General features: G+C 63.2%; 59 protein-coding genes and 1 tRNA gene (1 of these 60 cut by a window edge). 35 read left to right on the top strand and 25 right to left on the bottom strand.

Translation table 11 applies throughout. The features are described from left to right. The 13 genes in view from rplF to rplQ are tightly spaced (at most 60 nt apart) and all read left to right on the top strand, a layout consistent with a single transcriptional unit that may run on beyond the window. Positions 1-188, top strand: the end of a protein-coding gene (gene rplF, locus C556_RS0112155) for a 50S ribosomal protein L6 (RefSeq protein ID WP_018748531.1). 346 nt of this gene lie to the left of the window's left edge; only the last 188 of its 534 coding nucleotides appear in the window; the start codon falls outside the window, past its left edge; it ends in the stop codon at positions 186-188. Between the two features lie 13 nt (positions 189-201). Then, positions 202-555, top strand: coding sequence for a 50S ribosomal protein L18 (gene rplR / locus C556_RS0112150; protein ID WP_020608486.1), 354 nt, complete (start codon positions 202-204; stop codon positions 553-555). Between the two features lie 14 nt (positions 556-569). Next, a complete protein-coding gene (rpsE, locus tag C556_RS0112145) occupies positions 570-1,082 on the top strand; it encodes a 30S ribosomal protein S5 (RefSeq protein ID WP_018748529.1) in 513 nt (170 codons plus the stop codon). Beyond that, entirely contained in the window at positions 1,082-1,267 is a 186-nt protein-coding gene (gene rpmD, locus C556_RS0112140) for a 50S ribosomal protein L30 (RefSeq protein WP_018748528.1), read from the top strand. The genes rpsE and rpmD overlap by 1 nt, the downstream gene beginning before the upstream one ends. A 1-nt stretch (position 1,268) precedes the next feature. Then, on the top strand, positions 1,269-1,709 hold the full coding sequence (rplO, locus tag C556_RS0112135; protein ID WP_018748527.1) for a 50S ribosomal protein L15: 441 nt from the start codon (positions 1,269-1,271) through the stop codon (positions 1,707-1,709). 40 nt (positions 1,710-1,749) lie between these two features. Further along, a complete protein-coding gene (secY, locus tag C556_RS0112130; RefSeq protein WP_018748526.1) occupies positions 1,750-3,045 on the top strand; it encodes a preprotein translocase subunit SecY in 1,296 nt (431 codons plus the stop codon). A 20-nt stretch (positions 3,046-3,065) separates the two neighbouring features. Further along, positions 3,066-3,284 carry a translation initiation factor IF-1 gene (gene infA / locus C556_RS0112125; RefSeq protein ID WP_018748525.1) on the top strand — a complete coding sequence of 73 codons (219 nt, stop codon included), beginning with the start codon at positions 3,066-3,068 and terminating at the stop codon, positions 3,282-3,284. 37 nt (positions 3,285-3,321) lie between these two features. Then, complete coding sequence (rpmJ, locus tag C556_RS0112120) at positions 3,322-3,435, top strand: 50S ribosomal protein L36 (protein ID WP_018748524.1); 114 nt, start codon at positions 3,322-3,324, stop codon at positions 3,433-3,435. Between the two features lie 60 nt (positions 3,436-3,495). Next, a complete protein-coding gene (gene rpsM / locus C556_RS0112115; protein WP_018748523.1) occupies positions 3,496-3,858 on the top strand; it encodes a 30S ribosomal protein S13 in 363 nt (120 codons plus the stop codon). A 30-nt stretch (positions 3,859-3,888) separates the two neighbouring features. Then, a complete protein-coding gene (gene rpsK / locus C556_RS0112110; RefSeq protein WP_018748522.1) occupies positions 3,889-4,281 on the top strand; it encodes a 30S ribosomal protein S11 in 393 nt (130 codons plus the stop codon). A 14-nt stretch (positions 4,282-4,295) separates the two neighbouring features. Continuing rightward, positions 4,296-4,916 carry a 30S ribosomal protein S4 gene (rpsD, locus tag C556_RS0112105; protein WP_018748521.1) on the top strand — a complete coding sequence of 207 codons (621 nt, stop codon included), beginning with the start codon at positions 4,296-4,298 and terminating at the stop codon, positions 4,914-4,916. A 35-nt stretch (positions 4,917-4,951) separates the two neighbouring features. Next, positions 4,952-5,935 carry a DNA-directed RNA polymerase subunit alpha gene (locus tag C556_RS0112100; RefSeq protein ID WP_026263043.1) on the top strand — a complete coding sequence of 328 codons (984 nt, stop codon included), beginning with the start codon at positions 4,952-4,954 and terminating at the stop codon, positions 5,933-5,935. A 24-nt stretch (positions 5,936-5,959) separates the two neighbouring features. Continuing rightward, positions 5,960-6,355 (top strand): 50S ribosomal protein L17, encoded by a 396-nt coding sequence (rplQ, locus tag C556_RS0112095; protein WP_018748519.1) that lies wholly within the window; start codon positions 5,960-5,962, stop codon positions 6,353-6,355. A gap of 67 nt (positions 6,356-6,422) precedes the next feature. Here rplQ and C556_RS20235 read toward each other — a convergent pair whose 3' ends face one another. Then, entirely contained in the window at positions 6,423-7,307 is an 885-nt protein-coding gene (locus C556_RS20235; RefSeq protein WP_018748518.1) for an HDOD domain-containing protein, read from the bottom strand. 37 nt (positions 7,308-7,344) lie between these two features. Between C556_RS20235 and C556_RS0112085 the strand changes: the two genes are divergently transcribed. Continuing rightward, positions 7,345-8,178, top strand: a complete 834-nt coding sequence (locus C556_RS0112085; RefSeq protein WP_245559246.1) for a symmetrical bis(5'-nucleosyl)-tetraphosphatase — start codon at positions 7,345-7,347, stop codon at positions 8,176-8,178. Here C556_RS0112085 and C556_RS20230 read toward each other — a convergent pair. From C556_RS20230 to C556_RS0112040, 9 genes are all read right to left on the bottom strand, one after another. Continuing rightward, on the bottom strand, positions 8,157-8,930 hold the full coding sequence (locus tag C556_RS20230; protein WP_018748516.1) for a lysophospholipid acyltransferase family protein: 774 nt from the start codon (positions 8,928-8,930) through the stop codon (positions 8,157-8,159). The genes C556_RS0112085 and C556_RS20230 overlap by 22 nt on opposite strands. Before the next feature lie 100 nt (positions 8,931-9,030). Continuing rightward, positions 9,031-9,783: a GNAT family N-acetyltransferase gene (locus tag C556_RS0112075; RefSeq protein WP_018748515.1), complete on the bottom strand. Its 753-nt coding sequence runs from the start codon at positions 9,781-9,783 to the stop codon at positions 9,031-9,033. A 137-nt stretch (positions 9,784-9,920) separates the two neighbouring features. Beyond that, positions 9,921-10,109, bottom strand: coding sequence for a DNA gyrase inhibitor YacG (locus tag C556_RS22290; RefSeq protein ID WP_245559245.1), 189 nt, complete (start codon positions 10,107-10,109; stop codon positions 9,921-9,923). Continuing rightward, positions 10,106-10,864, bottom strand: coding sequence for a cell division protein ZapD (zapD, locus tag C556_RS0112065; RefSeq protein ID WP_018748514.1), 759 nt, complete (start codon positions 10,862-10,864; stop codon positions 10,106-10,108). The genes C556_RS22290 and zapD overlap by 4 nt, the downstream gene beginning before the upstream one ends. Before the next feature lie 76 nt (positions 10,865-10,940). Next, positions 10,941-11,546 carry a dephospho-CoA kinase gene (gene coaE / locus C556_RS0112060; protein ID WP_018748513.1) on the bottom strand — a complete coding sequence of 202 codons (606 nt, stop codon included), beginning with the start codon at positions 11,544-11,546 and terminating at the stop codon, positions 10,941-10,943. Between the two features lie 4 nt (positions 11,547-11,550). Beyond that, positions 11,551-12,417, bottom strand: a complete 867-nt coding sequence (locus tag C556_RS0112055) for a prepilin peptidase (protein WP_018748512.1) — start codon at positions 12,415-12,417, stop codon at positions 11,551-11,553. Further along, on the bottom strand, positions 12,417-13,655 hold the full coding sequence (locus C556_RS0112050; RefSeq protein ID WP_018748511.1) for a type II secretion system F family protein: 1,239 nt from the start codon (positions 13,653-13,655) through the stop codon (positions 12,417-12,419). Before C556_RS0112050 ends, C556_RS0112055 begins: the two co-directional genes overlap by 1 nt. Before the next feature lie 16 nt (positions 13,656-13,671). Continuing rightward, the gene (pilB, locus tag C556_RS0112045) at positions 13,672-15,378 is read right to left on the bottom strand and encodes a type IV-A pilus assembly ATPase PilB (protein WP_040431135.1); all 1,707 of its coding nucleotides are present in this window, start codon (positions 15,376-15,378) and stop codon (positions 13,672-13,674) included. Positions 15,379-15,639: 261 nt separating this feature from the next. Next, on the bottom strand, positions 15,640-16,323 hold the full coding sequence (locus C556_RS0112040; RefSeq protein WP_245559247.1) for a cytochrome C assembly family protein: 684 nt from the start codon (positions 16,321-16,323) through the stop codon (positions 15,640-15,642). 202 nt (positions 16,324-16,525) lie between these two features. On the opposite strand from C556_RS0112040, the gene ffh reads away from it, so the two are divergent. The 8 genes from ffh to C556_RS0112000 all read left to right on the top strand — a co-directional run bounded on the left by ffh (position 16,526) and on the right by C556_RS0112000 (position 22,395). Further along, positions 16,526-17,875, top strand: a complete 1,350-nt coding sequence (ffh, locus tag C556_RS0112035; RefSeq protein WP_018748508.1) for a signal recognition particle protein — start codon at positions 16,526-16,528, stop codon at positions 17,873-17,875. A 107-nt stretch (positions 17,876-17,982) separates the two neighbouring features. Then, entirely contained in the window at positions 17,983-18,234 is a 252-nt protein-coding gene (rpsP, locus tag C556_RS0112030) for a 30S ribosomal protein S16 (protein ID WP_018748507.1), read from the top strand. A gap of 66 nt (positions 18,235-18,300) precedes the next feature. Then, the gene (rimM, locus tag C556_RS0112025; RefSeq protein WP_018748506.1) at positions 18,301-18,783 is read left to right on the top strand and encodes a ribosome maturation factor RimM; all 483 of its coding nucleotides are present in this window, start codon (positions 18,301-18,303) and stop codon (positions 18,781-18,783) included. After that, positions 18,783-19,598, top strand: coding sequence for a tRNA (guanosine(37)-N1)-methyltransferase TrmD (trmD, locus tag C556_RS0112020; protein WP_018748505.1), 816 nt, complete (start codon positions 18,783-18,785; stop codon positions 19,596-19,598). The genes rimM and trmD overlap by 1 nt, the downstream gene beginning before the upstream one ends. Before the next feature lie 7 nt (positions 19,599-19,605). After that, the gene (gene rplS / locus C556_RS0112015) at positions 19,606-19,986 is read left to right on the top strand and encodes a 50S ribosomal protein L19 (protein ID WP_018748504.1); all 381 of its coding nucleotides are present in this window, start codon (positions 19,606-19,608) and stop codon (positions 19,984-19,986) included. An 83-nt stretch (positions 19,987-20,069) separates the two neighbouring features. After that, a complete protein-coding gene (locus C556_RS0112010; protein ID WP_245559244.1) occupies positions 20,070-20,564 on the top strand; it encodes a methylated-DNA--[protein]-cysteine S-methyltransferase in 495 nt (164 codons plus the stop codon). Then, positions 20,561-21,469: a site-specific tyrosine recombinase XerD gene (xerD, locus tag C556_RS0112005; protein WP_018748502.1), complete on the top strand. Its 909-nt coding sequence runs from the start codon at positions 20,561-20,563 to the stop codon at positions 21,467-21,469. Before C556_RS0112010 ends, xerD begins: the two co-directional genes overlap by 4 nt. Before the next feature lie 80 nt (positions 21,470-21,549). After that, positions 21,550-22,395: a mechanosensitive ion channel family protein gene (locus C556_RS0112000; protein WP_018748501.1), complete on the top strand. Its 846-nt coding sequence runs from the start codon at positions 21,550-21,552 to the stop codon at positions 22,393-22,395. Between the two features lie 63 nt (positions 22,396-22,458). On the opposite strand, the gene clpA is transcribed toward C556_RS0112000, so the two are convergent. Continuing rightward, on the bottom strand, positions 22,459-24,729 hold the full coding sequence (clpA, locus tag C556_RS0111995) for an ATP-dependent Clp protease ATP-binding subunit ClpA (protein ID WP_026263038.1): 2,271 nt from the start codon (positions 24,727-24,729) through the stop codon (positions 22,459-22,461). Next, positions 24,726-25,037, bottom strand: coding sequence for an ATP-dependent Clp protease adapter ClpS (clpS, locus tag C556_RS0111990; protein ID WP_018748499.1), 312 nt, complete (start codon positions 25,035-25,037; stop codon positions 24,726-24,728). The genes clpA and clpS overlap by 4 nt, the downstream gene beginning before the upstream one ends. A 246-nt stretch (positions 25,038-25,283) precedes the next feature. On the opposite strand from clpS, the gene C556_RS0111985 reads away from it, so the two are divergent. Further along, positions 25,284-25,487 carry a cold-shock protein gene (locus tag C556_RS0111985; protein ID WP_018748498.1) on the top strand — a complete coding sequence of 68 codons (204 nt, stop codon included), beginning with the start codon at positions 25,284-25,286 and terminating at the stop codon, positions 25,485-25,487. 148 nt (positions 25,488-25,635) lie between these two features. Here the strand turns inward: C556_RS0111985 and icd are convergent, their stop codons facing one another. Next, on the bottom strand, positions 25,636-26,859 hold the full coding sequence (icd, locus tag C556_RS0111980) for an NADP-dependent isocitrate dehydrogenase (RefSeq protein ID WP_018748497.1): 1,224 nt from the start codon (positions 26,857-26,859) through the stop codon (positions 25,636-25,638). Between the two features lie 137 nt (positions 26,860-26,996). Here icd and C556_RS0111975 point away from each other — a divergent pair, with 137 nt between their 5' ends. The 4 genes from C556_RS0111975 to mnmA all read left to right on the top strand — a co-directional run bounded on the left by C556_RS0111975 (position 26,997) and on the right by mnmA (position 29,534). Continuing rightward, a complete protein-coding gene (locus tag C556_RS0111975) occupies positions 26,997-27,623 on the top strand; it encodes a pseudouridine synthase (protein ID WP_018748496.1) in 627 nt (208 codons plus the stop codon). Between the two features lie 74 nt (positions 27,624-27,697). Continuing rightward, positions 27,698-27,901, top strand: coding sequence for a hypothetical protein (locus C556_RS0111970; protein ID WP_018748495.1), 204 nt, complete (start codon positions 27,698-27,700; stop codon positions 27,899-27,901). Between the two features lie 110 nt (positions 27,902-28,011). Next, the gene (locus C556_RS0111965; RefSeq protein ID WP_018748494.1) at positions 28,012-28,479 is read left to right on the top strand and encodes an NUDIX hydrolase; all 468 of its coding nucleotides are present in this window, start codon (positions 28,012-28,014) and stop codon (positions 28,477-28,479) included. Then, positions 28,476-29,534 carry a tRNA 2-thiouridine(34) synthase MnmA gene (gene mnmA, locus C556_RS0111960; protein WP_018748493.1) on the top strand — a complete coding sequence of 353 codons (1,059 nt, stop codon included), beginning with the start codon at positions 28,476-28,478 and terminating at the stop codon, positions 29,532-29,534. Before C556_RS0111965 ends, mnmA begins: the two co-directional genes overlap by 4 nt. 83 nt (positions 29,535-29,617) lie before the next feature. On the opposite strand, the gene C556_RS0111955 is transcribed toward mnmA, so the two are convergent. From C556_RS0111955 to C556_RS0111935, 5 genes are read right to left on the bottom strand one after another with little or no spacing between them, the layout of a single operon-like run. Further along, positions 29,618-30,034 carry a DUF411 domain-containing protein gene (locus C556_RS0111955; protein WP_018748492.1) on the bottom strand — a complete coding sequence of 139 codons (417 nt, stop codon included), beginning with the start codon at positions 30,032-30,034 and terminating at the stop codon, positions 29,618-29,620. 10 nt (positions 30,035-30,044) lie between these two features. Further along, positions 30,045-30,536, bottom strand: coding sequence for a cupredoxin domain-containing protein (locus C556_RS0111950; protein WP_018748491.1), 492 nt, complete (start codon positions 30,534-30,536; stop codon positions 30,045-30,047). Positions 30,537-30,571: 35 nt separating this feature from the next. Continuing rightward, a complete protein-coding gene (locus C556_RS0111945) occupies positions 30,572-31,864 on the bottom strand; it encodes a multicopper oxidase family protein (protein ID WP_018748490.1) in 1,293 nt (430 codons plus the stop codon). Further along, the gene (locus C556_RS21705; RefSeq protein ID WP_018748489.1) at positions 31,861-33,063 is read right to left on the bottom strand and encodes a TolC family protein; all 1,203 of its coding nucleotides are present in this window, start codon (positions 33,061-33,063) and stop codon (positions 31,861-31,863) included. The genes C556_RS0111945 and C556_RS21705 overlap by 4 nt, the downstream gene beginning before the upstream one ends. A 60-nt stretch (positions 33,064-33,123) precedes the next feature. Beyond that, entirely contained in the window at positions 33,124-33,486 is a 363-nt protein-coding gene (locus C556_RS0111935; protein WP_018748488.1) for a hypothetical protein, read from the bottom strand. 207 nt (positions 33,487-33,693) lie between these two features. Here C556_RS0111935 and C556_RS20220 point away from each other — a divergent pair, with 207 nt between their 5' ends. Further along, positions 33,694-35,445: an ATP-binding protein gene (locus C556_RS20220; RefSeq protein WP_051083234.1), complete on the top strand. Its 1,752-nt coding sequence runs from the start codon at positions 33,694-33,696 to the stop codon at positions 35,443-35,445. A 48-nt stretch (positions 35,446-35,493) separates the two neighbouring features. Here C556_RS20220 and C556_RS0111925 read toward each other — a convergent pair whose 3' ends face one another. The 6 genes from C556_RS0111925 to lplT all read right to left on the bottom strand — a co-directional run bounded on the left by C556_RS0111925 (position 35,494) and on the right by lplT (position 44,730). Then, positions 35,494-36,375, bottom strand: a complete 882-nt coding sequence (locus C556_RS0111925) for a helix-turn-helix domain-containing protein (RefSeq protein WP_018748487.1) — start codon at positions 36,373-36,375, stop codon at positions 35,494-35,496. Between the two features lie 238 nt (positions 36,376-36,613). After that, positions 36,614-37,507 carry a helix-turn-helix domain-containing protein gene (locus tag C556_RS0111920; protein ID WP_083930568.1) on the bottom strand — a complete coding sequence of 298 codons (894 nt, stop codon included), beginning with the start codon at positions 37,505-37,507 and terminating at the stop codon, positions 36,614-36,616. Between the two features lie 304 nt (positions 37,508-37,811). Next, positions 37,812-38,906, bottom strand: coding sequence for a porin (locus tag C556_RS0111915; RefSeq protein WP_018748485.1), 1,095 nt, complete (start codon positions 38,904-38,906; stop codon positions 37,812-37,814). A gap of 316 nt (positions 38,907-39,222) precedes the next feature. Beyond that, a complete protein-coding gene (locus C556_RS0111910) occupies positions 39,223-42,315 on the bottom strand; it encodes an efflux RND transporter permease subunit (RefSeq protein ID WP_018748484.1) in 3,093 nt (1,030 codons plus the stop codon). Then, positions 42,312-43,433, bottom strand: coding sequence for an efflux RND transporter periplasmic adaptor subunit (locus tag C556_RS0111905; protein ID WP_026263036.1), 1,122 nt, complete (start codon positions 43,431-43,433; stop codon positions 42,312-42,314). The genes C556_RS0111910 and C556_RS0111905 overlap by 4 nt, the downstream gene beginning before the upstream one ends. Beyond that, the gene (lplT, locus tag C556_RS0111900) at positions 43,426-44,730 is read right to left on the bottom strand and encodes a lysophospholipid transporter LplT (RefSeq protein ID WP_018748482.1); all 1,305 of its coding nucleotides are present in this window, start codon (positions 44,728-44,730) and stop codon (positions 43,426-43,428) included. Before lplT ends, C556_RS0111905 begins: the two co-directional genes overlap by 8 nt. A 348-nt stretch (positions 44,731-45,078) precedes the next feature. Here lplT and C556_RS0111890 point away from each other — a divergent pair, with 348 nt between their 5' ends. From C556_RS0111890 to C556_RS0111865, 6 genes are all read left to right on the top strand, one after another. Then, a complete protein-coding gene (locus C556_RS0111890; protein ID WP_018748480.1) occupies positions 45,079-45,705 on the top strand; it encodes a DedA family protein in 627 nt (208 codons plus the stop codon). After that, positions 45,702-46,772, top strand: a complete 1,071-nt coding sequence (gene alr / locus C556_RS0111885; protein WP_018748479.1) for an alanine racemase — start codon at positions 45,702-45,704, stop codon at positions 46,770-46,772. The genes C556_RS0111890 and alr overlap by 4 nt, the downstream gene beginning before the upstream one ends. A gap of 106 nt (positions 46,773-46,878) precedes the next feature. Continuing rightward, positions 46,879-48,102: an aspartate kinase gene (locus tag C556_RS0111880; protein WP_018748478.1), complete on the top strand. Its 1,224-nt coding sequence runs from the start codon at positions 46,879-46,881 to the stop codon at positions 48,100-48,102. Positions 48,103-48,226: 124 nt separating this feature from the next. After that, positions 48,227-48,320 (top strand) — tRNA-Ser (locus tag C556_RS0111875). A 254-nt stretch (positions 48,321-48,574) separates the two neighbouring features. Continuing rightward, positions 48,575-49,249 (top strand): glutathione S-transferase family protein, encoded by a 675-nt coding sequence (locus tag C556_RS0111870; protein ID WP_040431131.1) that lies wholly within the window; start codon positions 48,575-48,577, stop codon positions 49,247-49,249. A 169-nt stretch (positions 49,250-49,418) separates the two neighbouring features. Beyond that, positions 49,419-50,000, top strand: coding sequence for an LbetaH domain-containing protein (locus tag C556_RS0111865; protein ID WP_018748476.1), 582 nt, complete (start codon positions 49,419-49,421; stop codon positions 49,998-50,000). A gap of 12 nt (positions 50,001-50,012) precedes the next feature. On the opposite strand, the gene C556_RS0111860 is transcribed toward C556_RS0111865, so the two are convergent. Further along, entirely contained in the window at positions 50,013-51,269 is a 1,257-nt protein-coding gene (locus C556_RS0111860) for an ion channel protein (RefSeq protein WP_026263035.1), read from the bottom strand. Positions 51,270-52,192: 923 nt separating this feature from the next. Between C556_RS0111860 and C556_RS0111855 the strand changes: the two genes are divergently transcribed. Then, the coding region (locus C556_RS0111855; RefSeq protein ID WP_211214720.1) for an ESPR domain-containing protein at positions 52,193-54,562 on the top strand (2,370 nt) is incomplete at its 3' end.

Raw genomic sequence — 54,562 nt, 5'->3', positions numbered from 1 at the left:
AGATGCCTGCCGGCGTGAAGGTGGAAACCCCGACTCAGACCGAAATCATTCTGAAGTCTGCCGACAAGCAGGCGCTTGGTCAGGTTGCCGCTGAGATCCGCGCATACCGCGCACCCGAGCCGTACAAGGGCAAGGGTGTCCGTTATTCGGACGAAGTGGTTGTTCTGAAAGAAACCAAGAAGAAGTAATCGAGGCTGAATCATGGACAAGAAAGAGACTCGACTCCGCCGTGCACGTAAAACCCGTGCCAAGATTGCGGAGCTCAAGATGGTGCGCCTGTCGGTGCACCGCACCAACAGCCATATCTACGCCCAGGTCATCGACGCGGACGGCACCAAGGTGCTGGCCAGCGCGTCGACGCTCGAAGCCGAAGTGCGTGGCCAGGTCAAGAACGGCGGCAGCGTCGACGCAGCCACGCTGGTTGGCAAGCGCATCGCCGAGAAGGCCCGCGCAGCCGGCGTGGAAAAGGTAGCGTTCGACCGCTCCGGTTTCCATTACCACGGTCGCGTGAAGGCGCTCGCTGACGCCGCACGCGAAGGCGGCCTCGTCTTCTAATTTGGAGTGATCAAATGGCTAGGAACGAAGTAGAAGATCGCGGCGACGGCCTTCGCGAGAAAATGGTGAGCGTGAATCGCGTCACCAAGGTCGTGAAGGGTGGTCGTATTCTCGGCTTCGCCGCACTGACCGTGGTCGGTGATGGCGACGGTGGCGTCGGCATGGGCAAGGGCAAGGCGAAGGAAGTCCCGGTCGCCGTGCAGAAGGCTCTGGACGAAGCCCGCCGCAAGCTGTTCAAGGCGCCGCTGAAGAATGGCACCGTGCCGCATGCGGTGGTTGGTCGCCATGGCGCCACCACCGTGTTCATGCAGCCCGCCCCGGATGGTACCGGCATCATCGCCGGCGGCCCGATGCGCGCCGTGTTCGAAGTGGCTGGCGTGCACAACGTCAGCGCCAAGATCCATGGCTCGACCAATCCGTACAACGTGGTTCGCGCCACGCTGGACGGCCTGGCTCGCCTGCAAACGGCCGGCGATATCGCTGCCAAGCGTGGCAAGACGGTCGAAGAAATTCTGGGAGACGCGTAATGAGCGAAACCAAGAAACTCAAGGTCACGCTCGTCAAGAGCCTGATCGGGCGTCTGGAATCGCACCAGGCGTGCGCGCGCGGCCTCGGTCTGCGGAAGCTGAACAGCTCCGCCGAAGTGATCGACACCCCGGCCAACCGCGGCATGATCAACAAGATCAGCTACCTGCTGAAGGTGGAGGGCTAACATGTCTCTCGTACTGAACAACCTGAAGCCCGCCGAAGGCTCGACCCACGCCAAGAAGCGCGTCGGTCGCGGTATCGGCTCCGGCCTGGGCAAGACCGCTGGCCGTGGCCACAAGGGTCAAAAGTCCCGCGCCGGCGGTTTCCACAAGGTTGGTTTCGAAGGCGGCCAAATGCCGCTGCAACGCCGTTTGCCGAAGCGTGGCTTCGTCTCGCTGGCCAAGGGCAAGAGCGCCGAGGTTCGTCTGTCGGACCTGAACGCTCTGCCGGTCAACGAGATCGACTACGCTGTGCTGCTGCAAGCCGGTGTCATCGGCCAGCATGCTCACGCGGTCAAGGTCATCCTGGCCGGCAAGATCGAACGCGCCATCACCCTGAAGGGCCTGTCGGCCACCAAGGGCGCGCGCGCCGCGATCGAAGCCGCCGGTGGCAGCATCGTCGAGTAACCGAGCTCAAGGCAGAGGCAGCAACGTGGCAAATCCCGCTATGGCTTCCGCAGGCAGCAAGTTCGCGGATCTGAAGAAGCGAATCTGGTTCCTGATCGGTGCATTGATCGTGTACCGCATCGGGGCGCATATCCCCGTGCCGGGCATCAACCCGGTGGAACTGGCAAAGCTGTTCAATTCCTCGCAAACCGGCCTGCTGAACATGTTCAACATGTTCTCGGGCGGTGCGCTGTCCCGCTTCACCGTGTTTGCGATCGGGATCATGCCGTATATCTCGGCATCGATCATCATGCAACTCGGCTCCGAAGTGTTTCCCTCGCTCAAGCAATTGAAGAAGGAAGGGGAGGCCGGCCGACGCAAGATCACGCAGTACACGCGTTATGCCACGGTGCTGCTGGCTACAGCGCAAAGCTTCGGCATTGCGATGATGCTGTTCAAGCAGCCCAACCTGGTACTGATGTCGCAGGGCATGTTCGTCTTCACCACGGTGGTGACGTTGGTGACCGGCACCATGTTCCTGATGTGGCTGGGCGAGCAGATCACCGAACGCGGTATCGGCAACGGGATCTCGATCCTGATCTGTGCCGGTATCGCCGCCGGCGTGCCCAGCGCCATCGGCAAGACGCTGTCACTGGTACAGGCCGGCAGCCTGCACGAAATCCTGGCGCTGTTCCTGGCCGTGGGTGTGGTGCTGCTGACCGCTGCCGTGGTGTTCGTCGAGCGTGGCCAGCGCAAGGTGCCAGTGCAGTATGCCAAGCGCCAGGTCGGCAATCGCGTGATGCAGGCCCAGAGCACGCATCTGCCGCTGAAGATCAACATGGCGGGCGTGATCCCGCCGATCTTCGCCTCGTCGATCATCCTGTTCCCGGCCACGTTGCTGTCCTGGACGGGCAACAGCGAGAAGCTGGGCTGGCTGAAGGCCATCGGTGACACCCTGCATCCGGGCCAGCCCGTGTATGTGTTGCTGTACGCCGCTGCCATCATCTTCTTCTGCTACTTCTATACCGCCCTGGTGTTCAATCCCCGGGAAACCGCGGACAACCTGAAGAAGAGCGGGGCGATGATTCCGGGGTACCGTCCTGGGGAGCATACCGCGCGCTACATCGAGAAGCTGATCCTGAAGCTCACGCTGATCGGGGCGGTGTACATCACCGTGATTTGCCTGATTCCTGAATTCCTGATCCTGAAGTGGAACGTCCCCTTCTATTTCGGCGGCACCTCGCTGCTGATTCTGGTGGTGGTGACCATGGACTTCATGGCGCAGATGCAGTCCTACGTGCTGTCGCATCAGTACGAGAGCCTGCTGAAGAAGGCAAACTTCAAGGGCGCGGCCTAAGCCGGACTGAATCGACGAACATGGCGAAAGAAGACGTTATTCAGATGCAGGGCGAAGTCCTGGAAACGCTCCCCAACGCGACGTTCCGGGTCAAGCTTGAAAACGGACATGTGGTCCTTGGTCATATCTCCGGCAAGATGCGAATGCACTATATCCGCATCCTCCCGGGCGATAAGGTTACGGTGGAACTCACCCCTTATGACCTGACCAAGGCTCGCATCGTATTCCGGACGAAGTGATTCGACGGAAGCTCACTTTAGATGAAAGGACCAGACGATGAGAGTTCAAGCATCGGTCAAGAAAATCTGCCGCAACTGCAAGATCATCCGCCGCAATCGCGTGGTGCGCGTGATCTGCACGGACCCGCGGCACAAGCAGCGCCAAGGCTGATTGAGTGAATCAGCTCCGGTTGCTATAATCCGCAACTTTTTGAACCTGGGGTAAAGAAGTATGGCCCGTATTGCTGGGGTTAACATCCCTAATCATCAGCATACTGTGATCGGCCTTCAGGCAATCTACGGCATCGGCCGCACTCGTGCGATCGCTGTCTGCGCTGCCACCGGCATCGAGCCGGCCAAGAAGGTCAAGGATCTCAGTGAAGCTGAGCTGGACAAGCTGCGTGAAGAAGTCGGCAAGTACGTCGTCGAAGGTGATCTGCGCCGCGAAGTTACGATGAGCATCAAGCGTCTGATGGACCTTGGCTGCTATCGCGGCTTCCGCCATCGCAAGGGCCTTCCGGTGCGCGGCCAACGCACGCGTACCAATGCGCGCACTCGCAAGGGCCCGCGCAAGCCTATCGCCGGCAAGAAATAATCGCCGCAGCGTAAATTAAGGATTTAAAGAATGGCTAAAGCAAACACAGTGCGTGTACGGAAGAAAGTCAAAAAGAGCGTGTCGGAAGGCATCGTGCATGTGCACGCTTCCTTCAACAACACGATCATTACCATCACCGATCGCCAAGGCAATGCACTTTCTTGGGCTACCTCGGGCGGTGCTGGTTTTAAGGGCTCTCGGAAAAGTACACCCTTCGCTGCCCAGGTGGCCGCGGAGCACGCTGGTAAAGTTGCCCAAGAATATGGTGTGAAGAACCTTGAAGTTCGTATCAAGGGTCCTGGTCCGGGTCGTGAGTCGGCGGTGCGTGCTCTGAACGCCCTCGGCTTCAAGATCACCAGCATTTCGGATGTGACGCCGGTGCCGCACAACGGCTGCCGTCCTCCGAAAAAGCGTCGTATCTAATCCCGGAGTAGAACATGGCTCGTTATATTGGACCCAAGTGCAAACTCGCACGTCGCGAAGGCACGGATCTTTTCCTCAAGAGCGCACGTCGTTCCCTCGACAGCAAGTGCAAGCTGGAGCAAGCCCCAGGCCAGCATGGCGCGAAGAACACCCGTCTGTCCGACTACGGCGTTCACCTGCGCGAAAAGCAGAAGATCCGTCGCATCTACGGCGTGCTGGAACGTCAGTTCCGCCGCTATTTCGAAGAGGCTGCCCGTCGCAAGGGCTCGACCGGTGAAAACCTGTTGAAGCTGCTCGAGTCGCGCCTGGACAACGTCGTCTATCGCATGGGCTTTGCCTCCACTCGCGCCGAAGCGCGCCAGCTGGTGTCGCACAAGGCCGTGGTGGTGAACGGCAACGTGGTGAACATCCCCTCTTTCCAGGTGAAGACCGGCGACGCCGTGTCGGTGCGTGAAAAGGCCAAGAAGCAAGTGCGCATCCAAGAAGCGCTCTCGCTGGCCGAAGGCATCGGTTTCCCGAACTGGGTGCAGGTCGACAGCAAGAAGATGGAAGGCGTGTTCAAGAACGCGCCGGAGCGTTCCGATCTTTCCAGCGACATCAACGAGTCGCTGGTCGTGGAATTCTACTCCAAGTAATTAGCTGCCCCGGAAAGGCCAAGGGATACTGATACATGCAAAACCTCGCTAATGAGTTGCTCAAGCCGCGCATCATCGACGTGCAGGCTCAATCTGCCGCCCAAGCCCGGGTGGTGATGGAGCCGTTCGAGCGCGGTTACGGCCATACGCTCGGTAACGCCCTGCGCCGCATCCTGCTGTCTTCGATGCCCGGGTTCGCGCCTACCGAGGTGAAGATCGAGGGTGTCGTCCATGAATACAGCGCGCTGGATGGCGTGCAGGAAGACGTGGTCGACATCCTGCTGAATCTCAAGGGGGTCGTGCTCAAGCTGCACGGCCGCGAAGCCGTGGCGCTGACCCTGACCAAGGATGGACAGGGCGTGGTCAAGGCTGGCGATATCCAGGTGCCGCATGACGTGGAAGTGGTCAATCCCGACCACGTCATCGCCCACCTGTCCGCCGGCGGCAAGCTGAACATGGAAATCAAGGTGGAGAAGGGGCGCGGCTACCAACCGGCGCCCGCCCGTGCCAACCGCGACGAGTCGCGGAGCATCGGTACCATCCAGCTGGATGCCTCGTTCAGCCCGATCCGTCGCGTCAGCTACGCCGTCGAAAGTGCCCGCGTCGAGCAGCGTACCGACCTGGACCGCCTGATTCTCGAAATCGAGACCAACGGCGTGTTGACCCCGGAAGATGCCGTGCGGCAAGCCGCGCGCATCCTGGTGGATCAGTTGTCGGTGTTTGCCGATCTGGAAGGTACGCCGGTCGAGGAAGAGAAGCCGGCAGCGCCGCAGATCGACCCGATCCTGCTGCGCCCGGTGGACGATCTCGAGTTGACGGTGCGTTCGGCCAACTGCTTGAAGGCGGAAAACATCTACTACATCGGCGATCTGATCCAGCGCACCGAGACCGAGCTTCTCAAGGCGCCGAACCTGGGCCGCAAGTCCTTGAACGAAATCAAGGAAGTGCTCGCCTCGAAGGGCCTCAGCCTGGGCATGCGCCTCGAAAACTGGCCGCCGGCCGGCTTGGACAAGCCGTGATCGGCAAGGTAAAGGAACTGACAAATGCGTCACCGTTTAGCCAATCGTAAACTCAATCGTACGTCCAGCCATCGTCAGGCGCTGCTGCGCAACCTGGCGAACGCGCTGCTGCGTCACGAAGTCATCAAGACCACGCTGCCGAAGGCCAAGGAACTGCGCCGCGTCGCCGAGCCGCTGATCACCCTGGGCAAGGCTCCGTCGCTGGCCAACCGTCGTCTGGCGTTCGACCGCACCCGCGATCGCGAGATCGTGGTGAAGCTGTTCGACGTGTTGGGCCCGCGCTATGCGGCCCGCAACGGCGGCTACCTGCGTATTCTGAAGTGCGGCTTCCGTGCCGGCGACAACGCCCCGATGGCGTTGGTCGAGCTGGTGGACCGTCCGGAAGAGGCGGAAGTGGTGGAAGGCAACGACGCCGAATAAGCGTGGTTGCTCCAGACAAAAGGCCAGCGATTGCTGGCCTTTTGTTTTGGTACATCCGATACGTGGATCAAGGCCTGGGGCGCAGTGCCATCGGCGGCAGTGTTTCGTACCAGTGCCATTCCCTACCTGCCTTGAGCGCGACATTCCTGACCAGCGCATAGGCTTCGTCCGGATCGATGGAGACCAGTTCGGAAACCGCCTGATAATCGTCCGGCAGTGCCGCGTTATCCCAGCCGCGGTAAAGGTGCCGGGACAACGCCGTGGCAACAATCACCGTCCGCACTCGCGGCTCGTTCAAGTAACGTTCATCCATCAGGTGCGCCAGCAGCGTGGGCAGGTGCCAGCGCTGGACCAGCGCCAGTTGAAGATCGAACAGTGTGTGGCCCAGTACTTCCCGCTGGGCGTCGCGCGTGCGCAGATCAGGCTGAGCCTGCTGCAGGGTCTCGATCTCGGATGCGAGTTGCGGTGCGATCAGCCACAGGAGGATCTCGACGGTGTCATGCAGCAGGCTCGCCGTGGCCACCTCCTCGGGGTCGATGTCGCGTCGCATGCCGGCCATCGCTTCCGCGAATTGGGCCGCCAACCCGGCGCGGGCAAGGATGCGTCGCACATTGGCGAGTGCGATCGGTGCGTTGTGCAGACGCGTTTCCACCGTGACGGCCTGGCCAAATTCGCGGATGAAGCCGCGCATGCCGATCATCATCAGCACGCGATCCACGGTGTTGACGTCGGTCACTTGCGACACATGCCGGTGCATCTGAAGGAAGCGGATGACCCGTAGCGTCATCAACGCATCGCGCCGGATCGGTCGGGCGATATCGCGGATGCTGATGTCGTCGACACGGCTTTGCAGGTCCTGGAGGCGGGCACACGTATACTGCAGCACCGGCAGCTCGCAGGCGGCCAAGCGATCGATCCAGACGTCGTAGGTGGGAAGGGCGCTGCGGAGCATATGCCACTCGAATTTGTAAGTTAATTCTTTATAGAGAATGAATCGTATGGCCCGCTATGCAATCGGTGATATCCAAGGGTGTGCTGACGAGCTGGACGATCTGCTGGCGCTCATTGGTTTTCGCGCCGGTTCGGACACTTTGTACCTGGTCGGCGACTTGGTGAACAGGGGGCCATCCTCGTTGGAGGTGCTGCGCTGGGCCCATGCCCATCAGGACAGCGTCTTCCCGGTGCTGGGCAACCACGACCTGCATCTGCTGGCCTGTTTCGCAGGCCACGCCAGTCCGCGTGGCGGGGACACCCTGGATGCGGTGCTCGCCGCGGCGGATGGGGCGGAGTTATGCGATTGGCTGAGGCGGCAACCGTTGATGCGGTCGCTGGGCGATATCGTGGTGGTCCACGCCGGCATCTGGCCGGGCTGGACGCTTGATCAGTTGGCAGACGCTTGCGGCGAAGTTCAGGCGGCGCTTGCCCGGTCCGCCTGGCAGCCGGCTTTGGCCGACATGTATGGCAACAAGCCCAGTCATTGGCTAGGCGCTACATCCGAGGCCGATCGGTGGCGCTTCACCATCAATGCCTGCACCCGCATGCGTTTCGTCGACGACGCGGGCGCCTTGCAGCTCAAGTACAAGGGAGAACTGGAACAGGCGCCGCCTGGGCTGGTGCCGTGGTTTGACTTCGGTAGACGATGCGCAACGCCAAGGGTGGTCTGCGGGCACTGGTCGGCATTGGGGCTGCTGGTGCGCCCGGATATCTGGGCGATCGATACCGGTTGTATCTGGGGTGGGCAGTTGACGGCAGTCTGTCTCGACGATGGTGAGATCGCCCAGGTGACGGCTCGCCGTGCGTATCAGGCGGTGGGCGAGGCCTGAAGGCCGTTGAGAGCTTCGTGCGCAGCCTTGATGCGCGTCTCCGCATAGCGCGTCAAGGTGCGGCGATCTTCGCCGTCCACGGCAAAGGGGGCCAGGAAGTTGATTTCCGCGACCAGCCCCTGCGCTCCCAGCAAACGCCACAGCGATTGGCTGAGCGACATCTCGTTGATGTATGCGGCGGCGTCGTTCCAGTTGCCGGCGGTGTCGACGTAACGCAGATAGATCGGCTGGATGGTGGCGTCGGAGTCGATCGCCGCCTGCAACAGGGAAGAACGGAAGGGCAGGATGCAGCGGCCGTCCGAGGTGGTGCCTTCCGGGAATACCGCAACGCAATGCCCTTCGCGCAGGGCATCGATCATGGCGTTGCTCACCCGTGCCGTATCGCGCTTGCGCTCCCTCTCGATGAACAAGGTTCCGGCTGCATGGCACAGGCTGCCTACCACCGGCCATCCCCTGATCTCCGATTTGGCGACGAAGCGGGACACCGTTTCCGTGTTCAGCACGAAGATGTCCAACCAGGAAATATGATTGGCGAGCAGCAGGTGATTGGGCGGATACAATCCGGGCACCACGCCCTGGACCCGGACAGTGATGCCCAGCTTCTTGGCCAGGGTGCGCGACCAGGCCTGAATCCGGCAAAGACGTGCGTTTTCGTCCATGCGCGGAAAGCGCCAGGTGGCAATGGCGATGCCCATGCCCAGATGGCACAGGACGCTGAAGAGGCGTTGCAGGCGAAGCCAGTGTCGATACATGGACGCAATCCGGCTGTCGCCGGCGGGCTGAGCGGAAACTAAAGACTCAGCGAGTTTAGCGACATCCCCCGAAACGGGCCATGTGCTTATTGCGTCGGCGTCAGCGCAGGAAATGCTTGGCATAGCGCGTCTCGATCCGCTGCATTGGCAGCAGAACGAAAAGATCGGCAGTGTTGAAGTCGGGATCCCAGGCCGGTTCGCCGCATACCAGCGCACCGGCGCGCAGGTAGCCTTTGATCAGGGGAGGCACCATGACGGGGATCTTCTGGTCGAGTGCTGCCAGGGGCAGCGGACAACGAGGGAAGACGCGCCACTCTACCGGCGCATAGGCGGCTTCGGCGATCTTCCGGTACAGGCTGGCCGCGTGATGCCCGCCGTCGGCCAGTGACATGCTGGCGCAGCCGATCAGATACTGGTACCCGTGGCGCTGCATGTACTCCGCGAGACCGGACCAGAGCAAGGCGATGGTGGCGCCGTTGCGATAGTCCGGGTGGACACACGAGCGGCCCACCTCGACGAACTGATTGCGCAGGTGTTGCAGGCGGGTAAGGTCGAACTCGGTGTCGGCGTAGTAGCTGCCCAGCTTGCGCGCCTGGTGCGGTGGCAGGATGCGGTAGGTGCCGACCACTTCGCCGGTTTCATCATCCTGCACCAGCAGGTGCTCGCAGTAGGCGTCGAACAGATCCTGATCCAGCCCTGGTTCGCGGCATTTGAGGGCTGCCCCCATTTCCTCGGCAAAGACCTTGTAGCGCAGGGCCTGCGCTGCGCGCAGATGACCCGGCGTCGAGGCGAACGCCAGGGAGAGCGGGCGTCTACGCTTTTCGGTACCAACGTTTTGCAGTTGCTGCAGCATTCATGTTCCTCCTGGGCGTCGGAACACAAATTAAGGCGGTCGGGTGAAAAAACGATGACGTTTGCTTGAACGCCGTGTGACACGAAGGGGGACGCTGCTACGCCGCTGTAGCGCCCGTCGGCTGGCGGATGCCGGGATCAGTCCAGCGGAGGCGGAAGCGGCGGTTCTTCGCCGGCATCGCTGCCCTCGATGCGGTACTTCTCTTCGGCCCACGAGGCCAAATCGTCGGTACGGCAGCGGGCGGAACAGAATGGGCGATACGGGTTGTCGGGCGAGAACGGCGTGAGTGTGCCGCACTTGGGACAAGGGACGAGGCGAGGTTTCACAGATTGCAGTAGCCGAGGCTGAAATCGATGTCGCCATCGACTACGCGTGGTCTTTCGCCACTGGTGGAGGGGTGGACGAAGCGGACGTTGATCGCGTAGCGGTTCGCGGAAAGCTCGGGCACGACCGGCAGGTCGCTGGGCAGCGTGACACGCAACATCTGGATCGTCTTGCCGCCGGACATCTGCTGGAAAGTACCTTGGTGCGCGGTGTAGTGGCTGACGCGGGCCGAGTCACGCAGCAGGCGCAGGACGATGTCGATGCCTTGCTTGATGGGGGTGAGCGGGCGAAACCAGCGATCGACCTCCGTCTGGCGGCGTTCCGCGGGCAATTGTTGCCAATAGTGGTACGAAGGCAGGTCGAACTCGCAGGCGCCACCGGGAATCGAAAGGCGTTGCTTGATGGTCATCAGCCATTCGTTTTCCCGCAGGTACTGGCCGAACTTGCCGGTCATGTCGAGCATGCGGGCGTGTACGGTTTCGATCTCGGCCAGCACGCCTTCGAGGGCGGCTTCGGAGATATGGGGATTGTTGCGCAGGGATGCCAGCGTTTGGCGCTGCCGCTCTAGTTCCTGCAACAGGTCGGACTTCAGGTCGGCCCTGCTGGCCACTTCCATGATTTCGAAGATGCCGAGCAGCGCGACATGGTGGTCCACCGCATCTGCCCGACCCGCGAACAACGCGGTGCGGTCATACAGGTGCTCCAGCCGCAGCAGGGTGCGGATGCGCTCGTTGATGGGGAACTCGTAGCTGATCACGGCAGGGCGGATACAAAAAGATACCCGATTTTGCAGCAATGGCGCCGGTTTGAAAACCCGTTACGTAAGGCTAGTTTCAATGGTCGTTGGCCCATTTCAAGTATCGATCATGACAAGCCTCGACTTGCCGCTGTAGCTCCGACAGCGAGCCATTGTTCTCCAGGATGTCGTCCGCGAGGGCAAGGCGCTTGGCTGGCGGTAGCTGACTGAGGATGATCCGTTCCGCAAGGCTACGATTTATCCCCGATCGTTGGAGAATACGCGCCAACTGTTGTTCCTGCGTGCAATTTACCACCAGCGAGCGGTCAACCAGCCCGCGAAACCCATCGGCTTCGAACAACAGCGGCACGACCAATAGAGCATAGGGGCCGTCACTCAGGCTTGCCAATTCCGTTTGGGCTGCTTTGCGAATCCTGGGATGAAAGATCGCATCCAGCCGAATACGGGCGGCCGGATCTTCGAAAATCCGTTCACGCATCCTGGCCCGATCCAGGGCGCCATCGGAGCCTAGATATTCCTTGCCGAATACTGCCGCGACGTCCTCCAAGGCGGGGGAGGGCGGAATGGACAACTGGTGGGCAATGAGGTCGGTGTCGACGACCGGCACGCCCAATTGTGCAAACAGTGCCGCCACCGTGGATTTGCCGCTGCCAATTCCACCTGTCAGGCCGACGACTTTCATCGGTTTACCAATGGGGAAAGATCAAATGTTGCAATGAAGCTCCCCAGATCAATACCAGCCAGCCGGCAACTGCCAGATAGGGCCCGAATGGCATCGGTTTGGAAAAGCCCCGGCGGGCAGCCCAGGCCAGTGCGATTCCGATGACGGCGCCGGCGACGGAAGACAACAGAATGACCAGAGGGAGCGCCTGCCAGCCAAACCACGCTCCGAGTGCCGCCAGCAACTTGAAATCGCCATAACCCATGCCTTCCTTGCCTGTCACCAATTTGAAGAGCCAATAAATGCTCCACAGCGACAGATAGCCGAATACCGCGCCTAATACTGCATCCTGCAAGGGGACGAATCCCCCCATCAGGTTGATCAGCAATCCCAGCCATACCAATGGCAGTGTGATCGAGTCGGGGAGCAGGTAGGTGTCGGCGTCGATGAAAAACAGCGCAATCAGCGCCCAGGTCAACGCCACGGCGCCGATACCAGGAAGGGTCGGCCCAAAATACCAGCCTACCGCGGCAGTGAGGATTGCAGTCAGCAACTCGACCGCAGGATAACGGAGGCTGATGGCGGCGCCACAACCTTTGCAGCGTCCCTTGAGCAGCAGATAACTCACGACTGGAATATTCTCGCTCGCGCGGATCGGCCGGCCACAGCTAGGGCACGCGGAGCGCGGAACCATCAGGTTATAGGCCGGACGCGGTATGGGCGTGGCTTCGTCCGGCTGATCGAGTGCCCGGCATTCCTGGCGGAATTCTGCCTCGATCATCCTGGGCAGGCGATGAATGACCACATTGAGAAAGCTGCCGACCAGCAGGCCCAGTACGAATAAAAACCCGCTGTAGAACAGCGGGTTTTCACCCAGCAATTGCCAGAACATCATCCGCCGATGGCCTCGCCCATTTTGAAGATAGGTAGGTACATTGCAATGACCAGACCGCCAATCAAAACGCCCAGAACCACCATGATGATCGGTTCCATCAGGCTTGAAAGTGCCTCGACCGCGTTATCCACTTCTTCTTCGTAGTAATCCGCAACCTTGCCCAGCATAGAGTCGAGCGAGCCGGACTCCTCGCCGATCGACGTCATCTGAAGCACCATATTTGGAAACACATTGGCATTCTGCATCGCCAATGTCAGGCTGGTCCCGGTAGCCACCTCCGTCTGGATTTTCTTGCTGGCCATGCGATAGATGTAGTTTCCCGAGGCGCCGCCGACCGATTCCAGAGACTCAACCAGAGGAACGCCGGCGGCAAACATGGTCGACAAGGTTCTCGCCCATCGAGCGATAGTGGCGTTCTTCATGATTTCCCCGATAACGGGAATTTTCAGGAGGAATCGGTCCATGGCAATTTGGACTGCTTCGGAACGTTTCCATATCTTCAGGAATAACCAAATGCCACCACCTATGCTGCCGAAGATAAGCCACCAATAATTGACAAAAAGATCCGATAAGGTAATGACAATTTGAGTCGGGGCAGGAAGGTCCGCGCCAAAGCTGGAGAACAGGTCCTTGAAAGCCGGAATGACGAAAATCATGATCACGGCAGTGATGACGAACGCCGCCACAATCACCGCCGTGGGGTAAAAGAGCGCCGACTTGATCTTCTTTTTGACGCCGAGGATCTTTTCCTTGTAGGTCGCGAGGCGGGCAAGGAGGGTGTCCAGAATACCGGCCTGCTCACCCGCCTGGATAAGGTTGCAATACAACGCATCGAAATAGGCGGGATGCTTGCGGAAGGCCTGGGTCATCGATGAGCCGGTTTCGATATCGGCCTTGATTTCCATGAGCAATTTGGTCATGGAAGGGTTGCCGTGCCCCTTGGCGACGATATCGAAGGCGGTCAGCAGGGGAACGCCGGATTTCAGCATCGTTGCCATCTGCCGGGTGAACATCGTGACGTCCTGATCGGTGATGCGGCGCCCGGTACGCAGGCGCTGCTTCTTGATCTTGGTGACATTGATGCCCTGGCGGCGCAAATGATTGCGCAGTACCGCCTCGCCACTGGCACGCATTTCCCCTTTGAGTACCTTGCCGCCGCGGTCCTTGCCTTCCCAGATAAAGGTGGATTCCTTCACCTTGTTTGCGGCTGCCGCTCGTGCTGCTGCTGTGGCCATCTGCGTCTTGCTCCCCTTATTCGTTGGTCACTGCCATGACTTCCTCAAGGGAAGTCAGCCCCTGCTTGACCTTGATGAGACCGGATTGACGCAGATCGCGCACGCCATCGAGGCGGGCTTGATCTGCGATATCCACGGCATTGCCATTTTTCATGATGATGCGGTTCATTTCGTCGGAAATCGGCATCACTTGATAGATGCCGACCCGGCCTTTGTAGCCGGTGCCCTTGCAGGCATCGCAGCCCACGGGGCGATAGGGTTGCCAACTACCGTCCAGGTCGGCCTCGCGATAGCCGGCGGCCAACAGCGCTTCCGGCGGGATATCGGCCGGGACCTTGCATTGCGAGCAGAGTCGACGCGCCAGGCGTTGCGCGGTGATCAGGATCACCGACGAAGCGATGTTGAAGGGCGCGACGCCCATGTTCAGCATCCGGGTCAGGGTGGTCGGCGCATCGTTGGTGTGCAGCGTCGAAAACACCATGTGGCCGGTCTGGGCCGCCTTGATCGCGATATCGGCGGTCTCCAGGTCGCGGATTTCACCGACCATGATGATGTCCGGATCCTGCCGCAGGAAGGCCTTGAGCGCGGCGGAGAACGTCAGCCCCGCCTTGTCGTTCACGTTGACCTGATTGATGCCCGGCAGGTTGATTTCGGCCGGGTCTTCCGCTGTCGAGATATTGATGCCGGGTTCGTTCAGGATATTCAGACAGGTGTAGAGCGACACGGTCTTGCCGGAGCCGGTGGGGCCCGTGACCAGGACCATGCCGTAGGGGCGATGAATGGCCTGTAGCAAGGATTCCTTCTGGTCCGGGTCGTAGCCCAGCGCATCGATGCCCAGCGTGGCCGAGGTCGGGTCCAGAATCCGGATACAGATCTTCTCGCCGTGCAGTGTCGGCAGGGTGGAGACCCGGAAGTCGATGGCGCGACTCTTGGATAGCACCAATTTCATCCGGCCATCTTGGGGAACACGCTTTTCGGAGATATCCAGCTTGGAGATCACCTTGATGCGCGAGGCCAGCTTCTCCTTGATGGCCAGCGGCGGTTGGGCGATCTCGCGCAACACGCCATCCTGGCGATAGCGGATGCGATAGAACTTTTCGTAGGGCTCGAAATGGATATCGGAAGCGCCGGCATTGATCGCGTCGAGCAATATCTTCTGCAGATATTTGACGACGGGTGCGTCGTCGACATCGGCATTGACGGTGTCCTGCTGTTCTTCTTCGCCGGTCCGGATGTCGAGATCCGCTTCGTCGACCGCCAGATCCTTCAGGCTGGCGCCCGATTGTTCGAACAGCTTGCCCATCAGCGCGGCGAGCTTGTTGTCCTCCACCACGATCGGCTCGACCTGCAGTCCGCTCTGGAAGCGGACTTCCTCCAGCCCTTGCAGATTGGTGATGTCCGAAATGCCGATGAACAGCTTGCTGCCGCGCTTGAACAGGGGGACCAGGCGATTGGCCTGCATCAGCTTGGGGTCGAGGACGCCGCTCGGGATGTAGCTGGTGTCGATCTGGTCCAGGTCGAACAACGGATAGCCAAAGGCCTGCGCCCCCAGTTCCGCGAGTTCCTTCGCGGAAATCTTGCGGCTACTGATCAGTTGTTCGATGAAGGTGGTCTTGTTGTTGTTCGCGGATTGCTGCAGGGCTTCCGCGTCGGATTCGACCAGCCGGCCGTGTTGCACCAATAAACGTGCAAGACCGGAAATAGGCACAGTGGTGGTCGACATGGCAGATGGCTATATGGCGCGCTTGAATTGAATGGTTGGCTTGGTCTTGGTGCGCGATGACAGATCAATTGGCCCCAAGGCTTTGAGCAGTCTAGCAAATGTCATCCCAGGATGGGCATCCCGTATGTAAGGCAGCATCGGCCTGACGATTGTTCACCTACTACCCAGGTATCGGCTTATGGGCTTGGTCGGAATTGGGCTGCTCTTGAGTGGTCGCCACCTTGCAGATGGCACGGAAAGCCTTACTGGATGCTCGATTGCTTACATCCGGTGCAGCAGGATCTCGAGAACGAAGCGTGAGCCGATATAACCTAGTAATAGCAGTGCAAACCCTAGCAGTGTCGCCCTGATCGCCGTTCGTCCCCGCCAACCGCGAAGCTTCCGCCCCAGCAGCAGCCCACCAAACACCAGCCAGGCAGCGATGGAGAGGACGATCTTGTGGTTGAACTGCAGGGCCTTGCCGAAGACCTCCTCGCTGAACAGTGCCCCGGTGCCCAGCGCCAGGCTCAGCCACGCGAAGCCCAGCGCCACGCAGGCGAACAGCAGCCGCTCCAGCGAGATCAACGGGGGAAGTTTCTGCACCAGCAGGTGTGCGTCCGCGTGGTGGAGGCGCCGATCGGCCAGATGCATCAGCATCGCCAGGCCGGCGGCGTTGGCGAACAGGCCGTAGGCCAGCATGGCGGCCAGGAAGTGCAGGCGGGACACTGCATTCTGCGGATAGGTCAGTGCGTGTCCCGGCGGAATCAGCAAGCTGATGCCGAGCAGGGCAATGACCAATGCCAGCAACGGCGGTTGCAGGCCATCCAGCCGGAAGGAAAGCTGCCCAACCAGGAAGACCAGCAGCGCGAGCCAGGCGGTCATCGACAACGCTTCGCCGGCGCCAAAGTGCAACGGTGGGACGGCCAGGGGCGGCCACAAGGCCAGACCGTGCAGGGCGAGTGCCACCAGCAGCAAGCCGCTTTCCAATCTGGGATGCGCAGGTGCGGCAGCGCTCAGGCGAGTTCGGCAGAACTGCCATCCGAGCAGAACATAGATAAGGAGTGCGATGAGGGCGAGCCAGGGCACGAGGATAGTGGGGTAAAATCGGCGAATCATTCAGTCTAACAGAGCGGGCGGCGCGCGGCGCCGCTCGGCCCAAGGATCCAGCATGCTCGAAAACCTCTCCGGTCGCCTCGGTGGTGTCGTCAAGACACTGCGTGGCAATGCCCGACTGACCGAAGCCAATATCCAGGATACGTTGCGCGAAGTGCGCATGGCGCTGCTGGAGGCGGATGTCGCGCTACCCGTGGTGAAGCAGTTCGTAGCCGACATCAAGGTACGCGCCCTGGGCCAGGAGGTGATCGGCAGCCTGACGCCGGGGCAGGCGCTGATCGGCGTGGTCTACGAAGAGCTGACCAAGCTGATGGGGGCTCAGAACGACGCGCTCAACCTGGCCGCGGTGCCTCCCGCGGTGGTGTTGATGGCGGGTCTGCAAGGGGCCGGCAAGACGACCACCTCCGGCAAGCTGGCCAAGCGGCTGAAGGAAGAGCAGCGCAAGAAGGTGCTGCTGGTTTCCACCGACGTCTACCGTCCGGCGGCCATCGAGCAGCTCAAGACGCTGGCCGAGCAACTCGAAATCGAGTGGTTCCCGTCCGACGTCAGCCAGAAGCCGGTGGATATCGCGCAGGCAGCGCTGGATTACGCCAAGCGCCATTTCCATGAGGTGCTGATCGTCGACACGGCCGGTCGACTGGCAATCGACGAAGCCATGATGGCCGAGATCAAGGCGCTGCACGCGGCGGTCAAGCCGGTGGAGACGCTGTTCGTCGTCGACGCCATGCAGGGGCAGGATGCCGTCAATACCGCGCAGGCGTTCAACGAGACCTTGCCGTTGACGGGGGTGGTGCTCACCAAGATGGATGGCGATGCCCGTGGCGGTGCTGCGCTGTCGGTGCGCCACATCACTGGCAAGCCCATCAAGTTCCTCGGGGTGGGGGAGAAGCTGACCGGGTTGGAGCCGTTCCACCCCGACCGGATGGCGAGCCGGATTCTCGGCATGGGCGACGTGCTGTCGCTGATCGAGGACGTGCAGAAGACGGTCGACGAGGCCGAAGCGCTGAAGATGATGAAGAAGGTGAAGTCCGGCAAGGGCTTCGACCTGGAGGACTTCAAGGCGCAGATCCAGCAGATGAAGAAGATGGGCGGGATGTCCGCATTGCTGGACAAGCTGCCCGGGATGGGGCAGCTGGGCGATATCGCCAACAGCCAGGCTTCGGACAAGGCCGTGGCGCGGATCGAGGGCATCATCAACTCGATGACGCCCGCCGAGCGGCGCAAGCCCGAGTTGCTCAAGGCCAGCCGCAAGCGGCGGATCGCGGCGGGGGCCGGCGTGAGCGTGCAGGAGGTCAACCGCCTGCTCAACCAGTTCGAGCAGACGCAGAAAATGATGAAGCAGTTCTCCAAGGGCGGCATGGCCAAGCTCATGCGGGGCATGAAGGGCATGCTGCCCGGCATGTGAGCCGCTTGCCGCCTTTCGCAAGTGTTTGTCGTGAAGGGCCTTGTGCTGGCTTGTGGAGTTCACCTACAATTGCGAGTTTCGCGTAAACCGATTCTGGGTACAAAACAATGGTTGTGATTCGTCTGACTCGTGGCGGCGCCAAGGACCGTCCGTTCTACAACATCGTCGTCACCGATTCGCGCAACCGTCGCGATGGTCGCTTCGTCGAGCGCCTGGGTTTCTACGACCCGCTCGCCAAGGAAGGCCAGGAAGGCGTCCGTTTCGCTCTCGACCGCGTGAACTACTGGGTTGGCGTTGGTGCCAAGCCGAGCGATGCGGTTGCTCGCCTGCTGAAGCAATACAAGCCGGCCGCCGCCTAAGCGACTGTGGCAAGCAAGGATATCGCCCCGTCCACACAAGCCGTCGTCCCCGAAGATCTGGTGACGATGGGTTATGTGAGCGGGGCTTTCGGTATTCGGGGCTGGGTCAACGTGGTTGCCGATACCGAGTTCGTCGACAGTCTATTCGACTACGACACCTGGTGGATCGGTCAGCCCGGTCAGTGGCGGGCCTATGCGCTCGACGAGGGCCAGGTGCAGCCCAAGAAGCTGGGCGCCAAGTTGGTCGGGGTCGATGACCGCGAGTTGGCGGTGGCGCTGAAGGGCTCGCTGATCGCGGTGCCGCGCAGTGCCATGCCCGAGCCGGCCGAGGGCGAGTACTACTGGGCCGACCTGATCGGGCATGCCGTGGTCAATACCCGTGGCGAAGCGCTCGGTGTGGTGGCGAAGCTGTTCGAGACCGGTGCCAACGATGTGCTGGTCGTGCAGGATGGGGCCAAGCAGCGCTTGCTGCCGTTCGTGAAGCAAGTGGTGCTCAAGGTGGACATGGCCGCCAAGTCGATCGAAGTCGACTGGGGCTTGGATTACTGATGGAACGGACAGGGCCGCTGCGTTTCGACGTGGTGAGCATCTTTCCCGAGATGTTCGAGGCAATTACCCGGCATGGCGTGACGCAGCGCGCACGTGAGCTGGGGATCTTCGAGCTGGAGACGTGGAACCCCCGCGACTTCACGCACGACAACTATCGCCGGGTCGATGACCGACCCTACGGTGGTGGCCCGGGCATGCTGATGTTGCCCGAACCGCTGGAGGACGCGATTGCCGCGGCCAAGGCCCGGCAGGCAGCGCAGAACGCGCGGCCCCGCGTGGTCTATCTGTCGCCGCAGGGCGCGCCGCTGACTCATGCCAAGGTGCTGGAACTGGCGGCGCTCGAGGGTCTGGTGCTGCTGTGCGGGCGCTACGAGGGCGTGGACGAGCGGGTGCTGGCGCGTCAGGTCGACGAGGAGATTTCCGTCGGCGATTACGTGCTGTCGGGCGGCGAGTTGCCGGCTATGGTGCTGATCGACGCAGTGGTGCGGCAATTGCCCGGTGTGCTCAACACCGCGGCGAGCGCCGAGGAAGATTCGTTTGTGGATGGGTTGCTGGATTGTCCGCATTACACCCGTCCCGAGGTTTACCGCGGCATGGCGGTCCCGGAGGTTCTGCTTTCGGGGAATCATGCCAACATCAGGCGCTGGCGTTTGAAGCAGGCGCTGGGGCGCACGTGGTTGCGTCGTCCCGAGTTGCTTGCTTCGCGTCGGCCTACAAAAGAGGAAGCTCGTCTTCTGGCCGAATTCCAGGCGGAACACCACGCTGAAGTGGGTTCTCACGCAAGTGCAGAAGGTACGTCTTCACAAACGGAGTAACAAAGCAATGAACCTGATCCAGCAACTGGAACAAGAAGAAATCGCCCGCCTGGGCAAGACCGTGCCCGAGTTCGCCCCTGGCGACACCGTGGTGGTGCAAGTGAAGGTCAAGGAAGGCAACCGCGAACGTCTGCAAGCCTATGAAGGCGTGGTCATCGCGAAGAAGAACCGCGGCCTGAACAGCGCCTTCACCGTGCGCAAGATCTCCGCCGGTACCGGCGTGGAACGTACCTTCCAGACCTACTCCCCGCTGGTCGCTTCCGTCGAAGTGAAGCGTCGTGGTGACGTGCGTCGCGCCAAGCTGTACTACCTCCGCGAGCGTTCGGGCAAGTCCGCGCGCATCAAGGAAAAGCTGCCGGCGCGCAAGGCTGTGCAAGCTGCTCAGTAATTCGGGGCGCTTTCTTGAAAACGCGGGCTTTGCCCGCGTTTTTTCGTTTAGGATCGACGGCTGGATCTTGTGAGGCGCGCGCCATGCCGTGGATGCACCCCATCGTTTATCAAGACTACGACGCCATCGTTCCCAGCCTGATCGGGCCGCTGGGCCTCTGTGCCACCGAGCAGTGGCTGGGGCTGATCGATTTCCTGCCGCCGGATGCCCCCTTGCATCCACCACAAACTCCGCTGCTGCGTGAGGTGGCGCGGCAGATCGCCGCCTATGGCGCCGATCCGGCGTTCCGCTTCGACTTGCCATACCGCCTGGAAGGCACGCCACACCAGCGCGCGGTATGGGAACGGATTGCCGCCATTCCGTTGGGCGAGATCGTGCGTTATGCCGAGATCGCCTGGCAGGTCGGATCCAGTGCGAGGGCGGTCGGTACCGCTTGCGGCCGTAATCCGTTGCCCATCGTCATTCCCTGCCACCGCGTGGTCGCCAAGCAGGGTCTGGGTGGCTTCAACGCCAACCGCAATGGGGTCGACTGGGGGCCGCTCAAGTACAAGCTGCTGGTTCACGAAGGCGTACTGTGAACCCCTTGCTGGAGGCCTCGCTGCGAGTGGTCGACGACTTCATCGACCAAGTGTGGCTGGGCGATGGCTTGGCGGCCAATACCGCCGACAGCTATCGTCGCGATCTGGCCATCTGGGCGGATTGGCTGGCCGGCGAGGGCAAGCCGGTGCTGGCAGCCGATCGGGACGACATCCAGGCGTTCCTGGCCCGCCAGGCGCGCGACGTCAAGGCTTCCACCCTGGCGCGGCGCCTGGCCAGCCTGCGCAAGTTCTATCGTCATTGGCGTCAGGCTGAGCGGATCGCCGATGATCCGACCGAGCTGCTGACATCGCCTCGCCGGGTACGACCGCTGCCCAAGGGACTGGAGGAAGCGCAGGTCGAGGCGTTGTTGGCTGCGCCGGATCTCGGCACTGCCGGTGGTGTGCGCGACCGGGCCATGCTGGAACTGATGTATGCGACCGGTTTGCGCGTATCGGAACTGGTGGGCTTGCCAATGGAGCGGCTCTACCTCACCGAGGGCTTCGTGCAGGTGGTCGGTGGCAAGGGCGGCAAGCAGCGGGTAGTGCCGATGGGCGACGAGGCCGCGCACTGGTTGACGCGCTACCTGACCGAATCGCGTCCCGTGCTGTGTGCCGGCAAGGCTGCGCCCACCCTGTTCGTCAATCAGCGTGGCGAGCCGCTGACGCGCCAGGGGGCCTGGTTCATCATCAAGGGCTACGCCACTCAGGCCAGCATCGCGGCGGAAAAGTTATCGCCGCACGTCCTGCGTCATGCGTTCGCGACCCACTTGCTCAACCACGGGGCCGACCTGCGCGTGGTGCAGATGCTGCTTGGTCATACCGACATCGGTACCACCCAGATCTATACCCACGTGGCGACCGCTCGCCTGCAAGCGTTGCACAAGTCGCACCATCCTCGCGGCTGAACCGATACTTACCAGTCATATTTCTTCTGCTAGCTTGAATGGGTCACATCAACCCGACTCATGCACTACAGGAGCACACAATGGACAAGGACGTGGTATCGCAGGGCGTGGAAACGGTCAGCCGTTTCCAGACGGTGATCGTGGATTACCTCACGCTGTTCGGGGTGAAGATCCTTGCCGCCATCGCTTTCTGGGTGGTGGGCCGTTGGCTGATCGGCGTCGCGGTGAGCCTGGTCCGACGCTCGCTGGAGCGGCAGCACGTCGATCCCACGGTGCTGCGCTACGTGGGATCGATCATCACCGTGACACTCAACGTGTTGCTGGTGATCGGCATCCTGGGCTATTTCGGCATCCAGACCACCACCTTTGCTGCCTTGATCGCGGCCGCCGGCGTGGCGATCGGGATGGCGTGGTCCGGTTTGCTGGCCAACTTCGCCGCCGGCGCGTTCCTGATCGTGTTGCGGCCGTTCAAGGTGGGGGATTTCGTCGGCGTGGCCGGGCAGCTGGGCACCGTGACGGAGATCGGCCTGTTCTCCACCACCATCAACACGCCCGACAACGTGCTGACCATCGTCGGCAACAACAAGATCTTCTCCGACACCATCCAGAACTACACGGCCAACCCGTTCCGTCGCGTCGATCTGAAAGCGCAGTTGGCCGGCAGCACCGATCATCGCGCGGCGATCGCCTTGCTGAAGGAGAAGATCGCGGCGATTCCCAATGTGCTGGCCGATCCGCCGGTGGAGGTCGAGATCGTCGAATTCACCCTGGTCGGGCCGGTGTTGGCGGTGCGTCCGTACTGCCACAACGACCATTACTGGCAGGTGTACTTCGAAACCAACCGGGTGATCAGGGAAAGCTTCGGCGAGGCTGGATTCAGCGCGCCGATGCCTGCCCAGACGGTGATCGTGCAGCAGGCCCAGTAATCGTGGCGAACCTGCGATAAAAAAAGCCCCGGCAGCGCCGGGGCTTTTTGATGGATCAGGACATCAGGCCGGAACCGCCGCTTCGTCCTCTTCCAGTTGCAGCACCACCTTGCCTTGCTCGTCCACGTCGATGGTCACCTCGCCACCGTGGGTCAGCCGGCCGAACAGCAATTCGTCGGCCAGCGCCTTGCGGATGGTGTCCTGGATCAGGCGGGCCATCGGCCGGGCGCCCATCAGCGGATCGAAGCCATGCTGCGCCAGCATGTCCTTGAGCCCCTGGGTGAAGTGGGCTTCCACCTTCTTTTCCTGCAATTGCAGTTCCAGCTGGAGCAGGAATTTGTCCACCACCTGCAGGATGATCTCGTGCGTCAGCGGGGCGAACGGGATGATCGCATCCAGCCGGTTGCGGAATTCCGGCGTGAACATCCGCTTGATTTCCTGCATCTCGTCGCCGGTTTCCTTCTTGGACGTGAAGCCGATGACCGACTTGTTCAGGCTTTCGGCGCCCGCATTGGTCGTCATGATGACGATGACGTTGCGGAAGTCGGCCTTGCGCCCGTTGTTGTCGGTCAGCGTTCCGTGGTCCATCACCTGCAACAGCACGTTGTAGATGTCCGGATGGGCCTTTTCGATCTCGTCGAGCAACAGTACCGCGTAGGGGTGCTTGTTGATCGCCTCGGTCATCAGGCCGCCCTGTTCGAAGCCGACATATCCCGGCGGGGCGCCGATCAGGCGGCTGACCGCGTGGCGTTCCATGTACTCAGACATGTCGAAGCGGATCAACTCGATGCCCAACGTATAGGCCAATTGTCGTGCCACTTCGGTCTTGCCGACGCCGGTCGGGCCGCTGAACAGGAAGGCGCCGATCGGCTTCTGCGGATTGCCCAGGCCGGCACGCGCCATCTTGATCGCCGTGGACAGCGCGTCGATGGCGACGTCCTGTCCGAACACCACGTTCTTCAGATCGCGGTCCAGCGTCTTCAAGGCGTTCTTGTCGTCCGACGACACCGACTTTGGCGGAATACGCGCGATCTTGGCCACGATGTCCTCGATCTCGCCCTTACCGATGGTCTTCTTCTGCTTGGAGCGCGGCAGGATCTTCTGCGCCGCGCCGGCCTCGTCGATCACGTCGATGGCCTTATCCGGAAGGTGGCGGTCGTTGATGTACTTGGCGGACAGCTCGGCGGCGGTGGCCAGTGCGCTCACGGTGTATTTCACGCCATGGTGCTGCTCGAAGCGCTCCTTCAGGCCCTTGAGGATTTCCACGGTCTGGGCCACCGAAGGCTCGGCGACGTCGATCTTCTGGAAGCGACGCGACAGCGCGTTGTCCTTCTCGAAGATGCCGCGGAATTCGCTGTAGGTGGTCGCGCCGATGCACTTCAGCGTGCCGTTCGACAACGCCGGCTTCAGCAGGTTGGACGCATCCAGCGTCCCGCCCGAGGCGGCGCCGGCACCGACCAGCGTGTGGATCTCGTCGATGAACATGATCGCGTTGCGTTCCTCGGCCAACTGCTTGATCACTGCCTTCAGCCGTTGTTCGAAGTCGCCGCGATACTTGGTTCCGGCCAGCAGCGCGCCCATATCGAGTGCGTAGACGGTGGCATCGGCCAGGATGTCCGGCACCTCGCCTTCGATGATGCGGCGTGCCAGGCCCTCGGCGATGGCGGTCTTGCCCACGCCGGCCTCGCCGACCAGCAGCGGGTTGTTCTTCCGACGGCGGCACAGGATCTGGATCACGCGTTCCAGTTCGGGTTCGCGGCCGATCAGCGGATCGATGCGGCCCGACAGCGCCAGCTGGTTCAGGTTCTGGGTGAAGCTTTCCAGCGCACCGCCGGGGCTCACCTCGGTATCCTGCTCTTCGCCGCTGTGTTCGCTACGCGGCGGTTGCTGCGGCGCGCTCTGGCTTTTGGCGATGCCGTGCGAGATGAAATTCACCACATCCAGCCGCGTGATGCCTTGCTGGTGCAGGAAATACACCGCGTGGCTGTCCTTCTCGCCGAAGATGGCGACCAGCACGTTCGCGCCGGTCACTTCCTTCTTGCCCGAGCTTTGCACGTGCAGGATGGCGCGCTGGATCACGCGTTGGAAACCGATGGTCGGCTGGGTTTCGACCTCGCCGCTGCCGGAGACGACCGGCGTGTGCTCGGTGACGAAATCACCGAGCGAGCGGCGCAGCTCGTCCATGTTGGCACCGCAGGCGCGCAGCACTTCGGCGGCCGACGGGTTGTCCAGCAATGCAAGCAGGAGGTGCTCCACGGTGATGTACTCGTGGCGCTTCTGTCTCGCCTCCATGAACGCCATATGGAGGCTTACTTCAAGTTCCTGGGCGATCATTCGTTTACCTCCATGATGCATTGGAGCGGGTGCTGGTGTGCCCGCGCATGCTCCGTGACCTGCGCGACCTTCGTGGCAGCGATATCCTTGGGGTAGACCCCGCAGATGCCCCGGCCTTCGTTGTGCACTTTGAGCGTGACCACCGTGGCTTGTTCGCGGTCCATCGCAAAAAAGTGCTGCAAGACGACGATGACATAGTCCATCGGGGTGTAGTCATCGTTAAGCAACACTACCCGATACATGGGTGGCGGGGCGGTACGGACTTCCCGCAGTGCCCGCTCTTTTTCCAGCTGTTGATCTAGGGCCATCGCTATCCAACCTTGTTCATTCCCATTTTGGCGCGCAGAGGTCCTTTTTCAAGCGTTCCAACGGCGCAACAGTTTGCTGTTTTTCACAAGCACACGCTTGACCCTCATCGTAAATGTCGCGTAAAACCGAAGCGCGTTTGATGGACAAGTTTGATGCCTTACCGGTTTACCCGTCGTTGGGCCTTGACTTCAAACAGTCGGCGTCTTGGACGCTGTGTTAATGCATATCTTGGAGAAAGACCCCAAATGGCTACGGGTACCGTAAAGTGGTTCAATGATTCCAAAGGCTTCGGCTTCATTACACCGGATGAAGGCGGCGAGGACATTTTCGCTCACTTCTCCGCGATCAATATGCCCGGCTTCAAGACCCTGAAGGAAGGCCAACGCGTGAGCTTCGAAGTCGCGCAAGGCCCCAAGGGCAAGCAAGCCGCCAACATCCAGACCGCCTGATCGGCGCCTGGATGGGCAAGGCCCCGCTTCGGCGGGGCTTTTTCATGCCCGGTCGGTGCGTCGGTCGCTGTTCCAGGAACATGAGGACGACGCATCCAACAAAAAAGCCCCGCATGGCGGGGCTTTTTTGTTGACCGGCTGGCGCGGCTTACATGCGCTCGACGATCGCTTCGCCGAAGGCGGAGCACGACACTTCCTTGGCGCCATCCATCAGGCGGGCAAAGTCGTAGGTCACGATCTTGTCCTGGATGGTCTTTTCCATGGCGCTGATGATCAGGTCGGCCGCTTCCTTCCAGCCCATGTGGCGCAGCATCATCTCGGCGGACAGCAGCAGCGAACCCGGGTTCACCTTGTCCTGGCCGGCGTACTTGGGGGCCGTGCCGTGGGTGGCTTCGAAGCAGGCCACGTTGTCGGACAGGTTGGCGCCCGGGGCGATGCCGATGCCGCCCACTTCAGCGGCCAGCGCGTCGGAGATGTAGTCGCCGTTCAGGTTCAGGGTGGCGATCACGTCGTATTCGGCCGGACGCAGCAGAATCTGTTGCAGGAAGGCGTCGGCGATCACGTCCTTGATCACGATGCCGTTGGGCAGTTGCACCCACGGGCCGCCGTCGATCTCGACGCCGCCGAATTCCTTCTTGGCCAGCTCGTAGCCCCAGGTGCGGAACATGCCTTCCGTGAACTTCATGATGTTGCCCTTGTGGACAAGCGTCACGGACTTGCGGTTGTTGTCGATGGCGTACTGGATCGCCTTGCGCACCAGGCGCTCGGTGCCTTCCTTGCTCACCGGCTTGATGCCGATGCTGGACGATTCCGGGAAGCGGATCTTCTTCACGCCCATCTGTTCCTGCAGGAACTCGATCACCTTCTTGGCGCCTTCGGATTGGGCGTCCCACTCGATGCCGGCGTAGATGTCCTCGGTGTTTTCACGGAAGATCACCATGTCGATCAGCTCGGGCTTCTTCACCGGCGACGGCACGCCCTGGAAGTAACGCACCGGGCGCAGGCAGACGTACAGGTCCAGTTGCTGGCGCAGGGCCACGTTCAGCGAGCGGATGCCGCCGCCGACCGGGGTCGCCAGCGGGCCCTTGATCGACACGACGTATTCCTTCAGCGCGTCCAGGGTTTCCTGCGGCAGGTAGGTGTCGTTGCCGTAGATCTTGGCAGCCTTCTCGCCGCAGTAGATTTCCATCCAGTTGATCTTGCGGCTGCCGCCGTAGCACTTGGCCACGGCTGCGTCGACCACGCGCTTCATCACCGGCGTGATGTCGACGCCGATGCCATCGCCCTCGATGAACGGAATGATCGGGTTGTCCGGCGTTGCGAGGTTCGGAACGATCTTCGCGCCTTCGTTAGGCACCTTGATATGGCTCATCGTTGGCTTCCCATCTGTTGGTTGGAACCGTAGCGGCGGACGCTACAAACCCGCGATTATCGCTTGAACGACACCACGCTGCCAAGTCAACCGCCTGGCGCAGACGGATGTCGAATTCATATGGGTAAAATTACGCAATGGCAAAGCTGATCCTTCTCAATAAACCTTACGGCGTCATCTGCCAGTTCACTCCCAGCCCGCCGCACCAGTGCCTGGCCGACTATGTGCCGGTCAAGGACGTCTATCCAGCCGGCCGGCTGGATACCGACTCCGAGGGGCTGGTGCTGTTGACCGATTCCGGCACCTTGCAGGCGCGTATCGCCGATCCGAAGCACAAGCTGCCCAAGACCTATTGGGCCCAAGTGGAGGGCGTGCCCGACGCTGCGGCGCTCGCCACGTTGCGACAGGGCGTCGATCTGGGAGACTTCGTCACCCGGCCCGCCCAGGCGCGATTGATCGAGGAGCCGGCCGGGTTATGGCCGCGCGTGCCGCCGGTGCGTTTCCGTGCCGCGATTCCCACTTCATGGTTGGAGCTGGTGATCAGCGAGGGCAAGAATCGCCAGGTGCGGCGCATGACTGCGCGCGTTGGCTTCCCAACCTTGCGACTGGTGCGCTACGCGATCGGCGACTGGACGCTCGATGACCTGCCGCCGGGGCAGTGGCTGGAACACACGGTGGCCGCGCCTCCATCCATATCACCCCGGGAGACGTCCCCGAGCGGGCCGAAGCGGCGTGGTCGACGCGGGCCGAACCGGACGCGATGAATAATCTTTAATTTGCAGTTTCCCTACGCTTTCCTACGCTAAATTTGCTTTTAACCCTGTAGGAGTGGTCAGAAATGAAGAAACTGCTGATGACATTGATCGCTTTCGGCTTTGCCGGCCACGTTCTGGCCAGTGAAGCGCCGGCCGAAGCGGACGGCAAGACGGTCCAGGAATACAAGGCCAAGCAGGCAGACCAGCAAAAGAAGGCTGCGCAGAAGAAGGCCAAGAAAAAGGCCAGCGCCGAACAGAAGAAAGCCGAAGACACCGCCAAGCAATAACGGCACGGACACGGCAGACGGGCGGGGTAACCCGCCCGTTGCTTTTTTGGCGGGCGATGCGCGGGGGCGCTCGGGTACAATAAGCCCTTTGTTTTCAGAAGCATCGCCCCATGTGGAAGCCCAATGCCACCGTCGCCGCCGTCATCGAGCGCGATGGCCGATTCCTGCTGGTCGAGGAGCGCATCCTCGGTCAGCGCAAACTGAACCAGCCTGCCGGGCATATCGAACACGGTGAATCCATCGTCGCGGCCTGCGTGCGCGAGACGCTGGAGGAGACCGCCCACCACATCCGGCCGGATGCGCTGGTCGGCGTATACCAGTGGAGCCCGCCCGAGCGCCCGGAGCTGACCTACCTGCGTTTCACCTTCAGCGGTGAAGTGATCGGCCATGCGCCGGAGCGCGTGCTCGACGACGGCATCGAGGCCGCCGTCTGGCTGACGCGCGACGAGATCGCGGCGCGCGCGGCCGAGCACCGCAGCCCGCTGCTGCTGGCGTGCATCGATGATTACCTGTCCGGCCGGCGCTATCCGCTCGACCTGCTGCGCGACCTCGACACACGCCCCGGGGACGCGGCATGAGCGACAAGATCGTGGTCGGCCTGTCCGGCGGTGTCGATTCCAGCGTGACCGCGCACCTGCTGAAAGAACAGGGCTTCGAAGTGCATGGCGTGTTCATGCAGAACTGGGAAGACGACAACAACGACGAATACTGCTCGATCAAGGAAGACAGCATGGATGCCATCGCCGTGGCCGACCTGCTGGGCATCGACATCGAGCTGATCAACTTCGCGGCCCAATACAAGGACCGCGTGTTCTCGTACTTCCTGGCCGAGTATTCGGCGGGGCGTACCCCCAATCCCGACATCCTGTGCAACAGCGAGATCAAGTTCCGCTGTTTTCTCGACTACGCCATTGAATTGGGCGGCGCCAAGATGGCCACCGGCCACTACTGCGGCAACCGGGTCGGCCCGGACGGCCGTACCCAGTTGATCCGCGCGCGCGATGTGTCCAAGGACCAGACCTACTTCCTCTACCGCCTGAGCCAGGAACAGGTCAGCCGCGCGATATTCCCGCTGGGCGGCCTGCTCAAGAGCGAGGTGCGCGAGATCGCCGAGCGCATTGGCCTGCCCAACGCGCGCAAGAAGGACAGCACCGGCATTTGCTTCATCGGCGAGCGGCCGTTCCGCGAGTTCCTCAACCGCTACCTGCCCAAGGTGCCGGGCGAGATGGTCACGCCCGACGGCGTGGTCAAGGGCGAGCACATGGGCCTGATGTACTACACGCTGGGGCAGCGCCAGGGCCTGGGGATCGGTGGCGAGGGCCTGCCGTGGTTCGTCGCCGGCAAGGATCTCGAACAGAACCGGCTGATCGTGGTGCAGGGGCACGATCACCCGCTGCTGCTCAAGCCGACGCTGCTCGCCAAGGATTGCTCGTGGATCGCCGGCGAGGCGCCGCCGGCCGGACGCTATACCGCCAAGACCCGCTATCGCCAGCAGGACGCCGCCTGCACGCTGGAATACCTGGACGACGGCGTGCGCCTGACCTTCGACGAGCCGCAATGGGCGGTGACGCCGGGGCAGTCGATGGTGCTGTATCAGGACGAAGTCTGCCTCGGGGGCGGCATCATCCAGTGATGCCTGATCCTGTTTGAGCAGGAGCCAAAAACGGCCGGGCGCATTGCCCGGCCGTTTTGCTGTCGGCGCTCCGGCCGGTTTCCTTAAAACTTTCCCCAGTCCTTGATGGCACCGTCGCGTGCAATCGCCATGACCGGCAAGGTGCCCGGCGTGTGGCGGCCCATGCCCGGCGAATCGGCCGGCATGCCCGGCACGGCGATGCCGCGGATCGCCGGCTTTTCCTTCAGCAGCTTGCGGATCGCCGCCACCGGCACATGGCCTTCGACGGTGTAGCCCGAGATCACCAGCGTGTGGCAGCTGGCCGCGCCATCGCTGCCATAGCGGCGCTTGATCGCGTCCATGTCGTCGCGGTTCTCCACCTGCGGGCGGATGCCGTTGGCGTTCAGATAGGTGACGTAATCGGCGCAGCAGCCGCAACTGGCGCTCTTGAACAACTGGGCGGGCGCGGCCTGCGCCAGCGAACTGGCTAGCAGCAGGCCCAGGATCAGCATCTTGTTCATGGGGGATTCCTCACTTGGTGGCGAGCGGAACATTGGTCTTCATGCCCGCATCGTAATGGCCGGGCACCTGGCAGGCGAAGATCACGTCGCCGCTCATGGCCTTGTCGAAGCGCCACACCAATTGCCGGGTTTCGCCCGGCGCCAGCGAAACCGCGCTGGGATCATCGGCATGCTTCATGTCGGGCATCTTCTTCATCATCAGCGCGTGGGCGCGCTGGCTGGCGGCGTCGCCGACCGAGAACTCGTGCGCCAGCTTGCCGGTGTTGGTGATGACGAAGCGGATGGTTTCGCCCTGCTTGATGGTCTTGAGCGGCGGGGTGTAGCTGAACTTCATGTCGTCGCCCGCGCTGACCTTCACGGTGCGGCTGACCGCGCTGTCCTGGCCCGGGCTGCCGAAGGCGTACTGCTTGGCGGCACCGTGGTCGCCGTGGTCATGCTCGCCAGCGGCGAAGGCGAAGTTCAGCGACAGTGCGCACAGTGCGGCAATGGTCAGTTGTTTCATGGTGTTGCTCCTTGTCGGATGGATTGGGTGGGTTATCAACGGGGAAGGGTTTCGAAATCGTTGCCGGTGGCGGGATGCGCCACGGTGCCGGGCGGATGGCGATACCAGCCGGGGTCGCGGTAGTCACCCGGCGCCAGGTCGTCACGCACTTTCAGCAGCGTGAACATGCCGCCCATTTCGATGGGACCGAACGGGCCTTCTCCGGTCATCATCGGCAGGGTGTTGGCGGGCAGCGGCATCATGTCGCCCATTGCCGCCATGTCCTGCATCTCGGCCATGCCCTCGCTGCCCATCGCCATGTAATGCTGGCCGGGGAACAGGCGCTCGATGCGCTGGGTGGCGGCCCGCTGGTCCACGCCCAGCAGGTTGGGCAGGCCGTGACCCATCGGGCCCATGGTGTGGTGCGACTTGTGGCAGTGGAACGCCCAGTCGCCAGGCGCGTCGGCGATGAACTCGATCACGCGGATCTGCCCCACCGCCACGTCCGCCGTCACCTCCGGCCACTGCGCCGCCGCCGGAATCCAGCCGCCGTCGGTGCCGGTCACCTTGAAGTGCACGCCGTGCAGATGGATCGGGTGATTGGTCATGGTCAGGTTGGCCACACGGATGCGCACCCGCTCCCCGGTGCGCGCCACCATGTTCTGGATGGCCGGGAAGGTGCGGCTGTTGAAGGTCCACAGGTTGAAGTCCAGCATTTCGCTGGCGTCGGGGCGCAGAGTGCCGGGGTCGATCTTGTAGCTGGCCAGCATCAGCAGGTAGTCGCGGTCCACCGCGCGCAGGCCCTTCTGGCGCGGGTGGACGATGAACATGCCCATCATGCCCTGCGCCATCTGCACCATTTCGTCGGCGTGGGGGTGATACATGAAGGTGCCGGCGCGGGTGAGCGTGAACTCGTAGACGTAAGTCTCGCCCGGCTTGATCTGCGGCTGGGTCAGCCCGCCCACGCCATCCATGCCGGCCGGCAGCAGCAGGCCGTGCCAGTGGATGGTGGTGTGCTCGGGCAGGCGGTTGGTGACGAAGATGCGCACCCGGTCGCCTTCCACCGCTTCGATGGTGGGGCCGGGGCTGCCGCCGTTGTAGCCCCAGAACTGCGCCACCATGCCCGGCGCCACCTCCTGGCGCACCGGCTCGGCGATCAGGTGGAATTCCTTCACCCCGTCGCGCATGCGATAGCCCAGGCTGCGGCCGTTGAGCGTGGTCACGCCGGTCTGGCCCGCCAGGGCGCGCGGCAAGGTGGCGGCGGCGGGGGCCGTCGTGGCCAGGGCGGCGGGCAGGGTCAGCCCGGCCAGTGCGCCGGCGCTGCCGGCGAGGAAATGTCGACGGTTCATCGCGCGTGCTCCGGATGCGGGTTGGCGGAAGGGGAGGCCGGTGCGATGGTGACGGGCCAGGCGCCCGGCAACTCGCCGCCCAGGGCGGCTTCCAACTGGAACGCCGCACCCCAGAACCGACCGAGCGCGTCGTCGGCGTCGTGTTCGGCCTGCACCGCGTCGCGCTTGGCGTCGAGCAACTCGTAGATGCCGAGCAGCATGCCGTTGTAGTGCTTGAGCGCTTCGTCGCTGCGCTGGGCCGCCAGGCGACGGGATTCCTGCATGCGCTGCGCCGTCAGCCAGGACTGTTCGACATGCCGGGCGGCGCCGGCGATGGCGCGGCGGCTGGCCTGCGCGGCGTCGGCAGCCTCCAGCCAATCATCGTCGAGGCCACTCAATCGGCCGGCGTCGTCGGCGCCCGCCAGCGGATGGGCCAGCAGCGGCAGCTTCACCGGGCGCGGCGTCACTGGCGCGCTGCGGCCGGCGGCCTGGGCGGCGGCATGCTCGGCGCGGCGTAGCGCGGGATCGTGGGTTTCGGCCCAGGCCGCGATGGCGCCGGGCTGCAACCAGTCGGGACGATCCGGCAGCGCCGGCAACCCGCTGGTGGACGGCTGGGCGCCCAGCGGCAGGCCCAGCCGCGCTGCCAGCGCGTCCTGCGCATCGGCCAGCGCGATTTCGGCCTCGGCGAGTGCTTCTTCCGCCTCGACGGCGTCGCGCAAGGTGGCGTTGGCGGCCAGGACCGACAGATTGCCCGCTGCCTGTTGCGCCTCGGCCAGCAGGCGCGCGGCGCGTCCGGCTTCCGCCGCGGCGCGGCGATGGGCGACGGCGTGCTCGGCTTGAGCCAGCGCCAGCCAGTCCAGCTTGATCTGGCGTGCGGCATCGATCAGGCGTTGTTCGAAGGCCGCCGAGGCGCCCAGTGTCGAGGCGCCGAGCACATCGCGTCGCAAAACCAGCGGTTCGGGCAGGCGGGCCAGGGCGTCGCCGAGGGCGTCGGGCGCGATGTCATGGGCGCGATACAGCGGATAGAGGGTGGCGTCGCCGACCAGCCCGCGCCGCAGGGCGGCGTCGAGCGTCAGCGCTTGCGCGGCGATGGCCGGGGCTGCGGCCTCGGTGCGGCCGGCGAAGCCGGGCGGCCAGGTCGGGGCGGCCACGGCGGGCGTCAACGCCGCCGCGAGCAGCCACACGGCCAGCCACGGCCGTGGATGGGGTACGGAATGCATGATGGATCTCCTGTGGACAGACGTGCGCGAGCCACGCAGGTGGCCCGCGGGAAACGCGGTCTACAGCGAGATCGGGGGACGGAACGGTGAGCCGGGGTCGGCCGAGGTCAGGCGCTGGGCCTGGGGCAGCGGCGGCATGCCCGGGGTGGGCGGATGCGCCGGCGGCATGGCCACCAGCGGCGGGAAGCACGCGGCGCAATGGCCGCAGTCGAGACAGCTGCCGTGGTTGGGCGCCTGCTTGGCGCCTGCGGCGTGCTTCGCGTCGGGGTCGGTTGCCGCGCCGGTGTCGCAATGCGTCGTCGTGGCCTGGGCCTGCGGCGCGGGCGTGCCGCCGTCGCGCCAGGGCATGGCGAACGCCGCCATGCCCTGGATGGGCAATAGCGCGATCAGCAGCAACAGAAACCAGCGACGACAGGCAAGCATGGCGATTGGGAGCCGGAGCCTTCGAAAAAGTTGCAGCGACCACCGCTGCGGAAACGAGAAGATAAAGCGTTTCACCCTACGATTGGAAGTGGCCACCGGCGCAGCGGTCATCACCGGCCGCCGTCGCTATACTTGGGGCGACACGCCTGGACCGGTCTCGCCGCCGCCTCTGGCAGCCCCGGCAATCCTCTTCTAGGATGGCGGCCCATGAGCCTGCACCAAGATCCTCAAGTCGTGCTGTACACCACGCGCCTGCTGTACCGCAACGCCGCGCTGGGCCAGGCCGCGACCATCGTCAACGCCACCTTGCTCGGCTGCGCCGTGTGGTGGGCGCGCCCTCGGCTGGGGGTGGTGGTGTGGTGGGCGGTGGTGGCGGTGATTGCCGGCTACCGTTTCGTGATGGCGCAGCGCTTCGCCCATCAGGGCGATACCCCCACCGACGCGCCGCAGTGGCGCCGACGCTACCTGATCGGCACGCTGTTCGCCGGCTTGTGGTGGGGCGGGGGCGGCTTCTATTTCATGTACGGCTCACCCGAGGTGGTGCGCTATTTCATCGCCTTCGTCTACTCGGGGATGGTGGCGGGCGCGGTGCCGATCCTGGCGCCGGTGCTGCCGGCGCTGGTGGGTTTCGCGCTGATGCTGGTGATGCCGATCGCCATCCTGGCGCTGGCCGAGGGCACCATGGTCGGCTACCTGTTCGGCATGATGTGCGTGCTGTTCCTCTATGCCGTGCTCAAGAGTGCCAGCTACTACAACGAGGTGCTGACCGAGACCATCGCGCTCGACTCCGAGAAATCGCGCCTGCTGGCCGACCTGGGCCAGGCCAAGTTGCAGGCCGAGGCGGCCAATCACGCCAAGGGCGAGTTCCTCGCCAACATCAGCCACGAGATCCGCACCCCGATGAACGGCATCCTGGGCATGGCGCAATTGCTGGCCCGCCATCCGCTGGACGCCGAATCGCGCGAGCAGGTGGAAGTGCTGCGCGGTTCGGCCGACTCGCTGCTGACGCTGGTGAACGACGTGCTCGATTTCTCCAAGATCGAGGCCGGGCGCTTCGAGCTGGATCCGGCGCCGTTCTCGCCCCGGGAGCTGATGCACGACCTGACCCGCATGTTCGCGCCGCTGGCGCAGGCCCGCGGCCTGACGTTCGACGCCACGCTGGCCGACGGGATGCCCGAGCGCCTGACCGGCGATGCCACCCGGCTCAAGCAGGTGTTCGTCAACCTGATCGGCAACGCGCTCAAGTTCACCGAACATGGCAGCGTGCGCGCCCACATCGCCACGGTGCGCCAGCGCGACGGGCGCTACCTGCTGCAGGCCGAGGTGCGCGACAGCGGCATCGGCGTGCCGCGCCACCTGCGCGAACACATCTTCGAAGCCTTCGCCCAGGGTAACAGCTCGATCACGCGCCAGTTCGGTGGCACCGGGCTGGGGCTGTCCATCGTTGCCCGGCTGGTGGCGCTGATGCACGGTCGGATCTGGGTGGAGGACAACCCCGGTGGTGGCAGCGTGTTCCGCTTCTTCGCCGAGCTGGAACCGGCCGACGTGCCCGACGAGCCTACGCGACGGTTGCAGGTGCTGCTGGCCGAGGACAACCCGATCAACCGGCTGGTGGCGGAACGGTTCCTGGCGCTGGGCGGGCACACGGTGACCAGCGTCGGCAACGGCCTGGAGGCGGTGCACGCCTGCGAGGCGAGTTCGTTCGACCTGATCCTGATGGACTTGCAGATGCCCGAGCTGGGCGGTATCGAGGCCAGCCGGCTGATCCGCGCGTTCGAGGCCGCCAACGGCCGGCCGCGCCAGGCCATCGTGGTGCTGTCGGCCAACGCGCTGGAAGCCGACCGTGAAGCGTGTTTCCAGGCGGGAATCGACGATTTCCTGGAAAAGCCGCTGAAACAGGATCGCCTGGACGCGTTATTGGCGCGCGTCAGCGCGGTGCCGCTGCGGGTGGCCGACTAGCCGATCGACGCGCCAGCGAAAGGGGGCTCCGATCCGCCCAGGGCAGGTTCAGCGCAGGGCCAATGGCAGGTAGAGCGTGGTGCAGCACAGGTAGTCGCCCTGCCAGCCGTAGCCTTCGACCATCGGCCGGCGCGGGTCGAACACGTAGCGCGCCTGGCGCGGCCAACTGGCGAGCACGCTGCGCCAGCTCAGGTAGGGCTCGTGCAATTGCAGGCGCCGCACCGCGTACAGGCCGCCGAACAATGTCGAGCGCCCCATGGTCGGCGGCACCGCGTAGTCGGTTGCTACCGGCACGCATACGTCGTAGCACGACTCGGCCGGGCCGCGCAGGTGCAGCAGATCCTGGCGCGCGCCGTAGAACACCGGCAACGGTACCGGCGACTCGCGCAATGTGTGGTGCGCGGTCTGATTCAGACAGTCGCCCCATACCCCGCGCAGGCGCCGGTAGACCACCGGCTGCGGCGGAACGGTCTGGATGGAAAAACTCTGTGGATCCACGATGCGGACCTGGTCGGGATCGTGCTCCAGCAGGGTGTCGTGCGCCGGCTGGCTTCGCGTCGCGGCATGCCAGGGCTGTTCGCTCACCCAGTGCTGCCACTCTCCCTCGCGCCAGTCGCGTGCCGTCATGCCGAACTGCCGGCGAAACGCCTTGGAAAACGAGCTCGCATACTGGAAGCCGCAACGGGTGGACAGTTCGGATATCGAGACACGCGCGTTGGACAGCAGACGGTACGCCGCCGCATACAGCCTGCGCTTGCGCAGCAAGTCGAATGGCGATTCACCGATCTCGGCCTCGAAGGCGCGGACGAAATGCCAGTTCGAGTAGCAGGCTTGTGCGGCCACTTCATCCAGCGTGAGGTCATTGCTGTAGTGCTGGTTGATCAGATCGACGGCGCGCTCGATGCGGATTGCACGATGGGAGCTGAACATGACGATGGGCTTTGGATGGCTTTTATGCATCGCATGATGCTGCAAATTTGCAGTTGCTTGCCATCTGGTCGCGGAATCAGGTCATTACGCAGGGTGGCCGCCTTTGCCCTGCCGGCGCGCGGGAACGATAACGCGTCGACCCAGGGCTTGAATTGGCGTGGGGTGGCGTGGAACTGGAACAAAAAAGCGAGCCGGAAACCCGGTTCGCCCAGCGTTCGGAAAGCGCTCCCAGCCGCGCTCAGGTTGGCCTCAACATGATGGGTAGATACTGGGCATCGCAGTGCAGAATGTCCCCATGCTGGGTATAGCGGTCCACCATCGACCTGCGGGGATCGAAAACGAAGCGTCCCTGGCTGGGCCAACTATGCAGCAGGCTGCGCCAACTCAAGGCGGATTCGCCGAGCTGTGGCCGGAATACCGCGTACAGGCCACCGAGCACCCGGCCGAGACTGACAATGCCAGGAGGCTGGGTACCGGGTCTGATCGGTACGCATACGTCGTAACAGGATTCAGCCGGGCCGCGCAGGTGCAATAGATCGGGACGGACGCCAAAAAAGCAGGGGTGTGGCAAAGGGGCAATACGCAAAGCGTTCTGGATGGTGTTGCGCAATGCTTCGCCCCAGACTCCACGATATCGCTTATAGGCCACCGGCTGCTCCGGGACGATTTCGATTTGCAGATAACGCGGGTCGATCTGATAAACGCGATCGGCGTCGTACTCTTGCTGAGTATTTGGGGGCGTGTCATGGCAGGTATATTGTTGCGCCTGCAACGGCTGTTGTGCAGCCCAATCACGCCAGCCTTCCGCACGCCATTCGCTCGGCGTCATACCAAACTGGCGACGAAATCCTTTGGAAAACGAACTGGCGCATTGGAAACCGGTCTGGCTGGACAGGTCGGCCATCGAAAGAAGCGTATCCGACAGCAGGCGATAGCTGGCAGCATAAAGGCGTCTTTTACGCAGAAAATCAAACGGTGTTTCGTGGGTTTCTTCTTCGAAGGCGCGAAGAAAATGCCATCTCGAATAGCAGGCACGTAAAGCCAGCTCTTCCAAAGTGAGATCTTCGCAATAGCGTTGGTTGATGATATCAACCGTGCTTTCAATGCGTACTGCGCGATGTGAGTTGAACATGATCCGTCTTGGACGGTGCGTGGAACCTGCCCGCAAATCATGCGTGCCGGTTTGGCTTTGAAACCAAAGGCGAATACCGATTTATCCCCCCGGATATAAATCGCGTACCCTTCCGTTTCCCCTTGGCTGTGCACGAAGAATCGCCAGCTACACATCACGAACCTTTTTTGTTGCGGCTCGTATATTTTTGTTTCGCGGTTCAGATCAGGCCCGCGCTGCCTTTTTTTGCTTTTCAATGGATTGAAAGGGGCGGCGAATACTGCCGCCCCTTTTCAGGCATTGCTACTAACTATTGCTTGACTGCTTAGAAGCCAGTCCAGGTGCCGATCAGGATACGGGTGCTGTTGTCTTCAACGAAGTTGCCGCTATCGCCGGCAACGGTGGACAGGCCGTCCAGGTTGTACCAGAACGGACCTGCGTTCGGGTTGTTCACAGCCTTGTCGCCGTCCAGCATGTTGTGGCGGATTTGCAGGAAGGCGCCGGTGTTCTTGGACAGCGCGTAATCCCATTGGAATGCGATTTGCTGCACGCCATTGTCGATATCGCCACCGCTGGTATCGGCATCGGCAATCATCTGATAACCGAGAGCCAAGCCATGCTTGCCGAAGTTGTAGGCGCCGCGAATCAGGTACGTGTCCTGGTCATAGGAGGTCCAACCGCCAGCTGCCGTTGCTTCGCTACGGTCAGCGAATTGACGCTTGAAGGCGCCCGTTACGTTGAAGCCGTTGTCGAAGGTGTAGCGTGCGCCGACCATCCAGTGACCGATATCCGTTCCATCTTGATACGCGAGGCTATAGCCGTGGTTGCCGCCGGCACCGCCGGACGTTGCATCGATGGTGGACACGTAGCCGGCATCAATCGCCAGGCCGCCATTGGCGTAGTGACCAGCCACTTCAAAAGCTGCGCCATCGATACCACCGGCACCCAGGTCATAGCCCAGGTTGAAGCTGAAGCCGCTGAAGTTCGGCGAAGCGTAGGTGATGCCGCTGGCAAAACCTTGCACCGGCGGCTCGGCAAACAGGCCGCCCTGGCCCTTCCAGCCATACGGCCAGTCTTCGGTCAGGTACACATTGGAGAATTGGTTACCGAAGCGCAGTTCACCCCAGTCGCCTGCGTAGCCGATCCAGGCTTCGCGGGCGCCCCAGGAGTCGAAACGCCAATCGGTAGCGACCTTTTGCGCCAGGCGCCACTTCAGGGTATTGCCCGAATCCAGCTTGTCCGAACCGTCGATGTTCACAGTGATGGCGATTTCTTCCAGGAATTTGCCGTCGCCATCAGCGGTGTTGTTGGTACGGTAGAACAAGTCCATTTCGGCGGAGCCGCCGATCGATACTTCGGCGAAGGCCGGGGCGGCGAAGCAGGCGGATACCGCTGCGGCCAGAACGATGCGTTTGATCATTGGTGTTGTCCCTTGATGAGGTAGGCGGGCCCGAATCGTCGGGCTGCGGCAGCAAGGTAACGCTACGCTCTGCGTTGTTTTCACCTGCGGCCGAGGCCTCCGCAATCACGAACAAAATAGTGCATGCTTACGCAACCGTGGACTAACTCTCGATGGATGGGGTGCCGGATAAGCAACTTTTTTACAACGGTTGGCGGGAGGAGCCCGCGCGGCGGCGCAGTCTGGAAGGAGAGAGGGAAGAAGCGTGAAGTCAGGCGCAGCGCGCCCCGCGAGGCGGGGCGCCGAGAAATTTCTGGTGGTAAACGGTAAAAAATAGTCAGCGCGGCAGTTCGTCGTGCAGTGCCAGCGGACGCTCGCGTTGCCATCTGCGAGTCAGATTATCGAAAGTTACATACAGCGCCGGGGTGATGTAAAGCGTGATCAGCTGCGAGAAGATCAGCCCGCCCACCACCGCCACACCCAACGGTTGGCGCAGCTCGGCGCCGGCGCCGATGCCCAGCGCGATCGGTAGCGCGCCGGTGGCCGCGGCGAAGGTGGTCATCATGATCGGGCGGAAGCGCAGGTGACAGGCCTGGCGGATCGCCTCGCGCGGTGGCAGGTGTTGGGTGCGCTGCGCCTCCAGTGCGAAGTCGATCATCATGATGGCGTTCTTCTTGACGATGCCCACCAGCAGCAGAATGCCCACCATGGCGATGAAGCTGAGTTCCAGGTTCACCAGCCGCAGCGACAGCAACGCGCCGACGGCGGCCGACGGGATGCCGGCCAGGATGGTCACCGGGTGGATCCAGCTTTCGTACAGCATGCCCAGGATCAGGTAAATCACCGCTACCGCGATCAGGATCAGCCATAGCTGCGTGCTCTGGGTGTTCTGGAATACTGCCGCCTCACCGGCGAAGCCGCCGAAGATCGACACCGGCATGGCGATGCGCGTCTTGGCGTCGTCCAGCGCCCGCGCGGCGTCCGACAGCGAATGGCCCGGTGCCAGGTTGAACGAGATGGTCACCGCCGGCAGTTGGGCCTGATGGTTGACGGTGGTGTTCACCGGCTCGCGGGTGATGCGCACCATCGACGACAACGGCACCAGCGCGCCGTCGCGGCTGCGCACGTAGACGCGGTCGATGTCCGACTCGTCGCGCCGGTGATCCTCGGACAGCTCCATGATCACCGGGTAGCTATCCTGCGGCAGATAGAGCGTCGACACTTCACGGCTGCCGAAGGCGGCGTAGAGCGTGTCGCGGATGGTCTGCATGTCCACCCCCAGCAGTTGCGCGCGGTCGGTGTCGATCGCCATGCGCGCCTGAAGGCCGTTCTTCTTCACGTCCGAGGTCACGTCGACCACCACGCTGGATTTGCGCAGCTCGGCCAGCAGCTTGTCGGCCCAGTCATACAAGCCTTCGGCGCGGACCGCCTGCAAGGTGTACTGGTAGCTGGACGACGACTGGCGGCCGCCGACGCTGAGGTTCTGCGTCGGCCGGAAGTACACCTGTACCCCCGGCACGCTGGCGGTGGCTTTGCGCAGGCCGGCGAGGGTGGCCTGCATCGGTGCGCGCTGGCCGCGCGGCTTCAGGCTGATGAACATGCGGCCAGTGTTGCCCGAGTTGCCGACGTTGGACACCACGTAGTCGACATTGGGGTCGGCCTTGACCCGGCGTGCGATGTCCTGCTGCGCCGCCAGCAGTGTGGCGTAGGCGACGTCCTGCGGGCCTTCGACGGTGGCCTGGATCTGGCCGATGTCCTCCTGCGGGAAAAAGCCCTTGGGCGAAATCACGTAGAGCAGGGCGGTGAAGCCGAAGGTGGCCAGGGCCACCAGCAGCACCAGCGCACGGTGGTTCAGGCTCCAGTCCAGGCTGCGGCGATAGCCGGACAGCGTGCGTGCGAACAGCGCCTCGAAGAAGCGGCTCCACGCCGGCGGGCGCTTGTGATCGTCGGCGGGATCATGACGGATGAAGCGCGACGCCAGCAGCGGCACCAGCGTCAGCGACACGCCGGCCGACACCAGGATCGCCAGCGACACCACCGCGGCGAATTCGTGGAACAGGCCGCCGATCACGCCGGGCATGAAGAAGATGGGAATGAACACCGCCACCAGCGAGATCGAGATCGACACCACGGTGAAGCCGACCTCGCGCGCGCCGCGGATCGCCGCCTCGAACGGCTTCATGCCCTCTTCGATATGGCGCACGATGTTTTCCAGCACCACGATGGCGTCGTCCACCACCAGGCCCACCGCCACGGTCAGCGCCATCAGCGAGATGTTGTCCAGGCTGTAGCCCAACCACAGCATCAGCGCGAAGGTGGCGAGGATGGACAGCGGCACCGATACCGAAGGAATCAGCGTGGCGGACAGCCGGCGCAGGAACAACAGGATCACCAGCACCACCAGGGCGATGGTCAGCAGCAGCGTGAGGTTGACGTCGTGGATCGCCTCGCGCACCGACGCGGAACGATCGTTGAGTTCGCGGATCTGGATCGACCCCGGCAATTGCGCCTTCAGGCGCGGCATCATGGCGCGGATCGCGTCCACCACCGCAACGGTATTGGCGCCCGGCTGGCGCTGGACCGCCAGCACGATGGAGCGCTCGCCATCCACCCAACTGCCGCTCTTGATGTTCTCCACGCTGTCGTACACCTTGGCCACGTCGGTCAGGCGTACCGGCTGGTCGTTCTTTACCGCGACGATCAGCGGAGCGAAGTCGGCGGCCTTCGTGAGCTGGTCGGTTTGCAGGATCAGCACCTGGCGCTTGCCTTCGAGCTGCCCCACCGGCGAATTGGAGTTGGCCGACTTCAGCGCGTTGGACAGCTCGGGCAGGGTCAGGTCACGCGCAGCCAGCCGGTCGGGATCGACCTCGATGCGCACCGCGTACTTCTTCTGACCGAACACGTTCACCTGCGCCACCCCGGTGATGGTCGACAGCGCGGGCGCCACCAGGTTGTCGGAGTAATCGTTCAGCTCGGCCAGCGACAGCGATGGCGACGCCAGCGAGATCAGCAGGATCGGCGCGTCGGCGGGGTTCACCTTGCGGTAGGACGGCGGGCTGGTCATGTCGTCGGGCAGTGCGCGATTGGCGCGGTACAGCGCTGCCTGCACGTCGACCGCCGCCGCGTCGATATCGCGGCTGGCGTCGAATTCCAGCGTGATCGAGGTGCTGCCCAGCGAGCTGGACGACGTGATCACATTCAGGCCGGGAATGGTGGAGAACTGCTTTTCCAGCGGCGTGGCCACCGAGGTGGCCATGGTCTCGGGGCTGGCGCCCGGCAGGTTGGCCGAAACGTTGATGGTGGGCGTGTCGTAGTTGGGCAGCGCCGAGATCGGCAGTTGGAACCACGCGGCGACGCCCGCCACCACCACCGCCAGCCACACCAGGTAGGTGGCGACCGGGCGCCGGATGCAGACTTCGGAGATATTCATGCGCCGGCCTCGCTGGCGGCGCGGTTGCGCGGCGCGTTGCCGGTCACGGTGACCTTGGCGCCGGGGCGCAGGTTCTGCCCGCCTTCGCGCACCACGCGGGTGCCGGCGGGCAGGCCATCGACCACGGCCTGTTCGCTGACGATGCGCGCGATGGTCACGGTCTGATCCTTCACCGTGCCGTCCGGCTGCAATACATAGACGAAGCGGCGATCCGGCCCGTTGAGCACCGCCTCGGCCGGGATCAGCACCGCGTCGCGCTGCACGCCGGCATCCACTTCCACCCGCGCGAACAGGCCCGGCCACAACTGGTGATCTGCGTTGGCGAACTCGGCCTTCAGCTTGATGGTGCCGGCACTGCGATCGACCGTGTTGTCGATGAAGACCACGCGACCGGCCCGTTCGCCGCCGTCGGCCAGGCGGGCGCGCGCCACCAGCTCGCCCTTGGCCTGGGTGGCCAGCAGCTGTGGCAGGTCGCGCTCGGGAGCGGTGAACTCGATTTGGATCGGGTCGAGCTGCACCAGCGTCAGCATCGGCGCGGTGCTGCCCGGCTGCACCAGACTGCCCGGATGGACCGAGATCGCGCCGGCGCGCCCGGCGAACGGTGCGGCGATGCGGTAGTACGACACCTTGACGGTATTGGTCTTGAAATCGAGCCGCGCGGCGGCCAGCTCGGCGCGCAACGAATCCACCTGGCTTTGCGAGGTATCGACCGCGCTGGGCGAAATGAAGCCGGACTTGGCCAGCTCCTGGTTGCGGCGCAGCGTCTGCTCGGCCAGCAGCAGGTCGGCCTCGGTCTTGCGGATCATCGCCGCACTGCGATCCAGCGCGCTCTGGTCCTCGCGCGCATCCAGGGTGAACAGCAGTTGTCCGGCCTTGACGTTCTGGCCTTCGCTGATCTCCACGGTGCGCACGGTACTGGAGACCTGCGGCCGGATGTCCACCTGGTTGATCGGCACCACGTTGCCTTGCGCGACGAGTACCACCGGCACGTCGCGGCGTTCCGCCACGGCTGCGGCCACCTTGGCGGGGCCGGATTGCGGTGCGGCATCCTTGGGTTTGGAGCAAGCGGATAGGGTGGCGACCAGAAGCGTCGCCAGAATCATTTTCTTGTTAGTCATGCATGATGCCCGCGCGTATGCCGCGACGATGGCGGCGAATGATCCAGACCATGGTGACGGCCACGAACAGCCCGAATCCGGCGATCAGCAATGTCATCGGCGGCAGGCCGCTGGCCTGGAACTGCCGCACCACCGCTGCCGGCGCATCGGTGGGAACCGGGCTGCTGAGGAAGCGCACCAACAGCGCATGCACCCCCACCATCACCAATATCCCCAGGTTTTCGTTGAAGTTCTGGACCGCGATCGAGTGTCCGGCACCCATCAGCAGATGGCCCCGGTGTTGCAACATGGCGTTGAGCGGCACGACGAAGAAACCGGCCAGCCCCCCGACCAGGAACATCAGTAACGCCGCCAGCGGCGTCTGGTTGACAAACAACATGCAGCAGACGAGCACGCCCATCGCCACCCCTGCCGGCAACACCGCGAACGCGCGCTTGAGCGGAATCCAGCGGCCGGCGATCAGTGCGCCGAAGGCCGTGCCGAACGCCACCACCGCCACCAGCCGTGTGGCCTGCTCCATGCTGAAGTGCAGCCAGATCACCGCCCAGTTCAGCACCACCAACCGCATGGTCGCCCCGGCGCCCCAGAACAACGTGGTCACCGCCAGCGACAATTGGCCCTGCGGATCGCGCCACAGCCGCGCCACGCAATGGCCGAACTCGCGCATCAGCGCCACCGGCTTCATGCGCAGCGGCTTGAGCCGCACGTGCAGCTTGGGGATGTAGAGATTCATCCAGGCGGCGGCCAGATAGACCACCAGGATCACCAGGATGGCGAACTGGGCCGGCGACAGCCATTCGGAACGCCCCAGCAGGTCGCCCCAGCCGAGCAGCATCGCGGTGACGCGGTCACCCACCAGCACGCCCCCCAGCACGGTGCCGAAGATGATGGCGGCGACGGTGGCGCCTTCCAGCCAGCCGTTGGCGGCGACCAGCTTTTCGTGGGGCAGGTATTCGGTGATCAGGCCGTACTTGGCCGGGGAGTATGCGGCGGCGCCGAAGCCCACCAGCGCGTAGGCGAAGATCGGCGGCAGGCCCACCAGCATCGCCAGGCAGCCGGCGATCTTGATGCCGTTGCAGATCATCATCGCCTGGCCCTTGTGCAGGGCGTCGGCGAAGGCACCGGCGAACGGGGCCAGCACCACGTAGGAGACGGTGAAGCTCCACAGCAGCATCGACAGATGCCACTCGGGCGCGTGCAGTTCCTTGAGCAGCGCCAGGGCGGCGATGAACAGGGCGTTGTCGGCGAGCGCGGACAGGAATTGCGCACCGAGAATCAGGAAAAAACCGCGATCCATGCTCGCCTGTCGTGAGTTTTAGTCCGCTGGGTTATAACACGAATCCATCACCGTTTTTGGGTGCATCAGGGCCGGCCCCTCAAGGTGGCCGGGGCTGCACCGATGCGGTGCGGTGGGCGGTGCGGATTTTTCCTCTATCAAGCGGCATGTATGCCCCGGAAATAATCCACCTCGGCGCGGCGCGCCAGCCGCGATGGTGGCGTCCGGTCGCCGGCCAGGCTGAACTTTTGCCCGGCCGCGACAGTCGTCCCAAGGCCCTGCATGGCCCCCAAGTTCCAGCCGCCGGCCGGATGGCCCATGCTATGATCCCGCATCGCGCAGCCACATCCGCGCCAGGCGTTGTTCCTGATGGATATCCTGCAATACCTCGTCACCTTTTTCACCGACTACGGTTACGTTGCGGTCTTCACCGTTCTGTTGATCTGTGGTTTCGGCGTGCCCATTCCCGAAGACGTCACCCTGGTGGCCGGCGGCATCATTTCCGGGTTGGGCTACGCCAATGTGCACACCATGTTCGCCGTGGGCATGGCCGGGGTGCTGATCGGCGACTCGACCATGTTCTGGCTGGGCCGCCATTACGGCACCCGCGCACTGAAATGGCGCTGGGTCGCCCATGTGCTGACCCCTGAGCGTTACGAAGCGGTGCAGGACAAATTCGCCCGCTACGGCAACCGCGTTCTCTTCATCGCCCGTTTTCTGCCGGGCCTGCGTTCCCCCATCTTCCTCACCGCCGGCATGAGCCAGTGCGTCCCGTACTGGCGCTTCCTGCTGCTCGACGGCCTGGCCGCCCTGGTCAGCGTGCCGGTGTGGGTCTACCTCGGTCATTTCGGCGCCGACAACCATGCCTGGCTGCTGATGTGGCTCAAGCGCGGTCAGACCGGCATTCTGGTGTTCTCGGTGCTGGTGGCCGCGGTGGTCGTGGTCTGGTACTGGCGCCGTCGTCGCGAACGCCGCCAACACGAGGCCCTGCTGTGACCCGCCCGATCGAGGCCCTGATTCATCCCCACGCCATCCGGCACAACTATCTGAACATCAAGGCGCTTGCGCCGGACAGCCGCGCCTTTGCGGTGGTCAAGGCCAACGCCTACGGCCATGGCCTGCTGCGGACCGCGCAGGCGCTGCACGACGCCGACGGCTTCGCCATCCTGGAGATGGCCGGCGCGATCGCCTTGCGCGAAGCCGGCTTCACCCAGCCGATCCTGCTGCTGGAAGGCGTGTTCTCGCCCGAAGAGTTGCAACTGGCCGCCCGCCATGACCTCTGGCTGGCGGTGCACGAGCCGCGCACCCTCGAATGGCTGGAGAACTGCGCGCTGGCGCGGCCGGTGACGGTATTCCTCAAGCTGAACACCGGCATGAACCGCCTGGGCTTTCCCGCGGCGCAGGCGGCGGCGATCGCGGCGCGGTTGCAGGCCTGCGCCAATGTCGCGGGCGTGACGCTGATGACCCACTTCGCCACCGCCGACGATCCGGCGCGAGGCATCGCTGCGCAATTGGCGTGTTTCGACACCGCCGTGGCCGGGTTGGCGCTGCCGCATTCGGTGGCCAACTCGGCGGCGACCGTCGCTTACCCCGAAACGCGGCGCGACTGGCTGCGACCGGGCATCGTGCTCTACGGCTCGTCGCCGTTCGAGACACGCAGCGCGACGCAACTGGGCCTGCAAGCCGCGATGACGCTGCGCTCGCGCGTGATCGGCACCCAGCAACTGCGCACCGGCGACACCGTGGGATACGGTGCCACCTTCGCCGCCGAACAGGCGATGACCATCGGCATCGTCGCCTGCGGCTATGCCGACGGTTATCCGCGGCACGCCCCTACCGGCACGCCGATCCTGGTCGACGGCGTGCGCACCCGGCTGCTGGGCCGGGTTTCGATGGACATGCTGGCGGTCGATCTCACCGCATTGCCGCAGTCCGGCATCGGCAGCGAGGTTGAACTCTGGGGGGCGAATCTGTCCATCGACGAGGTTGCGGCGGCGGCCGGTACGATCGGTTACGAATTAATGTGCGCAATCGCCCCTCGAGTGCCGGTCATCACGGTCTAACCGCTCGAAAACCCCTCCTGCTTTCTTTACAATGCCCGTTTTCGCCGCATGCGCGGTCAGCGGGCGGCGTATTCAGCATTCGCACTCTCAACCCACAGGTTGCAACATGGCATTGATTGTCCAGAAATACGGCGGCACCTCGGTCGGTTCGCCGGAGCGCATCAAGAACGTGGCCCGTCGCGTGGCCAAGTTCAAGGCGCAAGGGCACGATCTGGTCGTGGTGGTCTCCGCCATGAGCGGCGAGACCAACCGTTTGATCGCCCTCGCCAAGGAAATCCAGGCTAACCCCGACCCGCGCGAGCTGGACGTGGTGGTCTCCACCGGCGAACAGGTCACCATCGGCCTGCTGGCCATGGCGCTGAAGGAACTGGGCCTCGACGCCCGCTCCTACACCGGCGCCCAGGTCAAGGTGCTGACCGATTCCACTTTCACCAAGGCCCGCATCCAGTCGATCGACGACGCCAACATGCGCGCCGACCTGGCCGCCGGCCGGGTCGTGATCGTCGCCGGTTTCCAGGGCGTGGACGCCGAAGGCAACATCACCACCCTGGGTCGCGGCGGCTCGGATACCTCGGGCGTGGCGCTGGCCGCGGCGCTCAAGGCCGACGAATGCCAGATCTACACCGACGTCGATGGCGTCTACACCACCGATCCGCGCGTGGTGCCCGAGGCGCGCAAGCTCAAGACCATCACCTTCGAAGAAATGCTGGAAATGGCCAGCCTGGGTTCCAAGGTGCTGCAAATCCGCTCGGTGGAATTCGCCGGCAAGTACAACGTGAAATTGCGCGTGCTGTCGTCCTTCCAGGAAGAAGGCGAGGGCACGCTGATTACCTTCGAGGAAGATTCCAACATGGAAAAGCCCGTCGTTTCCGGCATCGCGTTCAACCGTGACGAAGCACGCGTCAATGTGAGCGGCGTGCCCGACAAGCCCGGCATCGCCTACCAGATACTGGGCCCGGTGGCCGACGCCAACATCGACGTGGACATGATCATCCAGAACGTCGGCCAGGACGGCACCACCGACTTCAGCTTCACCGTGCCCAAGAACGATCTGGCGCGGACCGTGAAGGTGCTCGAAGGCGTGCAGGCCCACGTCGGGGCCGCCAGCGTCTCCGGCGACGACAAGATCTGCAAGGTGTCCATCGTCGGCGTCGGCATGCGCAGCCATGTGGGCGTGGCCTCGACCATGTTCCGCACCCTGGCCGAGGAAGGCATCAACATCCAGATGATCTCCACCTCCGAAATCAAGATATCGGTGATCGTGGACGAGAAGTACCTGGAACTGGCCGTGCGCGTGCTGCACAAGGCGTTCGGCCTGGACCGCGAATAAGCCGTCCGAGCACCGGGTTTCCAGCCTGGACAACGCCCGCCTCCCCCTGGGACGCGGGCGTTTTGTTTGCCCGGCTTTTTCATTGACGCCCCCAGGTGCGCGGGGTAATATCCCGCTTCCTCGCGGAGACGTGGATGAGTGGCTGAAATCACCTCCCTGCTAAGGAGGCATACGGGCTTAAACCTGTATCGAGGGTTCGAATCCCTCCGTCTCCGCCAGGAACCAACAGCAAGGCCCTGAATTTTCAGGGCCTTTTTGTTTTTGGCCGGGCGAGACAGTCAAGCGAAGTCTTGCGACGCCAGCTTCAGGCTGGCGGTCCGGCTACGCTGTTGTGGCGGCTTTATCCCGAGTATTTGTGCCGCCGGCACTTGCCACCGGCGATCCGCCGTTCCCCACGAGCGGGCCATAGCAGATTGAGGATTCCCCGCGGATTGCCTAGGGTGAGCGCACCCCCGGCCGCTGGAGACCTGCGATGCTCGTCCTGCATTACCATCCCCTTTCGTCCTATTGCTGGAAAATGCTGATTGCGCTGTACGAGAAGGATCTGCCATTCGAGGCGCGACTGGTCAATCTGGGCGATCCGCAGGCCAAGGCGGATTTCCGGTGCTTGTGGCCGACGGCGAAGATTCCGCTGCTGCAAGACGGCGAGCGGCTGATCCCCGAGACCTCGATCCAGATCGAATACCTGGACCGGCACCAACCCGGCGCGGTACGACTGCTGCCGGCAGACCCGGATGCGCTCCTGGAGGTGCGGTTGTGGGATCGCTTGTTCGATCTGTACGTGATGAACCCGATGCAGCGCTTCGTCGCCCAGCGACTACGCCCGGAGGCGACTCGCGATCCATTGGCCAGCGATGCCGTGCTGGATGAGCTGCTGATGGCTTATCGCCTGATCGAGTTGCGCCTGGGGACCGGCACCTGGGCTGTGGGCGAGACCTTCAGCCTGGCCGACTGTGCCGCCGCCCCGTCACTGTTCTACGCAGCCATCGTGCAGCCGTTCCCGGCTGCGCATCCGGTGTTGAGCGGCTATTTCGAACGCTTGATGGCGCGGCCTTCGGTGCGACGCGTGATTCGCGAGGCGCAACCGTGGTTCAAGTACTTCCCGCTGCGCGAGGCGATGCCGGAACGATTTCTCGGGGCGCTGTAGCCGTTGCGGCGGGTTGCCTGACGAGCAGCCTGTTTCATCAGGTCGAAGGGGCGCATTCATGGGGTGGAAACGGCTACCTTGTAGCCTCGACAATGATGATTTGACCATTTCATCCAGCTTGCGCAGCTGGATAGAATAGCCGCCCGCGTAACCGAGCACTGGAGACAGCATGAGCCCCTGGACTGCCCTGAAAGCCGACACCCATCGCCAATACGGGCGCTACAGCTTGAGTTGCCTGCTGAAAGGGGTGCTGACGCGGCGGAATTTCCGGGTGGTCTGCACCATGCGCCTGTGCCAGGGGGCGGCGGCCAGCAAGGGACCGCTGCGCTTTGCCTTGCCGGGCTTCAAGGTGTTGCACCGTCTGGCCGCGCATGGCGCGGCGATGGATTTCCCATGGCGCGCCGACATCGGCGGCGGCCTGGCATTGACCCATGGCTGGGGCCTGGTGATCAACCAGGGTGCCCGCATCGGCAACAACGTCACCTTGTTCCACGGTGTGACGCTGGGCCGGCGCGACCGCATCGCGCCCGACGGCGAACGGGTGACGGGCTTTCCCACGCTGGAAGACGAGGTCTGGGTCGGCCCCCACGCCATCATCGTCGGCGGTGTCACCATCGGCCGCGGCAGCCGGATCGGCGGCGGGGCCTTCGTGACCGAGGACGTGCCGCCTTATTCGGTGGTCTCGGGCAATCCCGCCACAGTAGTGCGCAGCGCCTGCACGCCCGATGTGATGAATCCCGCACCGGTGTGATCCGTTGCCGCGTCAGCGCGCGGCGATGACCTGCATCTGCGGCTTGCCGGCCAGCAGCAGCCATGCCGGCAACACCACCAGGCACAGGATGGGCAGCAGGCGCAGATCAGGCACCACCGCCGCAGCCATGAACAGGCCGAGCCAACCATCGCGCGTCACCGCGAGCACCAACCCCAGCACGCCACAGGCCACGGTCAACGCCGCCGGGATGGCCGGTACTACGGCATGGGCGAACAACCCGAACGCGACCCCGACGAACACCGCGGGAAAGATGCGCCCGCCGCGAAATCCGCAGGCGGCCGCGACCAGCAGGGCGGCCAGCTTGACCAGGCCGATCAACGCCAGTTGCGCCGGGCCCAGCGCCGCGGCGCTGTGGCCGAGCGCCTGCATCTCGGTCAGCCCTTTGAACAGCGTGAGCGGCCCTCCCAATACACCCAGCAAGCCGAGTAACAGGCCGCCTCCGCCCAGCACCAGCAGCGGATGACCGATGCGCTGTCCCAGCCGGTAGAGCGGTGGCAACAGGTAGACCGCGAGCAGCCCCAGCGCGGCAGCCATCACCGCGATGGCCGAGCCCGCCACAAGGTCGAGCAGCACGCCGCCACCAGAGTAAGCCGGCACCTGCACAGCGAAGATGGGGTGGATGAACAGCGTCGTGGTGAGCGCCCCGGCGCCCGCAGCCACCAATGGCGCAAACAGCCGGTTCCACAGCGGTGACGTATCCTGGCCGCGCATCACCGGCTCGGTCAGGATCAACGCTGCGGCGACCGGCGTGCCGAACAACGCCCCGATGGTGCCGGACGCCGCCAGCATCACCCAGCCATCCAGTCGCGATTCGGGACGCACGGCGCGGCCGATGGCGACGGCCAGCGCGATATTGATGGTCATGATCGGATATTCCGGCCCCAGGCTGACGCCCCCGGCCAGCCCCAGCACCAGCGCGACCAGCAAGCCGGGCAGGACTGGCAACGGTTGCGGTGCGCCAATGAGCGAGGCGGTGGCGGGATGAGGGCCGGCGTGTCCGGGCATGTAGGCCACCACCAGACCGACCGCGATACCGGTCGCGGTCAGCATGCCGACGATCCAGCCCTTGCTGTGGGGGGCAACCCCCAGCCATTGCGGCAGCGTCTGCCATAACCATTGCTGGACCACCTCGGCGAAACCCATGACCGCCAGCAGGATCAGGCTGCACCCCACCCCGATCAGCAAGGCAGGCACGGCGGAGGCAAGTAGCGTTCGGGCGGGAGCGCTGGTTGGGGTGGAAGAAGGCATGGGCATATGGGGGATGGGCTTGAGATCAACCATAGCCGTTCCCATCGTCGCCTACCCAGCGGATCGCGATGGCCCGGTTGCGGGTATCCGGCGCGCTCATTGCAGTGCCCCCACCGCCGCCCTTCGCGCTGCACAGGTGCATTGCGGGGGGGGGGGGCAATGTGAACCTGGTGATGGTGCTGGCAGGCATGGCGTAGTCCAGCCGCACCGCGCAATACGATGCCCGGATCACTCAGGCGGAGGCACTGGCCAGGCAAGGCCGCAATGGCCTGTGGCAGGCCCCGGCCCCCACGCCGCCGTGGGAATGGCGCAATTGCCGCAAGCGTGGGCAATGCGGGCAGGCGCCGGATACGCCGACGACCCGGCTGGGCAGCCTGGCAAGTTGATGGACCACGGAGCGGCCGGGTTCAATTGGTTTTGCCGTCACAAAAATTGCAAATGTCATCGAGCGCCCGCGCCGGGCGCATCGCCGAATTGAAAGCGATCAACAACAGCCGATGCAGCGGTTCCATCAGGACCGCTGCGTTTTTTTTGGCTGTGCCCTGGCGCGAGGCCGCTCTACCAACAGGGCGCCAGCCTGGAATGCCGGTCACTGCTTTGGCCAGGATGAAGCGGAAGTGCCCTGTGGCTTTCGGGTTTTTTTCAAATTTGAATGGATTTGATTTTATTTGTCAGGCTGATGTCTGGATTTGAAGGTGTTCTTGTCCGTTTACGATTTTTGCCAACGATGGATAATCGCTTTTTGCATTTGATAAAGGTTTGCAATGTGACCTTTCTTTGAGAGTTATCCTAAGGACGGGCGATGGCTGTTCGTATAGCTTCGCTCGTAGAGACGCAATATATTTTTCGGGGCGCGAATCCGGGCTCGGCATGGGGTGATTCCGGGTTCTGAATTGGCGGCAGCCATCATTGGAAGCGGGAATATGAACCAAGTCTATCGAAACGTCTGGAATGCCACGCTCAATACCTGGGTCGCCGCATCGGAATTGGCCCGGGGGCATGGCCGCGCGCAAAGCGCGTTGCGCATTGCCCGGCGCGCGGTACTCACGACAGGCATGGTCATGGCCCCCCTCTTCACAGCTTGGGCCGATACCGATATCACCGTGCCCACCTCGTATACGCCGGCAAATTTCAAGGATTCCTCTGGCAATCCATTGGTCCTGTATCTGATCAACGACGGCGGCACGACCAATCTGAATGGCACGATCAAGTTCACGGGGTCGAGCTGGACCCAATTGATCTCCAGCACCCTGGCGGGGCTGTACAATCTGGGTTATGTGGTGCCCGGCGCAACGAGTCCCTGGCCGATTTCTTCCGCGAATACGCCCGTCGTCGCGTTGGGTACAAAAAATCAGGGGGTTGATGCGCTGGATGTCATTACCCAGGGCAAGACTGTCGTCAATACCTATAACAGCGCCAATTTCACCCAGGGCGTGGCGGGCCAGAGTTTATGGATTTCCGTCTATTCGCCCACCACCGGCACGAATGGCCCATTCGTGGCCGCCAACCTGGCCGAGGTGTCGAATAAGAGCACGCTCAATATCAATGCCAATGGCACCATCGGCGACGGTACCACGCGGCAGAGCACCTTTTTCAAGGTCACCGATGGCGAGATCAATTGGAATTCGACCAACAAGGTGGTCTTTGTCCAGGTAGGCCAAGTGGTAACGCCAGCGCAATTGGCCCCTCAGACCCAGACCGTTACCATCACCACTTATACAGGCAATTTCACCGTCACGGATATTTTCGGCAACGTATATCAGCAATCGGTCACCAATCTGGCGGAGCTGCAAGCCTACAACGATTGGTTGATCGATCAGCTCAAGGCCGGGAAACTGGGGTCGGGAAGTGCGGCGCCAACCAATTACGATAACGCATTGGCGCTCGCCTATTCCAATAAAAGCGTGACTTATACGATCAACAAGACCAATGGTTCCATCGCCGCGGACGATCCGATGTTCATCGATGGCGGCAACCAGATCGCCTTGCTGGCCGATGGCAAGAACGCCAAGGGGAACGTGAACGGCAAGATCGTCGCCGACTGGAGTTCGTCGACCGGGACCACCCTTCTGCGGGCGAAGAACGGCGCCACCATCACCATCGCCGATACCGGGGTGGTCAACAGCGTGCGCAATGTCATGGGCATGGGGGCCGATGGTGGCTCGCACCTGATCATCAACGGGGTGCGCAACGTCGGCGATGCCGGGGATGGCGTGGTCGGCGAAGTCAAGGCGGACTGGATCAGCACTGCCGGAACCACCTTGGTCAACAACGGCATCGTCAACGTCTACCTCTACAACTATGCCGCGAGTGGCAGCGGTGCCGGCACCAGCCTCTGGCTGGACATCTATTCGAATGCGGTCGCGACCAACAACGGCACGATCAATGTCGGCGTCAATGTGCCGCAAGCATCGCCGGTCGGCGTCGGCGTGCAGGTGCGGAGCGACGCCCAATTTACCAATACTTCCGGAGCGATGATCTATCTGGGCCGTGCCCCGTCGGAAGACGTCGCCCTGTTGCCCGAGGATCGCGGCGGCGCCGACGTGGCGCAGCCCAACGGCGACATCGGCATCAAGGTGCTGGCCGGCGGTAAGGCTGTCAACAACGGCACCATCGTCATCGGCGACAAGGTGCAGAAGGGCTGGGGGATCTGGGCGAGCGGCGCCAACAGCACCACCTCCGTCATCAACAACGGCACCATCGAGGTCAACGGCCACTACAACGACACCCCGCTGGCCAACGTCGGCCTGTACAGCACGGCGACGGCGGGCACCATCAACAACGCCGGCACCATCGATGTGTCGGGCGTCAATGCCATCGGTATCCAGGCCCTGAGCGGCGGCAAGGCGGCCTCCAGCGGCACCATCAATGTCGATGGCGCGGTGACGGCCAACGGCCTGCGCAGCTATGGCATCTGGGCGGAAGGCAGCGGTTCCGCCGTCGGCCTGTCCGAGGCGGTGAACCTGACTGGCGAGGGGGCCATCGGCGTGCACGCGCGCGATGGCGGCCAGGTGGCGGTGTCGGGCGCCGGGGTGGTCAACTTTTCGGCCGGCACCCACCAGATCGGCTACTACCTGTACGGCCCAGGGGCGACCATCACCACCAACGGCACGGCGTCGCAGGCGGTCACCACCGAGGATTCGACGCTGTTCCGTATCGGCGGCGGGGCCAGCTACGCCGGCGTGGCCGGTGCCGGTGGCGCGGTGACCGCATCCGGCCAGGGCAGCAAGGGCATCGTGGCCACCGGCACCTCGGGCGGCATCGTGTCGTCGTACAACTCGAACGGGATGACG

The sequence above is a fragment of the Chitiniphilus shinanonensis DSM 23277 genome (genome assembly GCF_000374805.1).
Taxonomy (GTDB): Bacteria; Pseudomonadota; Gammaproteobacteria; order Burkholderiales; family Chitinibacteraceae; genus Chitiniphilus; species Chitiniphilus shinanonensis.
The sequence above is the reverse complement of the archived record's forward strand: the minus strand, read 5'-3'. Positions and strand labels throughout refer to the sequence as shown.

Bases quoted from the DNA above. Each gene is read 5' to 3' on its own strand.
- C556_RS0111965 (WP_018748494.1), top strand. From the start codon at position 28,012: ATGTGGAAGCCCAATGCCACCGTCGCCGCCGTCATCGAGCGCGATGGC.
- C556_RS0111860 (WP_026263035.1), bottom strand. From the start codon at position 51,269: ATGCCTTCTTCCACCCCAACCAGCGCTCCCGCCCGAACGCTACTTGCC.
- rimM (WP_018748506.1), top strand. From the start codon at position 18,301: ATGGGTTATGTGAGCGGGGCTTTCGGTATTCGGGGCTGGGTCAACGTG.
- rplR (WP_020608486.1), top strand. From the start codon at position 202: ATGGACAAGAAAGAGACTCGACTCCGCCGTGCACGTAAAACCCGTGCC.
- ffh (WP_018748508.1), top strand. From the start codon at position 16,526: ATGCTCGAAAACCTCTCCGGTCGCCTCGGTGGTGTCGTCAAGACACTG.
- C556_RS0111970 (WP_018748495.1), top strand. From the start codon at position 27,698: ATGAAGAAACTGCTGATGACATTGATCGCTTTCGGCTTTGCCGGCCAC.
- C556_RS0112055 (WP_018748512.1), bottom strand. From the start codon at position 12,417: ATGTTCTGGCAATTGCTGGGTGAAAACCCGCTGTTCTACAGCGGGTTT.
- infA (WP_018748525.1), top strand. From the start codon at position 3,066: ATGGCGAAAGAAGACGTTATTCAGATGCAGGGCGAAGTCCTGGAAACG.
- C556_RS0111955 (WP_018748492.1), bottom strand. From the start codon at position 30,034: ATGAACAAGATGCTGATCCTGGGCCTGCTGCTAGCCAGTTCGCTGGCG.
- C556_RS0111975 (WP_018748496.1), top strand. From the start codon at position 26,997: ATGGCAAAGCTGATCCTTCTCAATAAACCTTACGGCGTCATCTGCCAG.
- C556_RS0112085 (WP_245559246.1), top strand. From the start codon at position 7,345: ATGAATCGTATGGCCCGCTATGCAATCGGTGATATCCAAGGGTGTGCT.
- C556_RS20220 (WP_051083234.1), top strand. From the start codon at position 33,694: ATGAGCCTGCACCAAGATCCTCAAGTCGTGCTGTACACCACGCGCCTG.
- lplT (WP_018748482.1), bottom strand. From the start codon at position 44,730: ATGGATCGCGGTTTTTTCCTGATTCTCGGTGCGCAATTCCTGTCCGCG.
- C556_RS20235 (WP_018748518.1), bottom strand. From the start codon at position 7,307: ATGCTCCGCAGCGCCCTTCCCACCTACGACGTCTGGATCGATCGCTTG.
- C556_RS0112000 (WP_018748501.1), top strand. From the start codon at position 21,550: ATGGACAAGGACGTGGTATCGCAGGGCGTGGAAACGGTCAGCCGTTTC.
- rpmD (WP_018748528.1), top strand. From the start codon at position 1,082: ATGAGCGAAACCAAGAAACTCAAGGTCACGCTCGTCAAGAGCCTGATC.
- rpsK (WP_018748522.1), top strand. From the start codon at position 3,889: ATGGCTAAAGCAAACACAGTGCGTGTACGGAAGAAAGTCAAAAAGAGC.
- coaE (WP_018748513.1), bottom strand. From the start codon at position 11,546: ATGAAAGTCGTCGGCCTGACAGGTGGAATTGGCAGCGGCAAATCCACG.
- C556_RS0111945 (WP_018748490.1), bottom strand. From the start codon at position 31,864: ATGAACCGTCGACATTTCCTCGCCGGCAGCGCCGGCGCACTGGCCGGG.
- rpsE (WP_018748529.1), top strand. From the start codon at position 570: ATGGCTAGGAACGAAGTAGAAGATCGCGGCGACGGCCTTCGCGAGAAA.
- C556_RS0112010 (WP_245559244.1), top strand. From the start codon at position 20,070: ATGCCGTGGATGCACCCCATCGTTTATCAAGACTACGACGCCATCGTT.
- C556_RS0111880 (WP_018748478.1), top strand. From the start codon at position 46,879: ATGGCATTGATTGTCCAGAAATACGGCGGCACCTCGGTCGGTTCGCCG.
- pilB (WP_040431135.1), bottom strand. From the start codon at position 15,378: ATGTCGACCACCACTGTGCCTATTTCCGGTCTTGCACGTTTATTGGTG.
- C556_RS0111950 (WP_018748491.1), bottom strand. From the start codon at position 30,536: ATGAAACAACTGACCATTGCCGCACTGTGCGCACTGTCGCTGAACTTC.
- rpsP (WP_018748507.1), top strand. From the start codon at position 17,983: ATGGTTGTGATTCGTCTGACTCGTGGCGGCGCCAAGGACCGTCCGTTC.
- C556_RS0111920 (WP_083930568.1), bottom strand. From the start codon at position 37,507: ATGTTCAACTCACATCGCGCAGTACGCATTGAAAGCACGGTTGATATC.
- trmD (WP_018748505.1), top strand. From the start codon at position 18,783: ATGGAACGGACAGGGCCGCTGCGTTTCGACGTGGTGAGCATCTTTCCC.
- mnmA (WP_018748493.1), top strand. From the start codon at position 28,476: ATGAGCGACAAGATCGTGGTCGGCCTGTCCGGCGGTGTCGATTCCAGC.
- C556_RS20230 (WP_018748516.1), bottom strand. From the start codon at position 8,930: ATGTATCGACACTGGCTTCGCCTGCAACGCCTCTTCAGCGTCCTGTGC.
- C556_RS0112075 (WP_018748515.1), bottom strand. From the start codon at position 9,783: ATGCTGCAGCAACTGCAAAACGTTGGTACCGAAAAGCGTAGACGCCCG.
- C556_RS0111890 (WP_018748480.1), top strand. From the start codon at position 45,079: ATGGATATCCTGCAATACCTCGTCACCTTTTTCACCGACTACGGTTAC.
- rplO (WP_018748527.1), top strand. From the start codon at position 1,269: ATGTCTCTCGTACTGAACAACCTGAAGCCCGCCGAAGGCTCGACCCAC.
- C556_RS0111985 (WP_018748498.1), top strand. From the start codon at position 25,284: ATGGCTACGGGTACCGTAAAGTGGTTCAATGATTCCAAAGGCTTCGGC.
- C556_RS0111915 (WP_018748485.1), bottom strand. From the start codon at position 38,906: ATGATCAAACGCATCGTTCTGGCCGCAGCGGTATCCGCCTGCTTCGCC.
- C556_RS0111925 (WP_018748487.1), bottom strand. From the start codon at position 36,375: ATGTTCAGCTCCCATCGTGCAATCCGCATCGAGCGCGCCGTCGATCTG.
- C556_RS0112050 (WP_018748511.1), bottom strand. From the start codon at position 13,655: ATGGCCACAGCAGCAGCACGAGCGGCAGCCGCAAACAAGGTGAAGGAA.
- clpA (WP_026263038.1), bottom strand. From the start codon at position 24,729: ATGATCGCCCAGGAACTTGAAGTAAGCCTCCATATGGCGTTCATGGAG.
- clpS (WP_018748499.1), bottom strand. From the start codon at position 25,037: ATGGCCCTAGATCAACAGCTGGAAAAAGAGCGGGCACTGCGGGAAGTC.
- rplQ (WP_018748519.1), top strand. From the start codon at position 5,960: ATGCGTCACCGTTTAGCCAATCGTAAACTCAATCGTACGTCCAGCCAT.
- rplS (WP_018748504.1), top strand. From the start codon at position 19,606: ATGAACCTGATCCAGCAACTGGAACAAGAAGAAATCGCCCGCCTGGGC.
- C556_RS0111910 (WP_018748484.1), bottom strand. From the start codon at position 42,315: ATGAATATCTCCGAAGTCTGCATCCGGCGCCCGGTCGCCACCTACCTG.
- rpmJ (WP_018748524.1), top strand. From the start codon at position 3,322: ATGAGAGTTCAAGCATCGGTCAAGAAAATCTGCCGCAACTGCAAGATC.
- C556_RS0111865 (WP_018748476.1), top strand. From the start codon at position 49,419: ATGAGCCCCTGGACTGCCCTGAAAGCCGACACCCATCGCCAATACGGG.
- C556_RS0111870 (WP_040431131.1), top strand. From the start codon at position 48,575: ATGCTCGTCCTGCATTACCATCCCCTTTCGTCCTATTGCTGGAAAATG.
- C556_RS0112100 (WP_026263043.1), top strand. From the start codon at position 4,952: ATGCAAAACCTCGCTAATGAGTTGCTCAAGCCGCGCATCATCGACGTG.
- rpsD (WP_018748521.1), top strand. From the start codon at position 4,296: ATGGCTCGTTATATTGGACCCAAGTGCAAACTCGCACGTCGCGAAGGC.
- rpsM (WP_018748523.1), top strand. From the start codon at position 3,496: ATGGCCCGTATTGCTGGGGTTAACATCCCTAATCATCAGCATACTGTG.
- icd (WP_018748497.1), bottom strand. From the start codon at position 26,859: ATGAGCCATATCAAGGTGCCTAACGAAGGCGCGAAGATCGTTCCGAAC.
- secY (WP_018748526.1), top strand. From the start codon at position 1,750: ATGGCTTCCGCAGGCAGCAAGTTCGCGGATCTGAAGAAGCGAATCTGG.
- C556_RS21705 (WP_018748489.1), bottom strand. From the start codon at position 33,063: ATGCATTCCGTACCCCATCCACGGCCGTGGCTGGCCGTGTGGCTGCTC.
- C556_RS0111905 (WP_026263036.1), bottom strand. From the start codon at position 43,433: ATGACTAACAAGAAAATGATTCTGGCGACGCTTCTGGTCGCCACCCTA.
- C556_RS0111935 (WP_018748488.1), bottom strand. From the start codon at position 33,486: ATGCTTGCCTGTCGTCGCTGGTTTCTGTTGCTGCTGATCGCGCTATTG.